Source organism: Arthrobacter sp. 9V (assembly GCF_902506065.1).
In the GTDB taxonomy this organism is placed as follows: Bacteria; Actinomycetota; Actinomycetes; order Actinomycetales; family Micrococcaceae; genus Arthrobacter.
The window spans coordinates 661,136-718,806 of record NZ_LR732912.1 but is presented as its reverse complement, the minus strand read 5'-3'; the positions used below and the strand labels follow the sequence as shown (position 1 = coordinate 718,806).

The window sequence follows — 57,671 nt, the reverse complement described above, 5'->3', positions numbered from 1 at the left end:
GCGGCTTTGCCACCAATATCCGTACGGAACTGTGAGCCTTCAAGCTGAACCAGCTCAACGCCGTCGTACGCCTTTTCGCGTGCCTCCACCAGATCCGAACCGAGCGCAACCACCGCCAGGACGCGGCCACCGGCGGAGACCACCTTGCCTTCGTCATCCAGCTTGGTACCGGCGTGGACCACGTGGACACCGTCCAGCTCGTCAACCTTCTTCAGGCCACGGATGCGATCACCGGTGCGGGGTGCATCAGGGTAGTTTTCGGCAGCAACGACGACGGCGACTGCCGTGTCCTTGGACCAGCGCAGCTCTTCTGCGGTGTCCAGTTCGCCCTTGGCAGCTGCCAGCAGCAGCGCACCGAGCGGGGTCTTGAGGCGTGCCAGGACGGCCTGAGTCTCCGGATCGCCGAAGCGGACGTTGAACTCAATGACACGGGTGCCACGGGATGTCAGCGCGAGGCCGCAGTAGAGCACACCAACAAAGGGGGTGCCGCGGCGGGCCATCTCATCCACGGTGGGCTGGGCCACGCGGTCGATGACTTCCTGGACAAGACCCTCGGGAGCCCATTCCAGCGGGGTGTAAGCGCCCATGCCGCCGGTGTTGGGACCTTCATCATTGTCGAAAATGCGCTTGAAATCCTGCGCCGGAGACAACGGAACGGTGGTGCGGCCATCGCAAAGGACGAACAGGGAAACCTCGGGACCGTCAAGGAATTCCTCGATCACCACGGTTCCACCGGCGTCGAAGCAGGCCTGCGCGTGGGCCAAAGCCTCCGCGCGGTCCCTGGTGACAACAACACCCTTACCTGCAGCCAGGCCGTCGTCCTTAACAACGTGCGGGGCGCCGAAGGTGTCCAGGGCGTCGGCAGCTTCCTCGGCGTTGGTGGCAACGCGTGCCATGGCCGTAGGAACGTTGGCCTCAGCCATGATCTGCTTGGCGAACGCCTTGGAAGCCTCCAGCTGGGCTGCTTCCTTGCTGGGACCGAACACCGGAATGCCTGCCTCGCGGACGGCGTCGGACACACCGGCAGCCAACGGCGCCTCAGGTCCAACAACAACCAAGTCCACACCCAGCTTGGTGGCGAGGGCGGACACGGCTTCCGGGTTGTTCCCGTCAATCGCATGGGTGGGAACGAGTTTGCTGATGCCGGCGTTGCCCGGGGCCGCGTGGACCTCGGAAACGTTGGGATCTTCAAGCAGAGAGCGGACAATGGCGTGTTCGCGGCCGCCTGGGCCAATGACGAGTACCTTCACAGTCCTCAAGGGTACTTTGTGAAGGGCGAGCCGCCTAAGCTGTGTCATTCACCGGACCCCTCGCCCCTAGACTTGCTACATGCCCATAAGTTCGCATGAAACGTTCAACGTTGAGTCCGCGGTGGAACTGGCAGTGATCGAACGAAGTGGCTTTATTGAGTCCCGGCACATCGGCGCGGCCGTGGTTCTTGCCGGCGACGGCTCGGTGGTTACCCGTCTTGGTGACATTGATGCTCCCATCATGGCCCGCTCCACCCTCAAACCCTTCCAGGCCCTGGCTTCCATGCAGTCCGGCGTGCCCCTCCGCGGCGCGCAGGTTGCTGTGGCGTGCGGCAGCCACACGGGCTCCCTGGACCACATGGACATTGTGGAGGGAATGCTCAAAGCGGCGGGCGTGAAGGAAGAAAACCTGCAGTGCCCCACTGCCTGGCCCCAGGACGAGACAGCCCGGAACTGGCTGGTCCGATCCGAGCGCGGCCAATCCAGACTGGCCTTCAATTGCTCCGGCAAGCACGCAGCATTCCTGTGGGCGTGCACCGAAAACGGCTGGGATCTGCGCAGCTACCTTGAGCCCAACCACCCGCTCCAGCAGCGTGTCCGCACGGTGATCGAGGAATACAGCGGCGAAACCATCTCCCATTTGGGCATCGACGGCTGCGGCGCACCTGTTGCCGCCATTTCCCTGACCGGCCTCGCCCGGGCCTACTCCCGCCTGGCCAAGTCCCCGGGTGACAAGTCATCCAACGCGCGTGCCGCCACCATTGCCACCTCCATGCTGGACTACCCCTGGGCCGTCCAAGGCAAAGGCGAGTCCAACACAATCGTCATGGAAGAGCTGGATGTCCTGGCCAAAATCGGCGCTGAGGGCGTCCTGGTCCTGGCTACACCCACCGGCGCCACCGTGGCCGTGAAGATGCTGGACGGGAACCTGCGGGCCACGTCTCTGGTGGGCCTGACACTGCTGGCCGTGAGCGGCGCTGTGGATATTCCCGCCGTTTCCAACGTTCTGGAGCGGGTAGTGGAACCCGTGCTGGGCGGCGGCCACGAGGTGGGCAAGATCCGCCTGGGCCACGCCGTCTCCGCCCTGCTGGACTAGAACTTCCTGTCGGACTATTACTTCTGAGGAGTAAAACCCATGGCCGTCGCACGACGCCGCGTCAACATTGAGGAAGGCCGCGCCGCCTTGGCAGCCTGGCAGACCGCCGTCGAAAGTTCCAGTAGCGAAACCGGCGGTGAGCCGGGCAGCGCTGCCGGGCCCCCGCCGTCGCGCACTTTGATCGCGACGGCGGTGCGCTACTCCCTGGAGGAAGTCACGGCCCGCGCACCCGGCAACTCCGTGGAGGTCCGGGTGCCGCCGTTCGGGGTGACGCAATGCGTGGAAGGGCCCCGCCACACGCGCGGCACGCCCCCGAATGTGATCGAGACCGACGCCGCCACCTGGCTGTCCTTGGTGACCGGCAGGATCTCCTGGGGAGAGGCGGTTTCCAACCACCAGCTGATGGCCTCCGGCTTGCGTGCCGACCTCTCCGAGCTGCTCCCCCTCTAGGGAGTTTTTGTACAGCTAATGCCCCCAAGACGGTGTCTTAAGGGCATCAGCTGTACAAAACTACGGTGTTAGTCCGGGCAAATCGGTGTGGTGGGTTTGCCCGGTTTGCTCATCTCGAATTGCGGGATCGCGTCCGCAGCAGGGCCCCCACGGAACTTCGGCGAGGGCTCCTGGCCACCGCTGATGCGCTCCAGTTCCTGCTGTGCGTAGACATCTTCCTTGCCGAGCATGATGGCCGTGTCCTCATTGGTGATCTCACCGTTGAAAGCGCGGACCATGACGCTGCGGTCGAACTGACCTTCCCACTTGGCAACAACAAACGTGGCCACACAGTTGCCGAGCAGGTTCACTACCACCCGCATGGAATCCATGAGGCGGTCGGCGCCCAGGAGGAGCGCGACGCCGGCAACCGGGAAGATACCCAGGGCGGCAGGCATGGCGGAGAGCGCCAGGAAGGACGAACCCGGCACGCCGGCCATGCCCTTGGAGGTCAGGAGCAGCACACCGAGGGCCGCCAACTGCTGACCGAGATCAAGGTTGTGGCCGAAGGCCTGGGCCAGGAACAGCAGCGAGATGGAAAGGTAAATCGCGGCGCCGTCCAGGTTGAAGGAGTAGCCCGTTGGGACTACAAGGCCCGTGGTGGCACGGGAGCAACCGGCGTTGGTCAGTTTGGTCATGATGCGCGGCATCACAGCTTCTGTGGACGCAGTGCCCAGAGCCAGCAGGAACTCTTCCCGGGTGTACTTGAGGAACTGCCACAACGGGACCCGGGCAAAGCCCCACGCCACCAGGAACAGCAGGCCAATGAAGATGATGGCTGCGCCGTAGCAGGACGCTATGAGAAGCGCATAGGTGCCGAGTGTCCCCACGCCGTACTGACCGATGATGAAGGCCATGGCACCGAACGCACCGATGGGAGCCACCTTCATGATCCAGGACATGATCTTGAAGATCAGTTCCAGGACGGTTTCCATGAGGCTGATGACCGGCAGGCAGCGTTCGCGGCCGATTACCACAATGGCGGCACCGAAGAAGACCGAGAAGAACAGCACCTGAAGCAGGCTGTTGTTGGCAAAAGCACCGATCACGCTGACGGGGATGACGTCCAGGAGGAACGCTGCGGCGTCCTTGGGGACGGCGTGACCGGTCTTGGCGTCGAGTGCGTCCTGGGAGAGCGTAGCGGGGTCGATATTAAGGCCAGCACCAGGCTGAACGATATTTCCGACGATGAGTCCGAAGACGAGGGCAAAAAGAGTGGCGCCGGTGAAGTACAGGAGTGCCTTGACCCCGACCCTTCCGACCGCCTTGACGTCGCCCACTGCCGAGATGCCTGTGACGATCACGAGGAAAATCAGCGGAGCGATGATCATTTTGATGAGTTGAATGAATCCATCGCCCAGTGGCCGGAGGGCGGACCCAATGGTCGGCCAAAAATGACCGATGAGTACACCTGCGACGACGGCGATCAGGATTTGAAAAAAGAGCGACTTGTACAGCCGCTTTTTCTTCTGCGGGGCCGAACTCGCCTTCAGCGCCGCGGAGTCTGGGATCTTCATTGATCTGAACCAATCATTTGGGAACAGCCCCACGTTTTGAGGGGGTTTTTCAAATGTAATCCCGCTCACACCATTCCGCAAGGGGAAAATGTTATTCCATATCGTGGAAGTCACATTTGGTTTTTAGCACCTCGTCGCGCGCTTCCACCACCTTCTTTGGCGCAGAAATGCCCGCGACACACCCTCCTACAGGCGTGTCACGGGCATTGAGAAATCAAAGTAGGTGGTGGAGGTACGGGGGCCCTTGCTGAGAAGCGTGCGCGGACTAGCCGCGGCCTACAAACGGCATGCCGGCAGCGGTCACCACCAACGAACCAACACTGGCCGACGCCGGCATGTTGGCCATCATCAGGACGGCCCTGGCAGCATCGTCCACAGGAAACATCGGCTCCACCTTGCGGCTGCCATCCGCCTGCAGCGCACCGGACCCCACGCCAATGGTGTCCATGATTTCAGTACGGGTATTGCCGATGTCGATCTGCCCGCAGGTGATGCCGAACTCCCGGCCGTCGAGCTCGATGCTCTTGGTCAGGCCAGTCATGGCGTGCTTGGTGACCGTATAAGCCACGGACCTGGGCCTGGGCGAATGGGCTGAGATGGAGCCGTTGTTGATGATGCGGCCACCTTGCGGCTCTTGGGCTTTCATGGCCCGCACAGCCTCCGCCGCACACAGCATGGACCCGGTGACGTTCACGCGCAGCGTCGCTTCCCACTCGTCCACGCTGATCTCGCCAACGTCCCCGGCCGGGCCGAAAATACCGGCATTGTTGAACAGCACATCAACCCGGCCCCAGCGTTGGCGGACCTGGGCAAAAAGACGAGCGACGTCGTCGGGCGCTGTTACATCGCACGGAACCGCCAGCGCGTCCGGGTGATCGCCGGCAGTCTCAAGCAGTTGCGCTTCACGGCGACCAGCCAAGGCAACACGGTAACCCTCGGCGAGCATGAGCCGGGCCACGGCCCGCCCAATACCCGAACCGGCTCCGGTTACGACGGCGACCCTCGGGTTGGTGGGCGGGCTGGAGTCAGTCATGTGGTTGCCTTTCGGGGAAGTGCTCGTGGAAGTACTCGCGCCTGCGTCAGCGTGCGGCTTCGGCCGGCTCAGTTGCTGCTGCTTGATCCGCTGCTGGTTGGGCTGAGGTTATCGGCCAGCCTATTACGCTCTTGGGACGCGGCGTGGCGTATGTCCTGACCTTGGACGTGGAGAGTCCGAGGCGAACCAGGGATTCGGCAATGGTGACTGCCGCGGCCACCCCGTCCACCACCGGGACGCCCGTGCGCCGGCGGATCTGCTCATCTAGTTCGGCCATGCCGCCGCAGCCCAGGACAATGACCTCGGCCTTGTCCTGGTGAACCGCATGTTCGGCCTGGCTCACGATTGCTTCAACTGCACGCTCCGGGTATTCCTCAAGTTCCAGCACAGCCATGCCGCTGGCCCTAACAGAGGCACAGCGCGCATCCAGGCCGGCTAGTTTGAGACGGTCCTCGATGAGCGGCACCGCGCGGTCCAGTGTGGTGACCACTGAGTACTTGTGACCCAGGAACATCGCGGTGCTGGCTGCTGCCTCGGTAATGTCCACCACCGGGACATCCAGGAGTTCCTGCAGGCCTTCACGGCCGTGCTCGCCATAACCGGCTTGGATCACGGCGTCGAACGGTTCCGCATAGTTCACCACTGCATCCATCACGGCGATCGCGGCGAGGTAACTTTCAAAGTTGCCTTCGCAGGAGTCAGCGCCGAAGCGTGGAGTAATGCCGATGATCTCAGTTCCGGGGGCTGCGGCGGCACGTGCCTGGGCGGCGATGGAGTCGGTCATGGATTGGGTGGTGTTCACGTTTGCGACCAAGATGCGCATGGGGTTTCCTCTCAATGGCAAGGCCCGTCCCCTGCCGGCTGACCTGGATCCGTTTGCTGGAATCCGGCTGGCCGGGAGGACGGGCGACGCCTTGATGTTTGGGTAAGTCAGTGGGTGCTGGCGACGGCGATCGGCTCGCCGGAAACGTCCTCATGGAGCTGCTTCTTGTCAGCCACTGCGAAGAACGTGAGCGCAGCGACGCCTGCTCCGATAAACCAGGCGAACGGTGCTGCGGCTGCCAGGGCCGGAATGAAGGCGATCGCGATTGCGATTGCTGCCGCAGGGATCATGGCGACGATGGCCTTCGGGTTGACGCCGCGCTTGTAGAAGTAGGCGCCCTTGGGATCTTCCGTGTAGAGCTCAGGGACGTTGACCTTGCCGCGACGGACCAGCCAGTAGTCGGCCATGATGACGCCGAACAGCGGTCCAAGCAGCGCACCGAGCCCGCCCAGGAAATACACAATCACGATCGGGTTGTTGTAGAGGTTCCACGGCAGGATGATCAAGCCGATGGTGCCGCTGACCCAGGCTGCCTTGCGGAAGTTCAAGTGCCGCGGGAAGAGATTGGTCAATGCATAAACCGGAGCGACGAAGTTGGCCATGAGGTTCACAGCCACAGTCAGGATCAGCAGGGCGAGGCACGCCAGGACCAGCAGCAGGGTGTTCGGGATGCTCTGCACAATGTCCGAGGGACTCTCAATGACAGTGCCGTTGATCTTGTACTGTCCGCCGGCCATGACCACCACGATCGCGCCGAAGACCAGCATGTTGATGGGGATGCCCCAGAAGTTGCCCTTGACGATGGACTTCCTGGAGGTGGAGGACCGCGTGAAGTCACAGAAGTTCAGCACAAAGGTTCCGTAGATGGAGACCCACAGAGCGCCTCCGGCGAAGATGGTGAGCCACATTTCCCCACCTTCAAGGCCCTTGATGCCGGACCACTGGATGGCGCCACCGGCCTCGATGAACACCCACACTGCGATCGCTGCCATAGTTACCAGGATGACCGGGCCGGCGAAGGCTTCATACTTACGGATCATTTCCATGCCGAAGCTGACGATGACCAGCTGCACAATCCAGAGGGCCACAAACGAAAGCCAGCCCAGGGTTGACAGGCCAAGGATGGAGTTGCTGTCCAGGTCCTTGAGCCCGGGGGCCATGGCAACCAGCATGACCCGAAGCACCACCGAGGCCAGGTAGGTCTGGATGCCGAACCACGCCACGGCAACGGCACCGCGGACGAGGCTGGCAATTTGGGCTCCCCTGATGCCGAAGCTGATGCGGCTCATAACAGGGAAGGGAACGCCGGTCTTCTGGCCCATGAACCCGGAGAAGTTCAGGAGTGCGAAGAGAAGGACAGCACCGATGCCGAGCGCCACAAGGATTTGCCAGCCGCCCAACCCGAGCGAGAACAGGCCGATGGCAAAGGCGTAGTTACCCAGGCTGTGGACGTCGTTGGCCCAGAGGGTAAAGATGCTATAGCTGGTCCACTTGCGGCCTTTGGCCTTGGTGGGAGCCAGGTCAATGTTGTAGAGGCTGGGACTGATGGTACGGCCTGCGGCTTCGGAAGCAATGGCGCAGAGGTCAGTGTTTCCCACGACCGGATGGTTGGGGCCACCTGCGTTTGGTTCTCCCGGAGTCTCAGAGACGCCGACTGATGAAGTCGTCTGCATCGTGGATCTCCACTTCGTACTGATTCCACACTGCGGAATCTAGTTATTGAATAGTGAAAGCACTCTATGACTCGGGTCACGTAACGTCAAGGAATCCCGGTGTAGCCAGGGTCACATTCGGTTGCTTGCCCGACGGTTTGCCAGTTGACTGTTTCGGTTACGCAATCCGTGTTGACGCTGCTCATCAGCAGACGTAATCTCGAATTGCAGAATTTTATTCTCACAATACGAAATTCCTTGAGCGCCCCCACAGAGCAAGCGCCCAGACATTCAATGAAGAGAGGTTGGACGTGGCTGCAGGAGAAGAGACCTCACACATCCTCAGCGGGTTGACTGCCCAGCTGCCTGATCGTGATCCGGAAGAGACCGCGGAGTGGATTGAGTCCCTTGATGCGTTGATCGCGGAGCNGGACAACCCGCACGCACCCCGTTCATCACCGAACAACTCGCCAACACCACCGGACCAGTCATCGCAGTCTCGGACTACATGAAAGCCGTCCCCGACCAAATCCGCCAATTCATCCCCAACGACTTCGCCTCCCTCGGAGCAGACGGCTTCGGCTTCTCCGACACCCGCCAAGCCGCACGCCGCTACTTCAAAAACGACACCCACTCCATCGTCGCCAAAACCCTCCAGTTGCTGGCGGCGAGGGGCGAGGTAGAGGAGGGCGCGCCGTCGTACGCCATTGACCGCTACAAACTGCTGGACGTCAATGCCGGCACCACCGGTGGAGCGGGCGGCGACGCCTAAAAGTCCGTAAAGCCAAATTGGCGGCAGTGTTCGTGAAGAACACTGCCGCCAATTGTGGTTTAGCGGGTTTGTTGAACCGGTCTCAGGTGCCCAGGTTCCTTCGATCGACCACAAAGCCGGTGGCCGCGTTCTCGCGAACTGCGTTGATGCCTGCCACCACAGCTTTCAGACTCGGGAACTGTGGCGACACTGCCACAACCGTTCCATCCTCCGCGGTCAGCCGGAACCGGAATGAGTTGGTCCCTGCCTTGAGAATTTCGAAACTGCCAGCCATTTTCCCCTGTTCTTTCACGCGACGTTGCGTATCCGAGCTGACTTCATAACTCCCTCAAAGACCATATCGGCCATTTCTGACCACCAAAAGCCCTACTGATCGGTAATCTACAACCGATATTGGTAGATCTCTTGGAAAGAACCCCAAGGAGCTAGAGACCGCATGGACCCCCGCGCGTATGGTGAGGATATGACTGACACCGGCACGGCCCCCACCACGGGCGTGCTCCTCGCTGCAGGTGCGGGAACGCGGCTGGGTCGCGGGCCCAAAGCGCTGCTTCCCTTCCGAGGCAGGACGCTGGTGGAAGTTCTCGCTGACACACTTTTCGACGGCGGCTGCCGCGAGGTGGTGGTGGTGCTCGGCGCTGAAGCCGATCACGTGAGGCAGAGCACCGATTTGGGCACCCATGTGGTGGTGGAGAACCAGAATTGGGCCAAGGGAATGGCAGGTTCATTCCGCGCCGGCATTGACGCGGCCGCACCAGGCAACAGCATCATGGTGGCGTTGGTGGACCAGCCCGGGCTGACCCCGACGGCGGTGAGCAGACTGCTGGGCAGCCACCGTCCCGGTCGGGTCACCGCAGCTGCCTACCCTGATGAGTTCGGCCACCTGAAGCGGAGGCACCCGGTGATTTTCGACGTCGGGCTCCGGGCCGAAGCGGCCGCAGCCGCCAATGGCGACACGGGGGCGCGCTCGTTCCTCAAGGCACATCCCGGACTGGTGGACCTGGTGGATTGCAGTGACCTCTGTTCCGGTGAGGACCTGGACACGAAAGCTCAACTGCATCTGTTGGACAGCTGACCGCGGGTAAGTTGAGGGACATGATCCGCATTGCAACTGACGATCCCGCACGCCCTGATGTCCACCAGCTCCTGAGCGAACACCTGGCAGACATGTTCGCTACCTCCCCGGCAGAGAGCGTTCATGCTCTGGACCACTCAGCTTTGTCACACGAGTCGATCACCTTCTGGACGGCCCGCGAGGATGGGGTACTGCTGGGCTGCGGGGCCTTGAAAAGGCTGTCCCCCGGGCAAGCCGAGATCAAATCCATGCGCACCACTGCCAGCGCCCGCGGACGTGGTGTGGCCACGCTGTTGCTGGAGCACATTGTGGCCGAAGCCAGCCGGTTGGGTTACGAGCGCGTGAGCTTGGAAACGGGAACCGAGGACTACTTCGCCCCGGCCCGCCGGCTGTATGCCCGGCACGGATTCACCGAGTGCCCTCCTTTCGGGGACTACACCCTGGATCCGCACAGTGTGTTCATGGAGCTCGCTGTCTCACCCAAGTAGCCCTCCCACCCAAGTAGGGGACAGTAAACGTCGCACTGAGGGCTCATTAGGACGTTTGCTGTCCCCTAGTTGGGTTCCCGGATGGGGTGGGTTAGTTGGGGATGAGGGTGCGGTCGCGGAGGGCCAGGTAGATCTTGTCCCGCGCAATGGGCAGCTCACCGAAGCGGATCCCTGTTGCGTTGCGGATGGCATTGGCCAGGGCGGGAGCCACGGGGTTGAACGGGCTCTCGCTCATGGACTTTGCACCCAACGGGCCGGTGGAGTCGTTGGTGGTGGCGAAGTACACCTCGCTTCGGGGCACGTCCGCGAACGACGGAATGTGATACTGCCGAAGGATGTCCGTGGTGACGCGTCCGGCGTCGTCCACTTTCACTTCCTCGTAAAGCGCCGCACCGAGCGCCTGAGCAATACCGCCCTCGATCTGGCCACGGCACTGCCGCGGGTTCACCACAACGCCGGCGTCGGCGGCCTGGACACTCTGCAGGATCCGCAACTCACCGGTTCCAGTATTAACGGCAACCCTGAAGCCATGGACGTTGAACGCCACCGATCTCGGCGTCCCTCCCCAGTTGCCGTCCGTGGCGAGCCGAACGCCTTGCAGCCTGGCGGCGTCGACGATTTCCGTCAACGGCACCGTCCTGTCACCGCACTCGACGCCGCCGTCCACCAACCGGCAATCCGTCAAGGCTGCCCCGGTCAGCGAAGCGGCAACCGTCTGGATCCGGGTGGCCAGTTCCAACGCCGCTCCGAGAGTCGCCTTGCCGGCCACCACGGTTCCGGCCGAACCGAACGCGCCGGTGTCGTGCTCCAGAAGATCGGTATCGGACTGCCGCACCGTCACCTTGGAAGCCGCTGTAGCCAGCGCAGTGGCAGCCAGCTGCGCGTGGACGGTGGTGGTGCCGTTGCCGAATTCGGCAGTACCGACGTCGACGGCGAACCTTCCATTCGCTTCCAAACTCACCCGGGTGTGGGCGAAGTGGCCGCGCGGTGGGACGGTGTCGATCATGGACAGGGCTGAGCCCTCCCCCACCACCCAATCCGGCCCGAGATCATCCAAACCGGCAGCCCGGTACCGTTCCTTGCCCCGATTCAAAGCATCCCGCACCAAGGAAACACACTGATCCAGGCCATAGCTTCCGTAATGGACATCTTCCTCGGGCTCGGGGGTTGTGGAGAGCATGTGATCACCGGGCCGGACCATGTTCTTGAGCCGGAACTCGAGGGGATCCATGCCGATCCCTATGGCCAGCTCGTCAATGGCCGACTCGATCGCGAAGATCATCTGGCTCAACCCATAGCCCCGGAAAGCGCCGGCGGGGACGGTGTTGGTGTAGACCGCGTGGGCATCCACTTTCTTGTTCACGCACTTGTACACAGCCAAGGATTCGCCGCAGCCGTGGAACATCACACCGGGAGCGTGGTTACCGTAAGCCCCCGTGTTGGTGAGGACGTTCAACTGCAACGCAGTGAGCGAACCATCCCGGCCGGCACCCGCCTTGAGGTGAATGGTGAAGGGGTGCCGGGTGGTGGTGGCCGTGAATTGTTCCGTGCGGGTGAACTCGAGCTGCACGGGACGCTTGAGGCTCAGCGCCGCCAAGGCCACCAGGTCCTCGGTGAGGACTTCCTGCTTCCCACCGAATCCGCCGCCAACCCGGCCGGCCACCACACGGATGGTCTCCGGCGCCAGGTTGAACACCCGGCTCAGCGTGCGCTTCACCAGGAACGGGACCTGTGTGGAGGAACGGATCATCAAACGGCCATTCTCGTCCAGCCAGGCAATGGAGGCGTGCGTTTCCATGGCCACGTGCTGCACGCGTTGGGTTTGGTACGTGTGCTCGTGGATGAAGTCGGCAGCCGCAAAGCCATCGGCCACACTGCCCAGTTCGGCGTGAACCTCAGCCACCACGTTGTGATGCGGCCGGGAAATGCGGGAGAAGATGCCATCCTTTTCCCCGTGAATCGCCGGGGCCCCGGGAAGGATTGCCTCTTGGGGAGTAAACACTCCCTCGAGGAGTTCATACTGCACGTCCAAGGCACGTGCGCCAGCCTCGGCTGCGCCCACGGAATCGGCCACCACTGCGGCAACCCTCTGCCCGATGAACCGCACCACGTTGTCCAACACCCGTGTGTCATCGGGGTCATCGGTGTAATTCTCGTGCTGAGCCGTGGAAAACAGCAGCTCCGGAGCATCCTCGTGCGTGAAGACTGCCACCACTCCGGGCACCGCCAACGCAGGGGCCTTGTTGATGGACAGGATCCGGGCATGCGCGTGGGGTGAACGCAGAAGTTTCATGTGCAACAGGCCCGGAAGCTCCTCGGCCGGAACATCAAGGGCATAGCGGGCGGTGCCGGTGACCACGGCGTGGCCTGCTGGGGCGGGCACGTTGTCGCCAAGTTGGCCGGGCGTGGCGGGAACGGCCGGTGCCTGCGCCCCTGCAACTGCCTGTGCCCCTGAAACGTCAGCTCCGGCGTCGTGCTGGTGGTCGCCGCCGTTCGCGTCACTAGGTCCGCCGCCGTGTCCGCAGACCGCGTCCGCGATGGAACGGTAACCGGTGCAACGGCACAGGTTGCCCTTGAGGTTGCGGGGCAGGTTGGCGCGTTGCTCGTCGTCGAACGTTGCGGCGGTCATCATCATGCCGGCGGTGCAGAATCCGCACTGGAACCCCTGGGCTTCCAGGAACTGCTCCTGCACAGGGTGCAGGCCCTCTTCGGATGCGAGGCCCTCGATGGTGGTGACCGCTTTGCCGTCGGCGCGGACTGCCGGATAGATGCAGCTGTGGACGGGTGTGCCGTCGACGTGCACGGCGCATGCGCCGCAGTCACCGCCGTCGCAGCCTTTCTTGACGCCAAAGTTGCCTTCCTCGCGGAGGAAGGTGCGGAGGCATTGTCCGGGGCGGGGGGTGGCCTGCGATGCAGAACCGTTGATCTCAATTGCCATTGCGGGCCTCCTTCTGCTGGATGCTTGATGTGGCTGGCTGGGTGGACGGCTGTGGCGAGGTGTTGTGCGGCGGCCAGAAATCACCGGAAACGCTCATCGATTCGCCCAGCAGCTCGGCCCGGATTTCCTCGGCAAGCTTGAACGTCATATCCCGTCGCCAGGCAGGGAGTCCGTGGATGTCGTCGTGGTAGAGCGGCCAGGGAATGGAATCGCCGACGGCGTCAGCCAACGTCCCGGCGTCGGGAACCTGCCCGGCGGGGAACCGCAGCTGTACCGGCCTCTTGGTGGACGCGGTCACTGTGATGACCAGGCCGCCGTCGGGGTCGAGCCGGCCGATCAGCAGCACGCCGGAGCGGCCAAGGTTGCTGAGGGACAAACGCCGGAAAGCCACGCGGGCGGACAGCGCTGACGCGGGCAGATGGATGCTGCGGAGCAACTCCCCCGGCGCCACGACAGTCTGCATATCTCCTGTGACGACGTCGGCCACCGGGACGTTGCGGCTGCTGCCATCCGGGCTGAGGATGGTGGCCACGGCATCGAGTCCTGCGCAGAGGGAGGTCATGGGCCCTGCCGGCAGGCCGGTGCAGATGTTGCCGCCCACCGTGGACATGTTCCAGATCTTGAACGAGGCCACGAACGAGTCGCAACACGGGCGGATGAGTGCCAGCCCGGGCCATTCACGGCTGGCGGTTTCCGGGGACAGCGGCAGGGCGTAGAGCTCGGCAACGGTGCAGGTGGCGGCCAGTTCGATGCCTGCATCTGTGACCGTGATGGCTGGCCATTCAGCTTGGCCGAGGTCAAGGAGACGCTTCAGGACCGTGCTGCCGTAGGAGAAAAGGACCGTGCCGCCGGCTAGCCAGGCATCGCCGTCGCGCCATTGTGCCGGGTCCGTGGTGGGGACCACGGCCTCGATGGTATTCATGTCCATGGGTCCTCCTGAGTGAGGTGTTGAGTAGCTGCCCGGAGGGGCGCTTGAATCGGGTCCGGGTGAGACGGGGCTGGGTGGATGGGTCCTGTGCTGTCCCGCAGAGATGGGAATCCGGGTGCCTTTGAAGGCTTTCGGGCGGCACCGCGCTCGGCGATGATTTCTGCCGTGATGGACACTGCGACTTCGGCGGGAGTTACGGCGCCAAGGTTCAAGCCGATGGGCGAATGCAGCCGTTCCAAGGACTCCAGCGGGGTGCCCGCTTCAAGCAACGCGTCCATCCGTTGGCGGTGGCTGCGCCGGGACCCCATGGCGCCGACGTAGGCCAGCTTCATGCGAAGAGCGGCTTCGAGCAAAGGGACGTCGAATTTGGGGTCGTGCGTGAGGATGCACACCACGGTGCGGGCATCGATGCGTCCTGCCGCTGCCTCGGCTTCGAGATAGCGGTGGGGCCATTCCGTGACCACTTGCTCTGCTCCTGCGAAGCGGCTTTGCGTTGCGAACGCGGGGCGGGCGTCGCACAGGGTGACGTTGCATCCGAGGAGCTGCCCTGGAGGAAGCAGGGCTGCACCAAAGTCGTTGGCACCAAAGATCAGCATCCGCGCGGCCGGCAACCGGCTTTCAACGAACAGCGTGATGGGCTCCGGCTGGATTTCTTCGCGCGGGGGCAAAGCCAGCCTTTCAGTGGTCCCCCAGCCGTCGATGCATCCCTCCGGAGGTGCCAGACGCACCAGGCCGGTGCGGCCACCTTGGAGCAGCGGCTCCACCTGGGCAGCGGCGGCGAAAAGTGTGGAGGGGTGGTCGCCCAGCAGTTTGGCGAGTTCCTCGGACTCCATGGCGCGGAACCGGACAGGATCGTCAACCACCATGACCCCGCCATGGGAGTCGAGCCGGCGGATCAGGGCCGCAGGGCGCTGAGTTTCGGCAAGCACGGAAAGCTCGGCCGATCCAGCCTTGAGCGGCTGGATGTGGACTTCCAGTTCTCCTCCACAGGTGAGCCCGACAGCGAACGCGTCCTCGGAGCTGTAGCCGAAAGACTCAAGGCGAGAGCCGCCGTCGCGCATGGCCTCCAAGGCCGCTTCCACCACGGCGCCTTCCACGCAGCCTCCGGACAAACTGCCCAGGATTTCGCCGTTTTCGGAGACCATCATGGAGGTCCCCAGGGGCCGCGGCACGGAGCCGCCGGTCCCTACGATCGTGGCCACAGCACACAGTTGGCCGGAGACCGCAGGCCGCCAGCTGCCCAGTGAAGGCATCAGATCCAGCATGGCAACACATCCTTATTCCAGGTGTCCCGGCCAGGTGGCCCGGCCGGAGCAGTGCGCGATCTTGCCTCATATTCTCATTTCCAGAGGAGGTAGTCGCGGTTAATCAGTAAAAGTCAGAGTCCATAGGAACGGGGGCAAGGGCTTCATCTCCCTGCCCCCGTTCCCTGGCGGAGCGCGCGGTACCCGGCCGCCGCCCGCCGTCGTGCCTCTTCCAGTCCGTAAAGTTCGGGAAGGACCACGACGGCGGACGCCTATTCGCGCGGTGGGTACCGGCGGACCGCCGATCGGAGTGCCGGAAGGGTGCCCGCCGGCGCGGGGTGCGGCTCCGGGCTAGACGCCCATCAGTGCGTTGATCGGGCCGCGGGCAAAGTAGATGATGAAGCCTGCCGTGACCACCCACATGAGCGGGTGGACCTTCTTGGCCTTGCCGGACGCCGCGCTGATCACGGCGAAGGAGATGAACCCCACGCCGATGCCGTTGGCGATTGAGTACGTCAGCGGCATGGTCACGATTGTCAGGAAGGCCGGGAGGGCGATTGAGAACTTGGTGAACTTGATCTCCCGGATCTGCGCCATCATCATGGCACCCACTACCACCAGGGCTGCTGCTGCAACCTCCAACGGGACAACCGAGGTCAGCGGGGTGAAGAACATGGAGCCCAGGAACAGCAGCCCGGTGACCACGGAGGCCAGGCCGGTGCGTGCACCTTCGCCGATGCCCGCCGCCGAGTCGATGTACACGGTGTTGGACGAACCGGAAGTTGCACCACCCACCACTGCACCCATGCCCTCAACAATGAAGGCCGACTTCAGCTTGGGGAACGTGCCGTCCTTGTGAGCCACGCCTGCGCTCTTGGCCAGGCCCGTCATGGTGCCCATGGCATCGAAGAAGTTGGTGAACACCAAGGTGAAGACCAACATGGTAGCCGCCAATCCGCCGATCCTGGCGAATGAGCCGAAGAGATCGAACTGGCCCACCAGGCTCAAATCCGGTACGGATACCAGCTGGCTGGACAGGATGGGCACGTTCAGGTGCCAGCCGCCGGGGTTGTCAGCGGTGCCGGGACCGATGTGGAACACGGCCTCGGCAACAGCGGCGAGGACAGTGGTGGCGACGATGCCGATCAGCAGGCCGCCCTGAATCTTGCGTGCCACGAGGATGCCCATGGTCAGCAGACCCACAATGAAGACGAGGGTGGGGATGGAGGTGATGGAGCCGTTGTCGCCGAGCTGGACCGGCGGACCGCCCGTTGTTGCGCGGACGAAGCCGGAATCCACAAAGCCGATAAAGGCGATGAACAAGCCGATGCCAACGGTGATGGCAGCCTTGAGTTCCTTGGGTACCGCTTTGAAGATCGCTGTCCGGGCGCCTGTGGCACCGAACAGGACAATCAGGATGCCGTTGATGACCACCAAGCCCATGGCTTCGGGCCAGGTAACTTCCTGAATGACCGCAACGGCCAGGAAGGAGTTGATGCCCAAGCCGGCTGCCAGGCCGAACGGCAGGTTGGCCACAAGTCCGAAAATGATGGTCATGACGCCGGCGGTCAGGCCGGTGACGGCGCCTACTTGCGCAGCCGAGAGCCAGCCGCCAGCCACGTCAACCGGAGCGTTCTCTGCCGAGAACCCACCCAGGATCAGCGGGTTGAGGATGACGATATACGCCATGGTGAAGAAGGTGACCAGGCCGCCGCGGAATTCACGGGCCAGCGTTGAGCCACGCTTGGAGATCTGGAAGAACTTATCCAGAAAGGAGTTCGACAACGGGGGCTTTTTGTTGCCATCGGCCAGGCCGGTTGCCGTGTGCTTTGCCGCTGTGGGCTCTGCGCCCTCTCCCCGGGGAAAGAGTGCAGCCTGCTTCTCAGCTGCTTCTTGCATTTCTGCGGTATCCAGGATTTCCATGTCAGCCACCGGGCCCTAGTAGTCAATCCTGGAATCAAGCGTGTTCCATGTGTTGAACGGCTGGAGGGCCTCCGGAGCCTGGGGGTCGCCCAGTTCCAGCTTGGCTACCGGCATCAGCGCGTCCCGGTTGTCGTTCTCGAAGTACTCGTAGAAGACTGCGTCATCGAAGCCAACGGATGCGGCGTCGTGACGGTCTGCGGCAAAGAACACGCGGTCAACGCGTGCCCAGAGTGCGGAGGCCAGGCACATGGGGCATGGCTCGCAGCTGGTGTAGAGGGTTGCTCCGCTGAGATCGAAGGTTCCCAGTTCGCGGCAGGCGTTACGGATGGCCGTGACTTCTGCGTGTGCGGTGGGATCGTTCGTGGCGGTGACGCGGTTGACGCCTTCGAAGGCTCGTCCGTCCGCGGTGACAATGACGGCGCCGAAGGGGCCCCCACTGTTAAGGACATTGGCCGTTGCCAGCTCAATGGATGTGGCCAGGAATTGCTCGGCCGTGACGGTTGTACTCATGTTGCGACTTCCTTAGTGCTGAGGAAGCCAGGTGACCTGTTTGGGGGCGCTACAGAGAGGAGCTCCAGTTAGCTTGGTTACCAGGCTTCAGCATGTGCGATGAAGGTTAAGTTGCGCCTGGTAGATAGCTTCCCGAGGTCCGGGTGCCCGCCTTTGGCAGTTAGAGCGTAGCATCACGATTGTGAGCCGCGCCATAGTTTTTTGAAAGTTTAATTTCGTCATGCGAAATTAATTTCTTTCAGCAGGACGATCTTGGACCGGCAGCGGACCGGCGCCAAATGTGACCGGAACCCGCCCGCAGGCGTTGACGGCCGCCGTCGAGCATTCTACGCTTTTCGGACTGGGCCGCGTTCTGACGGCCCGGCAACCTGGATCAGCAGACAGGGCCTAACTGAGCTGGAACGCGTACTCGCCGACCAGACAAGGAACCTGCAATGACCCCACTTTGGATCAAGAACCCGCTGGGTATCTTCACCGCAAACAATCTCGACGCCGGCGGCGGGCTGGTGGTATCCGACTCCGGCACCATCATGGAGCTGGTGCCCTCGGGCGGGCAGCCCACCATCCCCTGCTCTGTTTTTGATGCCTCGGCCCACGTGGTCCTGCCCGGGCTCATCAACACCCACCACCACTTCTACCAAACCCTCACCCGCGCCTGGGGTCCCGTGGCCAACGCTCCCCTGTTCCCGTGGCTCCAGAACTTGTACCCCGTCTGGGCCCGTTTGACGCCGCGAAGCCTGGAGCTTGCCGTGCAGGTTGCGCTGGCTGAACTGCTGCTTTCCGGCTGCACCACTGCCGCCGACCACCACTACCTCTTCCCGGACGGCATGGAAGACGCGATCGACATAGAGGTGGCCGCGGTGCGCTCCATGGGAATGCGGGCCACCTTGACCCGCGGGTCCATGACCTTGGGAGAGGACGACGGCGGGCTGCCGCCCAGGACCACGGTCCAGTCACCGGAGGCGATCCTTGCGGACAGTGAACGGCTGATTCGCCAGTACCACGAGACCGGTGACGGGGCCGTTGTGCAGATCGCCCTGGCCCCGTGCTCCCCATTCTCGGTGACCAAGGAAATCATGGCCGAATCAGCGGCCATGGCTGAGCGGTTCGATGTCCGGCTACACACCCACCTTGCAGAGACCATTGACGAGGAAGACTTCTGCAAATCCATGTTCGGGCTGCGGACCGTGGATTACCTGGAATCCGTTGGCTGGTTGGGATCACGCACCTGGCTTGGACATGGCATCCACTTCAATGACGAGGAAATTGCGCGGCTGGGAGCTGCAGGAACAGCGGTGGCCCACTGCCCGACGTCGAACATGCGCCTCGCATCCGGCACCGCTCGGGTCCTGGAACTTGAGGCCGCAGGTGTTCCCGTGGGGCTGGGAGTGGACGGTTCGGCGTCGAACGATGCTTCCAACATGATCCTCGAAGCACGGCAGGCCCTCTACCTGCAGCGGCTCCGCTATGGCGCCTCAGTGCCCGTGGAACGTGCACTGGGATGGGCAACCCGTGGATCCGCCGCCGTTTTGGGGCGCTCCGACATCGGCCAGTTGGCTCCAGGCCTGCAGGCAGACCTGGCCTTGTTCAAGCCCGACGAACTGCGGTTCTCCGGAAGCCACGACCCCGTGGCTGCGTTGTTGCTCTGCGGGGCGGACCGGGCAGACCGTGTGATGGTGGGCGGGGCATGGCGGGTAGTTGACGGCGCGATTCCCGGGCTGGACGTTGCCGGGCTCATCGCGGAGCACTCGGCTGCGGCGCGGAAGCTGGTTGCGGGGTAGCTGTTGCTTGGCCCGTTTTCGGGGGTTCCCTGCGCAGGATGCCGTGCGTACGGCACTGTTCGCAGGGAACCCTCGAAACGGGTGGGTGCAGTTAGATGGTGACCTTGTATACGTGATGCGAGTACTCGTTGGCGAACGAATCCGTGAACCCGCCACCGGAGATCTGGATGGTGCGGCCTTCGCCCACCACCTCCACCTGGGTACCTGTGATGCCGGCAGGAACTGTGAACCTCTTCGAGCCGGTGGCACCGTTTAGCCCGATGCCCGCGAAAAGGTAGGCGTTCCCGTCCTTGGCCTTAAGCATGGTGTCCGTACCCGCGGCGCCAGCATCCCACACATAACTTTGTGTGTTGAGGACAGGTGCCAGCGCCTGGATCCCTGCCAAGGCGGCCTTGATCTTTGCCTTGCGGTCCGCAGGAATGTCCACTAACGAATACGTCCCGAACTGGGAATCGTTGTTGTGCTGGAAAATGTTGATACCCCTTGCCTCATGGATGATGGCCGACCACATGGCACCTTCCATCTGCTCGGGTGTGATGGTGCGGTCAGCGCTGCTTTCCAGGAACGGCCGGGCCGACTCAACGAACACCCAATTCGGCTGGATCCCCGGGCTCGATTGGTAGAAGCGCATACGATCCACGATCCACCCATACGCTGCGGAGGTCTTCACCGATGCACCCGAGGGCCACGACGGCGTCCGGTCCGCCTCGAACTGGAGATCGGCGCGGGTATAGAAGTACTGGTCATTGGAGGACATGTCCACCGCGGCCATGAAATCATCCATCAGACCGGGAGCCCAGAACGTGCCGAAAATTCCCTTCGAGTAGTTCGCGGCCGCAAACCGGCCATCGTTCTTCGCCCTGATCTCCGAGACCAGGTTTTTCATGACCTGCAGGTTTTGGGCTGCAGAAACACTCCCGCAACCCAGGCCCACCATCTCGCATTCGTCATCGGTGTCCCACCCCACAACACCCGGGTTTGTTCCCACCTCGGATTGACTCCACTCGCCGCCGGGAATCACCAGCATTCCCGTGTTGGTGATCATGCTCATGGGCGAACCGTCGTGTTCTGCGTTGTGGTAAACGTTGACGCCGATGTCCTTCAGTGCGGCTGCGTGGGAAGGCTTTCCGTACCAGACACCTATGGGGAAAATGTTGGGATTGTTGAGCCTCGCCGCGCCCGGGAACTTTGCCCAGTAGGCAGGACCACCGTCCCAAGGAATCCTGGCCAGGTTAGTGAGGGTGCCTGTCGGCGGAACCGTCGGGGTCGCGGTGGGTGTGGGGGTGGGCGTCGCGGTGGGTGTGGCAGTCGCCGTCGCGGTAGGTGTGGCAGTCGCCGTCGCTGTCGGTGTTGGCGTCGCGGTAGGTGTGGCAGTCGCCGTCGCGGTAGGTGTGGCAGTCGCCGTCGCTGTCGGTGTTGGCGTCGCGGTAGGTGTGGCAGTCGCCGTCGTTGTAGGTGTTGGCGTGACCGTCGGTGTCGGTGTCGGCGTGGATGTCGCCGTCGCCGTTTCAGTTGGTGTCTCCGTCGAAGTCGCGGTGGCACTTGGGGTTGGCTGGGGTTCAGGCGTTGTGCACCCGGAAAGAGCCAACGCCATCACCGCCACGAAAATTGAGACCTTGAGTTTCATGACTTGCATTCCTTTGAGTAGCAGCCAAAGTGAAGCTGCCTCGGTGCCGTCTCCCCAGCCGGCTCTATTCGCCACCTGCCTTGGCAGGGTTTCAGCCAGGACATCGCCTGGCACGGCGCGGCGATGCGCGTCGGATTCTCCATCTCTGCCGGACACCGCCTGTAGACGGCCCGGTGGAGCGAGAGGTTGCGGCCCGTGTCCGGTCAGGGCCGCCACGACCTTGAGGTACCCGTAGGTGGTCGTCGACCCAGCATACGGGAAGCCTAAATCCGCCATGCCGCCCGTTTCGATGGTTCCCTGCTCAGGGTGCCGTGCGCACGGCACGGTCCGCAGGGAACCATCGACGCCGGTTCTCCACATAGGCCAACTCGCCCCTGTGCCGGATCTCCTGCTCATTCGACGCTTGACTCATGACAAAGAGCATCAGTGATCGACTACCCCGGGGAATGGATTTGTGGCGGACCAACGAGCTGCATGAAGCAGGGATACACGATCGAAGAATTGCCTTGCTGGTCCGTTCAGGGGATCTGGTCCGCCTACGCCGCGGCTGCTATATCCGAGGCAGCACATGGACAGCCCAGAAACCATGGATCCGCAGTATGCAGCTGATTGCCGCGCACGCCCACGGAACACTTACGACGGCGGCCGGCGGCTCGGTTTACAGCCACACCTCGGCCGCGCGCCTCCACGGATTATTCCTGTGGAACGTGGATGACAAGGTCCACATCACCACGGAAACCACAGCGTCTTCCACTTCTCATGGCGGTGACGTGATTCCACATACCCGCCTCCAGAAACTAACGGGCGGCGTTGCTTTCATTCAGGGGATGCCATGCACCAGCTTGGAACAAACGGTGGTGGATTGCTGCCGCATGCTGAACTACAAACAAGCCCTGATTTTGATGGATCACGCCCTGAGAAAGGGTGCCGATGCCGTGAGGATGCAGCAAATGTGCGCATCGATGGCCGGACGCAGTGGGGTTCTGACTCTTCGGCGGGCTTTGGAGAATGCAGATGCCAGGTCAGAGTCGCCCGGGGAAACACTCACCCGCGAATTGCTCCAGCGGTTACAGATAGACATGCCCGATTTGCAGGTGGAGGTCACGTCAGCGGAGGGTCGCCATCGGCTCGACTTTGCGTGGAAGAAAAAGAAGGTTGCGCTGGAGTTCGATGGACGGGTGAAGTATTTCGACTACGCGCCTACCGACGAGGTGATTTACCAGGAACGGCTGCGTGAGAAGGCCTTGAGCGAGCTCGGCTGGACGTTCATTCGCATCAAGTGGCAGCACCTGTTCAGGGAGCAGGAGTTCAAAACCAGCGTGCTGCGGGTGCTCAGGGCAACGAGCTAGGCCGGACTCGGGGGTTCGCTGCCAACCATGCCGTGCGCACGGCACGGTGAGCAGGGAACCCCCGAAACGGGCGGGCAAGGCAACACGGGGAGGACAACCTGGCGCAGGCAGCGGAAAGGCGGACGATACCTCCCCTGGTATCGCCCGCCTCGTTGGCTCTGTTGCGCAGAGTCCGTGCCCATGAAAATTCCCGCAGCGGCAGGGTTCCCTGTCCGAAGAAAGGGGGCCGCTGATGACGGAAAGATCCTAGGGACGCTGCCGACCGAACACAGGGAGCGCGCGCAGCCATCGGGAGAACCCGCCGGCTTTGCGGTCACAGTCGGCCGGAATATAGAAGTCGGGATCTGTTGCACCGAAGGGCAGGTACAGCTCCTGACCCGGCGACGGGAATTCCACGACGTTGTTCGTATCCTTCGAGTCCATCTGTTCCTCCTCTTTCCCATGCAAACAGTTTCCGTCTTTCGGAAAACTTTTATTGTTATGTGGAAAGTGTAGGCAGTGGCCAAAGCAGGCGTCAAGGCCCCCGCCCGAGCAAAGCGAGTTGCCCCGGTCACATTTGGATGCTTCATAACGATCCTTCGAAACCCGTATACATAAGTCGAAATAGTGCGCTACTCTCGAATCAGTTCGTGGCGTAGGTCACGTAACCTGAGAGCAGCAGGCAGGGTCGTAATGAGCTGGCATCCATGGATGCTGGCTCTTTTTTGTTGGGTCAGCGCCACCAGAAACGCAGTGGAAACACGCGCTTAATTTCATTGATGGAACCTAGGTTCCACCTCACAGAAGTTGGGATATGACCATGAGCAACAACATCGTCCTCGGCGAAAACCAGTACGGCAAAGCAGAAGTCCGCGTCGTCAAGGTCACCCGGGATACCGACCGCCACCACATCGAAGACTTGAACGTCACCTCGCAGCTGCGGGGCGACTTCCAAGCGGCCCACCTCCAAGGCGACAACGGCCACGTGGTTGCCACCGACACCCAGAAGAACACGGTGTATGCCTTTGCCCGTGAAGGCGTCGGCTCACCCGAGTCCTTCCTGCTTCGCCTCGCAGACCACTTCACCGGCGGATTCGACTGGGTTACCGGCGGACGCTGGGAAGCCGAAGCCTACAGCTGGGATCGCATCCAGGCCCACGGCGAGGGACACGACCACAGCTTCGTCCGCAACGGACAAGAGGTGCGTACCGCCGTCGTCGTCCGCGATGGCGCCACCACACACCTGATCAGCGGCCTCAAGGACCTTACCGTCCTGAAGACCACGCAGTCCGGTTTTGTGGGTTACCCGCGGGATAAGTACACCACCCTGCCTGAAACCACCGACCGTATCCTGGCCACCGATGTATCCGCCCGCTGGCGCTACAACACCAACCTTGACTTCGCCGGCACGGATTTCAACAAGAGCTACGAGGACATCAAGGCCCTCCTGCTCGAAGGCTTCACGGAAAACTACTCCCACGCCCTGCAGCAGACGCTGTTCGACATGGGCAAGAAGGTCCTGGAAGCACACAGCGAAGTGGACGAGATCAAGTTCTCCATGCCCAACAAGCACCACTTCCTGGTTGACCTGAGCCCGTTCGGCCTGGACAACCCCAACGAGGTCTTCTTCGCCGCGGATCGTCCGTACGGCCTGATCGAAGCCACCGTCCAGCGCGAGAACATCGAGGCTGCACCGGTTGCCTGGAGCGGCATCGCCGGCTTCTGCTAAACCCGCACCAAAGCAGCGCTAACGCGCACAACAAGAGCAGTACCTCAAGGCTTTGTGTGCAGGTCCACCCCAACGGCGCCCCGTAAAGGCCGGACCTGCACACAAAACCAACCCCAAAACCAAAGATTTTGTTAGCCAGACACAGTTAGCCAGACGAAGACGTCTGCCATGAACCCAGAAAGTCTGCCATGAACATCAACAAGAAGTCCCGCCCCGCGAATACCACCTCGTCCCGCGCAGAACGCGCAGGGCGACCCGAGCGGCCCGAGGACAAGCGACTCTCCATCGGAAGCACCTTTGCCTACGGCTTCCAGCACGTCCTCACCATGTACGGCGGAATCATTGCCCCGCCCTTGATCATCGGTGCAGCGGCCGGCATGAACTCACAGGACATCGGCCTTTTGATCGCCGCCTGTTTGTTTGTGGGCGGCCTGGCCACCATCCTTCAGACGGTGGGCATCCCGTGGTTCGGCTCGCAGCTGCCGCTGGTCCAGGGTGTTTCCTTCGCCGGCGTTTCCACCATGGTGGCGATTGTCCAAGGCGGCGGCGGGATCCAGGCGGTGTTCGGCTCGGTCATTGTGGCCTCGCTGATCGGGCTGGCCATTACTCCCCTGTTCTCCAAGATCATCAAGTTCTTCCCGCCGGTGGTGACGGGCACCGTCATCACTACCATCGGCCTGACACTGATGCCGGTGGCAGCAAACTGGGCCATGGGCGGAAACGCCAAGGCAGATAACTACGGCAGCATGGCCAACATCGGCCTCGCAGCAGCGACCATGGGCGTCGTCCTGCTCCTGAGCAAGGTTGGCAACGCCGCTATTTCCCGGCTCTCCATCCTGCTGGCCATGGTGATCGGCACCATCATTGCGCTCATTGCCGGAATGGCTGACTTCTCCAAGGTTGGCCAAGGCGACATCGTCGCTTTCCCCACGCCGTTTGCTTTCGGCGCTCCCACCTTTGAAGTCGCAGCCATCATCTCCATGCTGATCGTCATCCTGGTGACCCTAACGGAGACCTCGGCGGACATCATCGCAGTGGGCGAGATTGTGGACACCAAGGTGGATTCACGCCGCATCGGCGACGGCCTCCGCGCAGACATGCTCTCCAGCGCCATCTCCCCGCTGTTCAACTCCTTTACCCAGAGCGCTTTCGCACAGAACGTTGGCTTGGTTGCCATCACGGGCATCAAGAGCCGCTTCGTCGTCAGCGCCGGCGGCCTCATCCTGGTGATCCTGGGCCTCCTGCCGATCCTGGGCCGCGTTGTGGCAGCGGTTCCGACGCCCGTCCTGGGCGGCGCCGGCGTCGTACTTTTCGGTACGGTGGCAGCCAGCGGTATCCGTACCCTGGCAAAGGTTGAGTACAAGAACAACATGAACCTGATCATCGTGGCGGCTTCCATTGGATTCGGCATGATCCCCATCGCCGCCCCCAAGTTCTACGATCAGTTCCCGTCCTGGTTCGCCACGATCTTCCACTCCGGCATCAGCTCGGCAGCCGTCATGGCCATCCTGCTGAACATCCTCTTCAACCACCTCAAGGCCGGCAACTCGGACAACCAGTCGGTGTTCGTTGCGGGCACTGACAGGATCGTCAGCGAAGAGGACATCAAGTGCCTCAGCGAGGGCGACCGGTTTGAGAACGGCAAACTGATCGACGCCGATGGCAAGGAAGTCCCGCTCAAGACCTCCAGTGCGTCAGAGCACTAGCCCTTCATAGCGCAGATGAGAACAGGCGGCAGTGTTTCCTTGGGGGACACTGCCGCCTTTTGTCGCGTGCCGAGATGACAAATAATGCCCATGTTTTTGGAAAACATGGGCATTAAGTGCCAACTCGGCGCCAGGGCGCGGAGGCGGCGGGGGTTAGTTCTGGTTGAGCTCCGCAGAGATCGCCATGGCGGCTTCACGCAGCATGGGCACGGCGCGGTCGGCGAAGCTCTGGTCAACGCGGGTAATGGGCCCGGACACGGAGATCGCGGTCGGGGTGGGTGCATTGGGAACGGCCATGGCGAAGCAGCGGACGCCGAGCTCCTGCTCTTCCTCGTCAATGGAGTAGCCACGTTCGCGGATGAGCTTCAAGTCAGCGAGCAGGGAGTCGATGTCGCCGATGCTCTTGGCCGTAGGGGTAGGCATGCCGGTGCGGGCCACGATCCCGCGGACAACTTCGTCGTCCAGCTGGGCGAGGATGGCTTTGCCCACGCCGGTATCGTGCGTGTGGGCGCGGCGGCCCACTTCGGTGAACATCCGCATGGAGTGCATGGACGGGACCTGGGCAACGTAAATGACCATGTCCGAATCCAGCACGGCCATGTTGGAGGTCTCGCCGAGGCGTTCCACCAGGGTCTTCAGCTGGGGACGGGCCACGGCGCCGAGCTGCTTGCTGGCTCCTTCGCCAAGCCGGATGAGCCGCGGGCCCAATGCGTAGCGGCGGTTGGGCAGCTGACGGATGTAGCCCAGGGACACCAGGGTCCGCAAAAGGCGGTGAATGGTGGGCAGGGGCAGATCCGTGGACGACGAAAGTTCGCTCAGCGTGACGTCGCCGCCCGCGTCCGTGATCAGTTCCAGCAGTTCAAAGACGCGCTCAACGGACTGCACGCCTCCGGAGGCTTTTTCAGCCATTCCCTTGTCTCCAATGACTCAGATTCCGACAACTCTTATCCGCATCGTGAAAAGAATTGCTTAGAACACCCAACATACAGCACGGCACCCACCTGCGCGATGACACCGAACATGACCCACAGGGGGTTGTGTTTCCACTTTGTAGATAATAATATCCATAATACGAAAACATTCAGTTTGGAACGGCGGCCCGGGAACGGGCCTTACAGGAGGAATTTCAATGGCGAATCCGAGCCCCGGAAACTCGATCACCCTGCGCGTCGCCGCACCGTCGAGCTTCACCGCTACCAGCGAATTGGCAGCAGCCGTCGGCGCAGCCGGTGCAGCAATCACCGCGCTGGACGTCACGGAATCCCACCACGAGACGATCGTTGTTGACGTCACCTGCAACACCACCGACGACGACCACGCAGCCCGCGTGAAGGACGCCCTGAACGCGCTCGACGGCGTCACCGTCCAGCACGTCTCCGACCGCACCTTCCTCATGCACCTCGGCGGCAAGCTCGAAGTGGTCCCCAAAGTAGCCCTGCGCAACCGTGACGATCTCTCGCGCGCCTACACTCCCGGCGTCGCCCGTGTTTGCATGGCCATCGCAGAAGACCCGGCCGCAGCCCGCAACCTGACGGTCAAGCGCAACACCATTGCCGTCCTCACCGACGGCTCGGCTGTGCTGGGCCTGGGCAACATCGGTCCCGCCGCCGCCCTTCCCGTGATGGAAGGCAAGGCCGCCCTCTTCAAGCAGTTCGCCAACGTTGACGCATGGCCGGTCTGCCTGGACACCCAGGACACCGAAGAAATCATCATGATCGCCAAGGCCATGGCCCCCGTTTACGGCGGCATCAACCTCGAAGACATCGCCGCACCGCGCTGCTTCGAAATCGAGAACCGCCTCCGCGAAGAACTGGACATCCCGGTCTTCCACGACGACCAGCACGGCACCGCGATTGTTACCCTCGCGGCCTTGGTCAACGCCCTCCGCGTTGTGGACAAGAAGCTCTCCGAGGTGAAGATCGTGGTTTCGGGCGTCGGCGCTGCCGGCTCGGCCATCATCCAGCTCCTCAAGGCCCAGGGCGCACAGCACATCATCGCCGCAGGCCGCTCCGGCGCCATCCACTCCGGCGAGGAATACGGCGACGAACACCGCAGCTGGATTGCCGCGAACACCAACGAAGAAGGCTTCTCCGGAACCCTGCACGACGCCCTCAAGGGAGCGGACGTCTTCATCGGTGTCTCCGCCCCGCACGTGATCGGCGAAGAGCAGGTTGCCTCCATGGCCGAGAACGCGATCGTCTTCGCCATGGCCAACCCGACGCCGGAAATTGATCCGGTTGTTGCCTCCAAGCACGCAGCCGTGGTTGCCACGGGCCGCAGCGACTTCCCCAACCAGATCAACAATGTGCTGGCCTTCCCCGGCTTCTTCCGCGGACTGCTGGACGCGGGGGCATCGGACATCACGCCCAACATGCTGGTGGCCGCGGCCGAGGCAATCGCCAACCGGGTGGCTGACGATGAGCTCAACGCGAGTTACATTATCCCCAGCGTCTTCGATCCCCATGTTGCCGCCGACGTTGCCACCGCCGTAGCCAATGCTGCGCACGCCAACGCCGCCAGCGCACTCTAGAAAAAGGAATCCGCTCACATGGCTATCACAGTCACCGATCCCCGGCCGATCGATCGCGCCGAGGAAATCCTCACCCCCAAGGCGCTGGCCTTCATCGAGGAACTGCACAAGCGCTTCGCCGGCACCCGCAAGGAGCTGCTGGAAGCACGCGCCGTCAAGCGCCAGAAGGTTGCGGACACCAGCCGCCTGGACTTCCTGCCGGAGACCCAGGACGTCCGCGACGGCGACTGGAAGGTTGCTGAGGCACCGGCAGCTTTGCAGGACCGCCGCGTTGAGATGACCGGCCCGGCAACCCCGGCCAAGATGGCCATCAATGCCCTGAACTCCGGCGCCAAGGTGTGGCTCGCGGACCTCGAAGACGCCAGCACGCCCACCTGGTCCAACGTCATCGACGCCATCCTGAACCTCCGCGACGCCGCGCAGGGCACCCTGAGCTACACCTCGCCCGAGGGCAAGGAATACCGTCTCCGCACCGACGCTCCCCTGGCCGTAGTGGTAGCCCGCCCCCGTGGCTGGCACATGGAAGAAAGCCACTTGCTGATCGACGGCGAACCCGCCGTGGGTGCGCTGGTGGACTTCGGCTTGCACTTCTTCCACATCGCCAAGCAGCTCCTTCTCAACGGCCAGGGCCCCTACTACTACCTACCCAAGATGGAGAGCCACCTGGAGGCACGCCTCTGGAACGATGTGTTCGTGTTCGCACAGGACTTCCTCGGCATCCCGCAGGGAAGCGTCCGCGCCACCGTGCTCATCGAAACCATTCCGGCCGCGTTCGAGATGGACGAGATCCTCTACGAACTGCGCGATCACGCATCGGGCCTTAACGCCGGCCGCTGGGATTACCTGTTCAGCATCATCAAGTACTTCCGTGATGCCGGCGAGGAGTTCGTCCTCCCGGACCGCGCCACCGTTGCCATGACGGCACCGTTCATGCGCGCCTACACCGAGCTCCTGGTCAAAACCTGCCACAAGCGCGGCGCCTTCGCCATGGGTGGCATGGCCGCCGTCATCCCCAACCGCAAGCAGCCGGACGTCACCGCCGCAGCCTTCGACAAAGTCCGTGCGGACAAGACCCGCGAGGCAAATGACGGCTTCGACGGCTCCTGGGTTGCCCACCCGGACCTGGTTCCCACCTGCCGCGAAGTCTTCGACTCCGTGCTGGGCGATCCTGCCAACGGCGGTAAGAAGAATCAGCTGGACAAGCAGCGCCCCGAGGTGAACGTCACGGCCGAGCAGCTGATCGACGTCGCCTCCGCCGGCGGCACCGTCACCGAAGCCGGTCTGCGGCTGAACCTGTACGTCGCCGTCGCCTACACGGGCGTCTGGATCTCCGGCAGCGGCGCCGTTGCCATCCACAACCTCATGGAAGATGCCGCAACCGCCGAGATCTCCCGCTCGCAGGTGTGGCAGCAGATCCGCAACAAGTCCGTCCTGGCGGACACGGGCAACACCGTGACCCGCGAACTCGTCAGCCGTATCCTGGGCGAAGAAACAGAGCGCCTCCGCATCGAATTCGGCGACGAAAACTTCGCGAAGTACTACGAGCCGGCATCCAAGCTGATCGAGGACATTTGTCTGTCCGACGATTACACGGACTTCCTCACCACTCCCGCGTACGAGCTGGTGGGCTGAGATGGGCTCATTCACTTCCTCTGATCTGGCTCACATCGAGTCCCAGCTTGAGGCCACGGACCAGTTGCTGGACCGTAACTACCCCGGCGACGACGGCTCACGCCAGCCCATCCACACCGTCTACATCCCGGCCGATCGCTTCACACCTGCCCTTGCGGCAGAGTGGGGCGCCCAGGCTCTGGCGACGGCGGAAGCTCACGGCGGCCTGGAAAAGCTCGGCCGGCTGTTGGGCCAAGAGTCCCACCTGGCTGCCGCTGTTGCCTCCCGGGTAGCGGAGAAACTCACCGCCGAGCCGATCGAAGACCTCCGTTTGGACTTCGAAGACGGCTACGGCGACCGCGGCGATGAGGCAGAAGACGCCGACGCCGTTGCTGCCGCCAAGGCTGTTGCCACTGCCGTTGCGGCCGGAACAGCTCCGCCGTTCATCGGCATCCGCTTCAAGTGCTTCGAAGCACCCACCCGCGCCCGCGGCCTGAAGACGCTGGACCTGTTCGTCTCCACGTTGGCTCAGGCCGGCGAACTCCCGGCCGGCCTGATCCTTACCCTGCCCAAGGTCACCACGGTGGCCCAGGTTCAGGCCATGGACTACGCAGTGTCCCGCCTTGAGGAAGTCCACGGACTTCCCGCCGGCCGGCTCCGTTTTGAGGTGCAGGTGGAAACCCCGCAGCTCATCATCGGCCCGGACGGAACCTCGCCGGTTGCACAGCTCCCCCACGTTGTTCCGGGCCGTATCAGCGCCCTGCACTACGGGACCTATGACTACAGCGCCTCGCTGGGAATCTCCGCGGAATACCAGTCCATGGAGCACCCGGTGGCCGATTTCGCCAAGGAAGTCATGCAGCTCGCCGTCGCCGGGACGGGCATCCGCCTCTCCGACGGTTCCACCAACATCATCCCCGTGGGTGACGGTGTGGAAGATGCTTGGAAGCTGCACGGCCGCCTGGTCCGCAGGTCCCTGGAAAACGGGTACTACCAAGGCTGGGATCTCCACGCCGCGCAACTGCCCAGCCGTTTCTCGGCGTCGTACGCTTTTTACCGCGAAGGCCTGCCTGCCGCGGCCCTGCGTCTCCGTAACTATGTTGAGCGCACCGAAGGCGGCGTCATGGACGAGCCCGCCACCGCGCGCGCCCTTGCCGGCTTCGTCCTCCGCGGCGTCCAGTGCGGCGCAGTGGGGACCGACGAGGTCAAGGCGCTTGCCGGCGTCGAACTTTCACAGCTGACCGCACTGGCGCACCCGCGGCTGGCGCAACCGACTTCCCACTGATAGGAGCATTTCGCATGGGCAAGTACTACTACCCGCAGGGCGGCCTGCCGCCGCAGACGCAGCTGACCACCGAGCGGGCCATTGTCACCGAGGCGTACACGGTGATTCCCAAGGGCGTCATGACGGACATCGTCACCAGCAACCTGCCGGGCTTCTCCAACACTCGCTCGTGGATCATCGCGCGGCCGATTTCCGGCTTCGCCACCACGTTCTCCCAGCTGATTGTGGAGATCGCACCGGGCGGCGGCGCTCCCAAGGCCGAGTTTGAGTCCGGCGTTGAAGGCGTCATCTTCGTGACCAAGGGCCAGGTCAACCTGACTCTCGACGGCGAGCTGCACCACCTCGAAGAGGGCGGATACGCCTACCTTGCCGCCGGTTCAGACTGGGGCTTGGAGAACGTGTCCGACGACATCGTCTCCTTCCACTGGATCCGCAAGGCATATGAGCGCCTGGAAGGGTTCGAAGCGAAGTCCTTTGTCACCAATGAGAAGGACGTGGAGCCCACCTCCATGCCGGACACGGACGACGTGTGGAAGACCACGCGCTTCACGGATTCCAGCGACCTCGCGCACGACATGCAGGTCAACATCGTCACTTTCCAGCCCGGTGGTGTGATCCCCTTCCCGGAGACCCACGTCATGGAGCACGGCCTGTACGTCCTGGAGGGCAAGGCCATGTACTTGCTCAACAACGACTGGGTTGAGGTTGAGGCCGGGGACTTCATGTGGCTGCGCGCGTTCTGCCCGCAGGCTTGCTACGCGGGCGGTCCGGGCGAGTTCCGGTACCTGCTGTACAAGGACATGAACCGCCAGGTGAAGCTCACCTAGTCTTCGTCGCCGCTTGCGCCGAGATCGCCGGAAAGCTGCCAGTTCGCTGGAGCTCTCCGGCGATTTCGCGTTTCTCCGGCGAACTCAGCGGTTTGAGTGGCTTCCGCGCTGGCCGATTCTGAGTCCAGCCCAGAACGCGAGAACCAGCAGGCCGAGGACCGCGAGGCCCACCCCAAGTTGCGTTTCCTTGCTGACAAACGAGCCGTTGTCGCCCATGAACATCGTGTCGCTCAAGGGCGCGTAGGCAAACCACCCCACGTTGGTTTGCAGGTTGGTCCACGCCACGATCACCCCCACCAGCACTGCGATCAGCCCCAGCAAAGGCACGACGACGGCGCGGACTTTGCGTCCCGGCGTCGGTTGGTTGTGTTCCCCGGGTGCGTTGTGTTCCCCGGATGTGTTGTTGTCCCCCATGCGGCCGAGTCTAACCTGCGCGCCGACCCAACTAGGGGACAGCAAACGTCCTATTGAGCCCTCAGTGGAACGTTTGCTGTCCCTTAGTTGGGTTTGGGTTTGCCTGGGCCGCCGGCGATTCGGTAGCTCTCCTGAAGGAGTTCGTCGAGCTCGTCCGCGTCGATTCTCTCGAGCCGGATCAGCAGGAGCTTCGGGGATTGTTGGTGATGCGGCGTCCAGAAGAAGGTATCGGGATTCATGGCAGCGAGCGCTTCGCGTTCATCAGTTTTCACCGTGCCCACGCCTTCTTCCCACATGCGCGCCATCAAGGTTTTCGCGAACCATGCCGGCTGTCCCCAGCTGGCGCGCTCAGCAACCCCGGGCATGCTGAGGCAGATTCGCCTGACGTCCTCTTCTGTGGCCATGGTTCACTCTGGCATTCGCGTTGAGTCTGCGGCAAGCGAGTGTGCCAAGGCCTTGGGTAGAGTGCTCAGCATGGATGACAAAGCAACGTTGCTCCGCTATTTGCAGCTCCGCCGGGCTGACTTGCTCGGGAAACTGGATGGACTCAGTGAGTACGATGCCAGACGGCCCATGACCCCCACCGGCACCAACCTTTTGGGCTTGGTGAAGCATGTGGCCAGTGTGGAGCTGGGGTACTTCGGGGAGACCTTTGGCCGTCCCAGCGGCAGGGACCTTCCGTGGTTTGCCGACGACGCTGTACCGGATGCGGACATGTGGGTTCCAGCGACAGAGAGCCGCGAGGAGATCCTGGAGCTTCACCACTTTTCCGCCAAGCACAGCGATGAAACCATCGAATCCCTTCCTTTGGACGCACCGGGTGTTGTGCCGTGGTGGTCTGAAGAGAAGAAGAACGTCACGCTGCACCAAATTCTGGTCCATATGTGCGTGGAGACTGCCAGGCATGCCGGCCACGCGGACATCATCCGCGAACTCATGGACGGATCCATTGGTCAGAGACCGGACGATCCGAACATCCCCGGCCGGACCAAGGACGAATGGGCTGAGCATCGTGCGCGCATTGAGCAGGCTGCGCTGGAGGCGGACCATAGAGGAGAGTAAACCTTCACAGCCCCCGCATATGTTGAGCAAACCTCCGGCGTAGCCTCGCTCCGTAGAAATGAGGCATGACTCCTCCACAGACTGAACACCGTAAGGGCGGCCGGACACGGCGCGCCGTCGTCTCCGCCGTGCTGGCGGTCACTCTTTCTGCCGGGGGTGCCGCTGCCTGGGCTTTGGACCGGTTCGTGGTCCCGCATGCGGAAATCACCAACGTCTCCGAGTACGAGGCAAGCCAAACCGGCACCACAACTACGAACAGCACGGCATCCAGCACGACGACGGACGCCACGTCCGCTGACACGTCCGCGAGCGCGGTGGTCACCGACACTTCCTACACATCCGGTGACACTGGCGTCAGCATCTCTACGGTGACCACTGGCAGCGGCGATGACGCTGTGACGTACTACGTTGCCGACGTCGTGCTTGATGAAGCAACCACGCTGAAGTCGGCGTTTGCCGAGGACACGTACGGCGAGAACATCACAGAGACCACGTCCGCGATCGCCGAGGACCACAACGCTATCTTCGCCATCAACGGCGACTATTACGGTTTCCGGGATACGGGGATCGTGATCCGCAACGGTGTGGTGTACCGGGACGAGGGCGCCCGCCAGGGGTTGGCGTTCTACAAGGACGGCACCATCAAGGTGTACGACGAAACCACCACCACCGCTGACCAGCTGATCGCAGACGGGGTGTGGAACACCTTGTCCTTTGGGCCCTCATTGCTGGAGAACGGCGGGATCGCCTCCGGAATTGAGGATGTTGAGGTGGATACGAACTTCGGCAACCACTCCATCCAGGGCGAACAACCGCGCACGGCCGTGGGCGTCATTGATGAAAACCACCTGGTGTTCGTGGTGGTGGACGGCCGCAGCCCCGGCTACAGCGCCGGCGTCACCATGACCGGCCTCGCCCAAATCATGAAGGACCTGGGTGCCACCACCGCGTACAACATTGATGGCGGCGGCTCCTCCACCATGTACTTCAACGGGTCCTTGGTGAACAACCCGCTCGGGGAGAACAAAGAGCGCGGAACCTCAGACATCCTCTACATCGCCCAGTCATGATCGTCCTGATCCCGGCCTACGAGCCGGACCACCAACTCACCGTCCTCGTCCGCAATCTTCAGGACGCCGATCCATGGCTGACCATCGTAATAGTGGACGACGGCTCCGGCCCTGGCTACCAGGACACGTTCGACGACGCCGCCCGCCTTGGGTGCCATGTGCTCCGTTACCCCGTCAACGGCGGCAAAGGCCACGCGCTGAAGAGTGGTTTCGCCTTCATAGGGGCAGAGTTTCCCGGCCACGATGTGGTCTGCGCTGACAGTGATGGTCAGCACGCCGTTGCTGACATTCTTGCCGTGGCGGACCGGGTCCGGAAGGTCACCGGTGCCATGGTGCTCGGTTGCAGGAACTTCTCCGGAGACGTCCCGGCCCGGAGCAGATTCGGCAACACAGTAACGCGGGGCCTGTTCAGGCTGGCCACGGGTCAACGGATCATGGATACGCAAACGGGCTTACGCGGTTATCGGGCTGACATGCTCCCGTGGTTGATGACGGTCCGAGGGCAGCGGTACGAGTACGAACTCAATCTGCTGCTCGAGGCGAAACAGGCCGGCTATGGCATCGACTCCGTGGAGATCGCCACCGTCTACCTGGACCACAACTCGGGCTCGCATTTCCGCCCCGTGGCTGACTCATTGCGGATCTATGCACCCCTGCTGAAGTTCCTGGGTTCATCCTTGTCCGCGTTCGTGGTGGACCTGGTGATGTTCCTGCTCCTGAGCGCTTTGACCGATTCGCTTCTATTGGCGGTGGTGGGAGCCCGGCTGGTGAGCGCGACCGTGAATTTCATGGTCAACCGCAGGCTGGTCTTTGAGCACGGACGGGACACTTCGCTCAGAGCCGCCGCTACGGGCTATGTGGCCTTGGTGCTTGTCCTGTTGTCCGCCAATTACGCCGCCATGTGGACGCTCACCTCGCTGGCCATCCCGGACCTCCTGGCCAAGCTCGTCACTGAGATGACCCTCCTGGGTATCAGCTACGCGGTGCAGCAACGGTTCCTGTTCGCCCGTAAGGCTCCGGCCGCCGTCGAAACACATATCCCAGCCTTGGTCCGGGCACAGTTTCAGCACAGCCTTGCCGGGAAAAGTGGACATCAATCCCCCAAGAGATTCCGGAGTAACCGATGAACACCATCATCCTGATCGCGGCAGACCTTGCCGCCATCACCATTTTGACGCTCGCCCTCTACCTTCGCCGGCACCGCCGCCGTGACCTCGTAGTTTCCTACTTGGGCATGAACGTGGGCGTCCTGGCAGTTGCCACGGCACTGTCCGGTTCTGCAGCCGGCGTTGGCTTGGGACTGGGTTTGTTTGGTGTCCTCTCCATCATCCGGCTCCGGTCCACGGAACTCGCCCAGCACGAGGTGGCCTACTACTTCTCGGCGTTGGCGCTGGGACTGATCGCAGGGATCGGTGTGGAGCCACTTTGGCTGACGTTAGCCCTCATGGCATTGGTTCTGCTGGTGATGTTCGTCGGCGACAACCCCCGGGTCCTCCCCGCCTACCGCCACCAGACCGTAGTGCTGGACCGCGCCATCAACAGCGAACCCGAACTGTACGCCCGGCTGGAGGAAGTCCTCAACGGAACCGTTCATTCGGCCACCATCCAGGAGCTGGACCTGGTGAACGACAAGACGATCGTGGACGTTCGGTACGCGGTCCTGCCAGCACAGCCCCGCCACTCGCAGCTCGGTTTCGACCAGCCGGCCGGCGCGCTTTCACCGGCACCGCAGGAACTGCCCGCACAGTCTGCCCCGCGCACCCAGCCTGCACAGCCAGCCCCGCACACTCAGCAAACCCAGCAGCCCCTGCCCACCTCGGCAGGTGTAGCGTGAACCGAGTCGACGCCGAACCGATCGTTCCGCAGCTCAGCCAGCTACCCGCCGTCGGACTTGAAGAACTCACCACTGAAGCTGCCCTGCTGACCCGGGTGGACCGGAAGTATCTGGTGCCGTCGGCCACCGCCCGGCAGATCTTCTCCACTTTCAGTTCCGAGGCCCGCGTCCTGGAAATGGACGGGAAGCGCACGTTCGCTTACGACTCCGTGTACTTCGACACCCCCGGCCTGGACAGCTACATGCTGGCGGCGCATGGCCGGCGCCGAAGGTTCAAGATCCGCACCCGGACCTACTTGGACAGCGCGGTCAGCTTCCTGGAAGTGAAGACAGAGGGCGCCCGGGAGGCAACAGTCAAGGAACGGATCCCGTATGAGTTGTGCGACCGGGATCGGCTGACCGAGGAAGGCCTCGCCTACGTCAATGAGACGTTGACTGCCGCGATAGGGGATGCTCGCTTCGCCCCTCTGGAGCCTGTGCTTTCCACCCGTTACCACCGCACCACCTTGTATCTTCCCCAGTCCGGAAGCCGCGCCACCATCGACTCCGACGTCATCTGGCAAAGTCCCGGCGGCCACCCCTGGCTTCTGGACAACGCAGTGGTGGTGGAGACGAAATCCGGTTCGGCGCCGGGCCCTTTGGACAGGCACCTTTGGGCACACGGTGTCCGTCCATGCCGGATCTCCAAATTCGCCACCGGAATGGCCGCACTCCACCCCGAGCTGCCGGGCAACCGCTGGAATCAAACCCTCCGGCGCAGGATGCCCCTGCGCCCCCTCAGCTGACTTTTCCTCCACAGACTTAGGAATCCACCATGCGCTCTTTCCGTACCTCCCTTTCCGTTGCCGCCGTAGCTCTGGCCATCTCCCTCGCCGGGTGCTCCACAGCTGCCACCAGTTCAGCCTCCAGCGCCTCCGGGAACTCCGGGACAACCACCACAACCCAACAGGCAGTCACCGCTGGCACCATCGAAGAAGATACCCATTATGACGACGACGACCTCACGTGGGACTCCGCCACCGAAGTGGCAGTGAGCCTGGCCGACGGCGGCAGCAAAGTGACGTCGTCGTCCTCCACCGGCGTGGCTGTAGATGGCAACACCGTGACCATCAGCGCAGCCGGAACTTACCGGTTGAGCGGCTCGCTCGCTGACGGGCAGATCGTGGTGGCCGCCGGAGAAGAAGATACGGTGCGGATCATTCTGGACGGTGTGGAATTGGGCAGCTCCTCCGGCTCGCCGTTTGTGGTGCAGAGCGCCGACGAAGCGATCGTGTACTTGGAGGACGGCAGCACCAACACGTTGACCGATGCCACCACCTACGCCGACCAAGGCGACGACGCACCCAACGCCGCCCTCTACTCCATGGCGGACCTGACAATCGCGGGCACCGGCTCCCTCACAGTCAATGGCAGATCCACCGACGGAATCGTGTCCAAGGACGGCTTGGTGATGGCTTCCGGCAAGGTAACTGTGGACGCCGCGGACGACGGTATCCGGGGCAAGGACTACACCGTGCTGCTGGACGGTGCCTATCAGGTGACCGCGGGCGGGGACGGAGTTAAGGCTGACAATGAAACAGACGAAGGCCGGGGTTGGCTCCTGGTCAGCGGCGGCTCTCTGAGCGTCAAAGCCGGCGATGACGGCGTGAAGGCCTTCAACACCCTCACGGTGTCCGGCGGAAGCGTGACCGTGGCCGAGTCCGAGGAGGGGCTCGAGGCACAGCACATCGCCATTACCGGCGGCGACGTTTCCGTCACGGCGCACGACGACGGCGTGAACGCCTCGGGCGGCTCGTCCACCACGTCTTCTGACGCAGGCACGGCCGGTGGCGGAATGGGCGGACCAGGTGGCGGGGGCATGGGCGGCGGGGAAACGGTGGGCGACTACACCGTGGACATCTCCGGCGGAACCTTGACCATTAATTCCGAGGGCGACGGCCTGGACTCCAACGGCAGCGCCACGATTTCCGGCGGCACCGTGGTGGTGAACGGTCCCACCAACGATGGCAACGGAGCGCTCGACGTCAACGGTGACCTCACCGTCACCGGCGGCACCGTGGCAGCGGCAGGCAGTTCAGGCATGGCGGTCACCCCGGGAGCCTCGTCCACGCAGTCCGGTGTGCAGGTAACCTTCAGCTCCTCGGTTTCCGCAGGCACTCCAGTACATATAGTTGACTCGGCCGGGGCCGTGGTTGCTACGTTCGTGACCACCAAAACCACCGCATCCTTGGTGTTCTCATCCTCCGCGATCACCGATGAAGCCACGTACACCGTGTACACAGGAGGTAGCGCCGATGCTGATTCCGGCGTGACAACAGGGTCCATCTCCGGCGCCGAGGAGCAGGGAACCGTCACGGCCGGCGAGTACACCCAGGCCCAGGGTCCTGGAGGCGGAGGAGGTGGCGGCGGCCGCTGGTAAATCCCGAAGCAAATGAATTCTGCTGGATCATTGCTCAGTTCACCTTAGGGACCCCCGGAGATCCGGGGATGTTCAGAGGAGGCAGGCGAATGATCCAGCAGAATTTCCTGCGCCTGGTGAGGCTGTGGACCTGCTGGCATACTACGTTGCGATAGGGACACGAACGCCCGGCTCGTTCTTGGTGAGGCCGCGAAGTTGTTGGGCAGTGGCTTCCTGACCTCTTTTGACACCTTGAGTGCGCAAAATCAACCTAATGCGGATGCATTCCCGTGCCCATCCGTCCGAAGAAGGTCATCAAGCCGCGTAGGCCCCACCCATTTTGAGCCCCCGGTCACATTCTGTTTATACGCCAACCATGGCCTTTTGGTATCCCAAAGTGTAATCTCCATCACATTCCCTCATGTGATATTCACATTCCGCATGACGGAACCATTCGCGTGGCAATGAATGAACCTTCAGAGCTCAGATAGGAGCGCACTGTGGAAAAAGACCTTGCCCAGGAGGCTGCAACACCGCGGACCGGATCCCTGGCTAAACAAATCGAAGGCGCGTATCAGAGGATTGGGGTGACCGGCGCGCACCGCCAGATCGTCTTCATGATCCTGCTCGGCGTGTTCTTCGACGCCCTTGAACAAAATGCCGTGGGTATCACCGGCCCCATACTCCGCCAGTCCTGGGGATTGGGCGCCACCGAAATCGGTTTGCTGAACACAATGACGTTTACGGCAACCGCACTTGGACGACTGGCGACGGGCCTGATCGTCGATAAGTACGGCCGGCGGCACATGCTGGTCATCAACCTCATCATCTTCGCAGGCGGCTCCCTGATCTGCGCCGTGGCCCCCAACTACCCCATCCTCGCGGCAGGCCGCTTTATTGTGGGCTTCGGACTCGGAGGCGAAATCGCCGTCGCCGTAATCATGATGGCTGAGTTTTTCGCCGCCAAACACCGTGGCACCGCGGTAGGGCTCATCAACGTCACCGCTGCCGGTTTGGGCAACATGCTGGCGCCGGCCTTCGGCATCCTCGTCTTCACGCTCTTCGACGGGCCGGACAAGTGGCGGTGGGTATTCGGCCTGCTGTTCATCCCCGCCCTTCTGGTCATGTTCTTCCGGCGCTACGTTCCTGAAACCCCGCGTTTCCTGGCCTCGCAAGGAAAGATCGACGAAGCTAACCTGGTCATCACCCGGCTGGCGCGCAACAAGCTCTCCGGCCCCATTCATGATCCCGAAACCTACATCACCGCAGTACCGGACCCAGTGGTGGCCGCCTCGTCCGGGCACTGGAAGGACGCCCTGCGCGGGAAGCTCCTCAAGCGAACGGTCCTGCTGTGCATTGCCGTTTGCATGTCCTACGCCGCCCAGATTTCGATGCTGACGCTGATGCCAACCATCTTGGTCTCCCGCGGTTACGCGGTGAACACGAGCCTCTGGTTCACGCTGATCATGCAGTCCGGTTCTTTGCTGGGCGCATGCACCGCCGCCTATCTTGCCAGCCGGTTGCCCCGCAAGAAGGTCCTGACGGCCGCTGCGATACTGGGCTGCATGTCCGGACTGTCCATGGCTTTCCTGGCTACCGACATTGTGCTGGTGGTAGTTTTCGGGGTTCTGTTCAACTTCTCAGTCATCATCCTGAACACCACCATTTGGCTGTTCGCGCCGGAGCTCTACCCAACGCGTACCCGGGGATTCGGAACATCTATCATCCTGGCCGCGGGCTCCCTTTCCGGAGGCCTGTTCCCTCTCATTTCGGGCGCCGTGTTCGATTCCTCCGGGTTGCCAGGCATGTTCACTACCTTGGCGGTGCTTTTCCTGATCCTGGCCATCGTGGTCCAATTCCCGCCGGAAACATTCAACAAGCCCCTGGAAGAAGACGCTGAACCGAACGATGACGAGGAGGCAGCAATCTATGGACACTAGGGACCCTGGCACAGCCGGAAGGCCTGCCCCGTGCACAGTTCTGGTGGTCAACCCCAACACCAACGGCAACACCACAGCCATGATGGTGGACCTCGCCAGGGAGAGCCTGGAACCGCGGGGGCTCCAAGTAGTGGGCGTTACCGCTGCCGGGGGACCGGCCATGATTGTGGATCCCACCTCCTTGACTGAGTCTGCGGCGCACGTCCGCGATGCCGTACAGGGCTACCTTTCCGGTCCCGACGGCGGAACGGTGATTGCGGTGATTGTTGCAGCGATAGGGGATCCGGGGAGGGCTGCGTTGGACCAGGAACTGGACATCCCTGTGATCGGCATTGGACAAGGCTCCGTTCATGCCGCGGCACACACCCCTGAGGGCCAACTCCGCCGATTCGGTATGGCGACAAGCACGCCGTTGCTAGTGGAAGCCCTCGCCAAGCTGGTGGCGGACCATGGATTCCAGGAGCACTTCACGGGGGTGCGCCTCACAGCTTCGGAACCTTTGGCCTTGGCGGCGGACCCTGAACAGCAGTTCCAGGAATTGGCGCAGGCCGTCAGAACAGCCACAGCCACTGACCATGCCGAGGCCGTCATCATTGCCGGCGGCCCACTCAGCGCAACTGCCCGGCGACTGGCCGAGAGCACCGCTGCCATCATTATCCAACCCATCCCGAGCGCGTGCCGACTGGTGCTCGCCGCCCTGTACCAGAGGAGGTAGGCCAACCATGTGGCGCCCGACGACGGCACTCGCCTGCCGTCGTCGGGCGCTCCCGCATAAGCAGTCCCACCTTGGCAAGCCTGCCCGCGCAAACTTGATGCGAACTTGAGCCAATCGAAAAGCTTCCTTGATTTAGCAGAGCCACGCTGGAAGCACGGAGCACCCATACACAGGGGTTTCGGCAACGAATTTCAAGTATGAAACACGACGATGTGGGGGAAGCAATGGAACAGGCATCAGCACTAACCGAGGTGGTGGCCGTCAAGGGCATCATCCAGGATCAGAACCCCGTGGATTTCTACGCGCTGGGTGTGGCTGGATGCATCGACCGGCTTGCCGCACCGCTCCGCCGTGATGGCGTCACAGTCCATTGGCACACTCCTCATCACGGCATTGAAATCTCCTCCGCAGCCGCCGCCCTGCTGTATCACGTGGCGCAAGAGACCTTCAGCAACACCCTCAACTACGCCAATGCCAGCGAACTCACCGTTCGTCTCAACGCCGTCTATCACGGCATCCAGCTCACCATCACGGACGACGGCAGCGGGTTCGAAATCCACGCCGCACCCAGCGGCCGGCGGCACGGATTCGGATTGCTGCTGATGTCCATCGCAGTACACGACGCCGGCGGGACAGTAGACATCGACTCCGCAGTTGGGCGGGGCACCAGCGTGCGGGTTACCCTGCCGCTGGATTGAGTCCTATTTGGGACCATTTTTGGGCGCCCAAGCCGTAGCCGGGCAGCGCTGCCGGACGTATTCTGTAGCTACTTTTCAGCCGGGTTATCCCTACGGATTGGCACGAAAATGGCGCGGAACAAGGGTCCAAAGATCGGTCTTGGCAAGGTCCTCCTGAGGGTCTTCGGGTTCTTCTTCGTGAGCACGCTCTGCGGGGTGCTGATCACAGGATTCCTGGCACCCGTGGTTGCCTTCACCAGCACCACCGTGGGCGGCTCCGTGGGCTTTTATCAAAGCCTGCCGAGCGAGCTGAACGTAGACTCCCCTTCCCTCTCCAGCACCGTGGTCTCAGCGGACGGCCAACTCATCGCCACCTTCTTCGCCGAGAACCGCGTGAAGGTCCCGCTGCAGGAAATGTCCCCGTACATCCGTGAAGCGATCATCGCGATTGAGGACAACCGCTTTTACGAGCATGCGGGTGTGGACGCCCAAGGCATCATCCGGGCGCTGAGTTCCAACCTCACCCAAGGCACCCGCCAAGGCGCCTCCACACTGACCCAGCAGTACGTCACCAACGTGCTCAACGAGTCCCGCCTTTCCGAGGGACGGCCCGAGGATGTGGTGCTCAGCGGCCAGAAGACCGTGGGCGACAAGTTGCGCGAGATCAAACTTGCCCTGGAACTGGAGAAGCGGTTCAGCAAGGATCAAATCCTTGAGGGCTACCTGAACATTGTGTTCTTCAACCGCAACGCCTACGGCATCGAGGCTGCATCCCACTATTTCTTCAGCACCTCCGCCATGGATTTGACGCTGCCGCAGGCCGCTCTCCTGGCTGGATTGGTAAACGGACCCAGTATCTACGATCCCCTTGTAGATCCTGATGCTGCGCTCAAACGACGCAACCTGGTGCTGGACCGGATGCTGGAACAGGGCAAGATCACGGCAGTGGATCACGGCGTTGCAGTAGCAACTCCCATTGAGCTGAACGTCACCCCATCCCTGCAGGGCTGCGCGGGCACCTCATTTGCCACCTACTTCTGCGACTACGTCTCCCACCTCATCCTCAACGACGAGGCTTATGGCGCCACCGTCGAAGAGCGGGAACGGTTCCTTTACCGTGGCGGCCTGAAGATCACCACCACGTTGGACAGCCGGCTCCAGAACGCAGCACAGCAACAAGTGGATGCATCCGCCGGCCCCAACCCGGACAAGTGGGGCGCCGCCATGACCACCGTTCAACCGGGTACCGGAAAAATCCTGGCCATGGCCCAAAACACGGTGTTCGTTCCCCAGGACGGAAAATACGATACCCAGCTGAATTTCAACGTGGACGCCAAAGACGAGAATGGCTATGACCTCAACGGTGCGGGCGGCTTCCAGCCTGGTTCCACCATGAAGCCATTCATCTACGCCGAGTGGCTCAACGAAGGCAAGAACCCCACCGGCGTGGTTGACGCCTCACGACGGGTATACCCGGTTGGTTTCCCGTGGCGTTCAAGCTGCGGAAAGGTCCTTGGCGGTTACAGCACCGCCCAGAAAGCCCAAAACCTTGGCGCTGATGACGACCTGCAGAACAACGACGAAGGCTACTACCGGCCGATGCCCATCAACTACGGCCTCTACAACTCCATCAACACCGCCACCTTCGCCACCGCAGCCCAACTGGATTTCTGCGGAATCCAAAAAATGGTGGACACCGTAGGCCTGCACAGCGGCCTGGACAACGCCCCGGTGAACATGCACCAGATCGGCAACCTTCTTGGTTCCATTGGCGTGGCCCCCGTGGTCCTGGCGAGCGCCTACGCCACCTTTGCCAACGACGGCACCTACTGCAAGCCAATTGCCATCACCGCGATCACCGATGCCCAGGGACGCCAGTTCCAAGCACAAACACCCGAATGCAGGGACGCCGTGAAACCAGCCGTGGCGCGGGGCGTAAACGCCGTCCTGCAGGATGTCCTCAAGATGGGCTCCGGCGTCTACATCGAGCCCAAGGTCCAAAGTCAGGTTCCGGTAGCCGCCAAAACAGGCACGTCCAACAACAATGGCGCCACCTGGGTTGCCGGTTACACCACGGCCCTGGCTACGGCGTCGTTCTTCGGCGACACCTCAGCGGGTCAGCAACGCGCCGGGCAAAACGTCACCATCAACGGCAAGTTCTACAAGTCCTTGGACGGCTACATGATTGCGGGCCCTCAATGGGCCAACTACATGATGACAGCCACTTCCCTGTACCCGAGCGGGCCTTTCGTGGCCCCGCCGCCGCCCCCGGCACCCAGCGTTCCGACGACACCACAGCCAACCCGCCGCTAACCCCCGCGTTGCGGGGCCCACTCTGCGTGCCATTCCGTCGTCCAGGCGCGCAAATCAGGCCCCACAACAAACCCATCTTGCGTTGTGGGGCCTACTCTGCGTGCCATTCCATCGTCGAGGGTAACGGGCGGGTTCAGGGGTGGCCGGTTGACGGCTTGGTGTCCAAGGTTGGCGCCGCACGGGTGGTGCGCCATGTGTCCAAGGCAATGACTGCGCCCAGGACCACGAGTGAGAGGGATATTGATGCGAGGGTGTCCGTAAGCCAGTGGTAGCCGAGGTACAGCCGGCTTACCGCTTGGGTGAGGATCCCGGCCACGGCCGTGCTGAATCCTGCAATGACGGCCGCTATCCGGTGCTGATGGCGTGAAAAGACGAGGAATGCACCCACTAAGAGGAAGTCCGATGCCCCCAGGACATGACCTGAGGGAAACGAGTAGGTGCTGTCCCCACCGAGCAGCATCTGATCCAGGGGTGGCCGGGGGCGGGCAACGAGACGCGAAATGATCTGGGCAAGGATAACGCCGGTCAGCATCGCTCCCGCCAGTAAGAGCGGTCGCCAGGCGTGACGTGCCCGAACCATCCAGACCACCGTGGTGGTCACCACGATGATGGGCATCGCGACTGGCCCGAAAATGGTGGCCAGGACTCCCATGATAAGTGTCATCGCGGAGGACCGCTGGTTGGCGAACCACGAATTGACCGGCGCATCCACGCTCGCGATGTCTATTTTCTGCTGAATTTCGGCGAGGATGAGGAAGAAGAACCCGGCACCGACCATCGCGAGCACCAAGGCGGTGACGTATAGCCGCCTCTGGGTAGGGGGAGCTATTTGCCGTTCCTGAACCGTGAGCTTTCGATCCAGAAGCCGGAGTATCCCTGCACTGCGACGGTTGCCGCTCATTAGACCTCCGAGCGTGCGCGGAAGATCGAAGCACGGGCAACGCCAGCCCGCCACATGTGGGGGCTCTGCACTCCTGGAGACCCTTGCGCACGACGAGCAATATCCATTGCGGTTCTCCCGGTGCTGTTGGCACTCCCGGCTGAAGCAATCAGCCTACTGATCAACATAGTCGATTCTCATTTGTGCGGGAGCTGTTTCAGGGCGCCCCACAACTACCGGGCGTAGCGCTCGGTGAAGTTCCTGAGCACCCGCATGGGCTCCGTTACGGACGAGTCACGGGCGGCGGCAATGAGTGCATCGGCCTCGTGGGGCGGGAAGTAGCCGGAGTTCTTGTAAATGTTGATGCGGGTGATGAGGCCGTCGGCGTCCAGTTCGGGGTGGAATTGCGTGGCGTAGAGATTGTTCTTGATCCGGAACATGTGGACCGGGCAGGCAGTTGAACTGGCCAACAGCACCGCATGTCCAGGAAGTTTGCTGCACGCTTCTTTATGTCCGACGAAGGCTTCGAAGGAGTGCGGGACGCCCCGAAGCATGGGGTCGCGTTCTCCTTCCTCGGTCAGGGTGATCTGAGTCGCCCCCACTGCCTCGCCGAATTGACGATCTATCACAGCGCCCTGGTGCACTCCCAAAGTACCAACCCCGTAACAGGCCCCCAGAAAGGGGAAGTCCTCGGCCACGATCCGGTCCAACAGCGATGAGAGTTCCGTCTCAACCCTGATCTGGGCTGAGCTCTTCTCCTCCACAGGATCGCTGGAGGTGTACGGGCTACCGCCCACGATCACGCCGGAATAATCGGACAGCTCAAGGGGCGGCAATGGCGCGGATTCCAGGCGGATCCGCACCAGTTCCTCCGGCTTCAGGCCGCAGTACCGGAGGTAGGCCTGGTACTCGTCATCGGCTGCGGCATCTTCGGCGCGGGTGGCCAGCAAGAGAAAGGGCTTCACAGGCCCAGTCTGCGCGAGGAATGGCTGACGGACAAAGTGTGTTGCTATCCGGAGGGGGTTTCTGACAGAGGCTCCCTTGCATCGCCGTGGCTGCATAACGTTGTAGGAACCCCATGAAATAACTCATTCCAGAGGAGCCGTCTTTTGAAGCAGGACCCCGTGATCGTCGGAACGCCATCAGCCAAGGCGTCGCGTGCTGAACCGCAGCAGCCGAAGAAGATCCCGTGGGGCGGACTCCTGGTTCTGGCGGCTGCCGGGTTCACGGCAGTAACCACCGAGCTCCTGCCTTCCGGCCTTCTCCCCCAAATCAGCCGCGACCTGGGCGTGGACGAATCCGCGGTTGGTTCTCTCACTGCGGTCTACGCTGCGATCATCGTCTTCACCGCCTTGCCGCTTTCCCGTTTTCTTGCCGGACGTGTCCCGCGTAAAACACTTTTGATTGCCACCGTGCTGGCGTTTGCGCTCAGTAACGTCCTCCTGGCCTTGAGCCCGGCCCTGGGCTGGGCGATCGGGGCGCGTCTCCTTGGCGGAATCGCCCACGGCATGCTGTGGTCCAGTATGGCGCCGTACGTTGCCCGCATCGTGCCCGCGCATTCCGTGGGCAAGGCCATGGCTGTGGTGTTCAGCGGCAACAGCATCGCGTTGGCCGTGGGAGCTCCCATCGGAACGTTAATGGGTTCGCTCATGACGTGGCGGGCCTCGTTCCTGGTCCTGGCTGGAGTGGGTGTCCTGCTGGCGGTCCTGGCGTTCTGGCTCCTCCCCGGCGCCCATGACCAAGCCAGCCAGAAGACTCCTTCCCTCCGTGCCGCCATGAAACTGCCCGGCGTGGTGGCCATCGCCATCGCATGGCCGCTCTTGTTGCTGGCTCATTTCACGCTGTTCACCTACGTTGCCCCATTCCTGCTCGCTTCCGGATTGCCGGAATCTGCCACCAGCATCTCGCTGTCCGTGGTGGGGATCGCCAGCCTGGTGGGTATCTGGATTGCCGGCATGACCGCTGACTCAAGGCCGCGCACCTCGGTGATTGCCGCCGTCGGACTCTTGACGCTTTCGTTCGCCCTGCTGCCTGCGCTGGGCGGCACATGGGTAGGCGCGTTCGGGTTGATGACGCTGTGGGGCATCGCCTTCGGCGCGGTGGGCATCTACAACCAGGCCGCGATTCTTCGTGCCGGCGGTGAACACAAGGATGCTGCCAACGGCCTCACTGTGGTCACCATCCAGCTGGGCATCGCGGTTGGTGCTGTGTACGGCGCCTTCGCCCTTACCTCGGTCGGCGCACAACTGGTGCCTTTGGCCGCAGCCCTGCCCACCGCGATCGCCCTGGTGATCATCATCGCGAGCCGTCGGGGAGGCTACCCCGCGGGGCCGCGTGAGAAGCGCCGTTAACATTGCCGAAACATGGCAGTGACGTGATCTTCACGAACAGGGGATTTCTGTAACTTACCTGCAACTTAGCTCTTCTGAGTCGGAAACATAGCTCACCGAATATTGATCGGGGGGTAGGACTCAATGAGAAGGGAACGCAGGTGGAGATCTCTGCGCAACACGTCTGGATGATGTTGTCGGCGGCAATGGTGCTGTTCATGACCCCGGGCCTCGGCCTGTTCTACGGCGGCATGACCCGCGCCAAGGCAGCGCTCAACATGATCATGATGAGCTTCATCTCGGCGGGCATCGTTGGCGTGGTGTGGGTCCTGTGGGGCTACTCGATGACCACCGGCGACGGCTTCCTTGGCCTGTTCGGCAACCCCTTTGCGCACTTCGGCCTGCAGGATCTGATGGGGTCCCCCGATCTCATCAAGGCCGGCTTCGCAGCCACCTTCGCCATCATCACCGTGGCGCTGATCAGCGGCGCCATCGCCGACCGCGCCAAATTCGGCGCCTGGGCACTCTTCGTCCCGATCTGGATCACCGTGGTGTACTGCCCGCTGGCCTACATGATTTGGGGCGGCGGGCTCATGAGCGCCGGCGGCGCAGTGACCCAAATTTTTGGTCAGGTCATCGACTTCGCCGGTGGCGCAGTGGTTGAGGTCAGTTCCGGAACCGCCGCTTTCGTCCTCGCATTGATCGTGGGAAAGCGGCACGGATTCGCGAAGGACCCCAACCACCGCCCGCACAACGTCCCCTTCATCATGATCGGCGCAGCCATTCTCTGGTTCGGCTGGTTCGGATTCAACGGCGGCGCAGCAACCACTGCTGAGCAGGCCGGACTCATCTGGATCAACACCCTGGTCACACCGGCGGCGGCAATGCTCAGCTGGCTCGTTGTGGAAAAGGTCCGTCATGGACACCCGACATCGCTGGGTGCGGCCTCCGGCGTCGTGGCCGGCTTGGTTGCCATCACGCCTTCATGCGCAAACATCAGCCCGCTCGCAGCCCTCGGCCTGGGCTTGGTTGCCGGTGCCGCCTGCGCAGTGTTCGTTGACCTGAAGTACAAGTTCGGCTTCGACGACTCCCTTGACGTGGTGGGCGTCCACTTCGGCTCCGGCGTGATCGGCACGCTCTCCCTGGGCTTCATTGCTTTCCCCAGCGAGAGCACTGCCGGTGGCCTCCTTTACGGTGGCGGCCCGCAGCAACTCATTGCCCAGACGGTTGCCGTGCTGATCACCATCGTTCTATCCGGTTTGGGCACACTGGTGATCGGCCGGATCATTCACAAGACCATCGGATTCCGGGTCCCCCTGGAGCACGAAGTCACCGGGGTGGATCTCACCCAGCACGCCGAGTCCGCCTACGAATTCGGACTCACCGCCCACGGCCACTTCCGCCAGCAGCAGGCGCACCTCTCGGCCCTCATCTCCCGGAAGCCGGCTCCCGCCGTCCCCGAGGCCAAGGAAGACAGCTTCGCCTAAGGCCTCACACGCAGAACAGCAGCCGACGGCGGAGCCCGGGTTTCGCCGTCGGCTGCTGTTTGTGCCGACTATTTTGCTGGATCATCAGCAAAGTGAGCCATGGGCGCCCTTGTAGTCCCGGGGGTCGCGGCTTGCACGGCCCGGATGATCCAGCAGAAACCGCTCAGCCGGAGCCGTTCCAGAGGCGCTGCCACCACGTCCGTTTGCCCGGCGGTTCGGGCTCAGCTTCCGGCGGAGCTGACGCAGCCCTGCGCTCCCGCCACTTTTCCACTTCATCCTCCACGTCACGGACCTTGGTGATCACCGGAGGGCCGCCCTGTAACTGGCGCCGGGCTTCGATTACACGTTTGTTGAAGTCCTCCAGGATGTCCCGGACCTGTTTCTCGGTGTACTGCTGGTCCAACTTGGGTTCCAGCTCAGAGTCCTCAATCCGCAGCAAAATGGCGGGTGGTCCGATCCCGCTGAGCCGCTCGCGCTGAATGAGCCCTTTGACCCACCAGTCGGGGTCGTAGTGCTCCCCCAAGCCGGGAATGGGTTTGCCGGCGTACTTGAGGTTGTCGAACTTGCCCTGGTTCATGGCGTCGCGGATGAGGTATTCAACCCGGGCGGCGTCGTCAACCTTGCGGCGTTTCTCGCGTTCTTCGGCATCCGCGGCCTCGAGCTCTGCATCTTCCTCGGCGTTCCCGCCCCAGGACCGCACCGCACGCAGTTCGGCGCCGCGCTCGAGCTTTCGCCTAAAGGCATTGTTCTCGGAGTTCACGTCCCCGCCACCTCCTCACACGGCAGCCCTCGCCTGCCGGAAATTGTGGTTTCTGAATCCAGTATTACGTACGTTGCCGTGGTTAATCCCCGTACCCCGACGCTGGTTGTTTGAAACCTGCGGGCACCCTGTACCGCCACCACCTACTCTGAAATCGCGGCAGCCCCGACACGCCGCCCTAAGGGGTGTGTCGGGGCTGAAGACGGCTCAAAGTGGGTGGTGGCGGAACAGGCGGCCTGGCGCTCAGGCCCACCCGGCCGAACTACGCGCGAACCGCCATGCTCGGATCCAGTTGCTCGATGCCCTCCGCCGTCACCAGGACAACCCGGGCCGTGCAGATGTCGTAGAACAAGCCAGTTACCTGAACCTGACCGGACGCCAGGGCGGGCCCGGTGACCGGGTGCTCTTCCAGCTTGCGGAGTTGAAGGGCCACGTTCACCATGCTCAACTGATCCAGTTGGCTGTAGCCCTCAGCCGCAGCAGCAAGCGCTACCGGGTGGCCGGCCAACAGGGCCGAGTAACTCGGCTGGGCGTGCTCCAGCCATGCGTCGAAGCCGCTGCCCATGTCAGGCCCAGCCCCTTCGGCATCGGCAATAACTGCCTTCATCGCACCGCAGTTGGAGTGGCCACAGATCACGATCGAGTCCACGGACAATCCCTTGACGGCGAAGGACAATGCAGAGTCGATCGAAGCATCGCTGCCGTTTTTGCACGCCACATTGCCGATGTTCCGAAGGGTGAGGAGGTCCCCCGGTCCGCTGCTGGTGATCAGGTTGGGATTGACCCTCGAGTCAACACATGCGACGAAGAGCGTGTCCGGATTCTGCCCCTCCGTGAGGTCCTGTACCAGCGGACGGACCTTGTCCGCGTGCCGTCGGTGGTACTTGTCGATGCCCAGGAGGATTGACCGCAGCGGCAGCCGCCCGCCGTCGTCGTCTGCTGGGTTGGCTCCGGACGGCAGCCATGTCGTACGGGGCGGCAGCGGAAACTCGCGAGGGTCCTGGCGTTGCGGGGTGTTGTCCTCGGCATCGCTGAATGCCGTAGTGCCGTGCTCCTCGAGGATCACCGACGCGCCGGTGTTGCGCTGCTGCTTCTGCCAGGCCACCAGGGCTTCGCGGAAGGCATGGTCAAGGTAATCGGCGTTGAGTTCCACCACCACGTCCTGGCCCTCTGGCACGGAATGGAGGACACGGTTGAGCCGGGGCAGTGCGAAGAAGCTGCACGAGCCGGCGATGGTGACGCGCCACGGCAACGCCTCAGCAGAGGGAGCATGTGTGTGGATCTGCGCCCGAAGCACACGCCACAGTACGCAGAGGGCGGCCAGTGCCAGGCCAATGATGACGCCCTCGAGGAGGTTGAGGGCCACCACGCAGACCAAGGTGACGCTGTAGACGAGGAGATCGCCGGTGCGGAGGCTGGTGCGGATGTCCGCGACTTTGATGAGTTTGGCGCCGATCACCAGCAGGAGCCCTGCAAGGACGGCCAACGGAATCAGCTGAATGAGTCCGGCAAAGAGCGCAGAAAACACCAGGACCCATATGCCATGCAGGATGGTGGAGGAGCGGGTGGCGGCGCCCGCTTCAACGTTGGTGGCGCTGCGGACGATCACGCCGGTCACGGGGAGTCCGCCGAGCATGCCGGAAACGACGTTCGCGGAGCCTTGGCCCACGAGTTCCCGGTTGAGGTTGGTGCGCGTGCCGCCCATTTTGTCCACGGCGACGGCGGACAGGAGCGACTCGATGCTGGCGATCAGTGCCACGGTGATGACGGCCATTGAGGCGGCGCGCCAGTTCCCGTCGGGCAGGCTGGGAAGTGCGATTGCGTCGAAGATGGAGCCGCTGAAGCTGATCCGCTCCACGCTTGGTGCGACTGCGACGGAGAGTGCCGTCACGGCGACGACGGCGGCCAGCGGGCCTGGGATCTTCCGCACCGCGGCGGGGAGGAACTTCCAGGTCAAGAGAATGGCGACGACGGCAAGTCCCAGCAGCGCCGAGTGCAGCTCGACGTTGGTGATGGCTGCCGGAAGTGCGGTGAGGTTCTCCATGGCGGATCCAGCGGCTTTACCGCCGAGAAGCACGTGGAGTTGCTGCAGGATGATGGTGATTCCGATGCCTGCCAGCATCGCTTTGACCACCACGGGCGATACGGCCAGCGCGGCCCGGCCAATGCGGCTGACACCCATGAGGAGCTGCACGACGCCGGCAGCAGCGGTGATGCCGCACGTCACCTGCCAGCCGAACTCATCAACCAGGCCGGCAACGACGACGGTCAGTCCGGCGGCCGGGCCGCTCACTTGGAGTGGGGAGCCACCCAGACTGCCGGCAACGATGCCGCCGACGGCTGCGGCGATGAGACCGGCCATGATCGGAGCACCTGAGGCGGCGGCAATGCCGAGGGAAAGTGGGAGGGCGACGAGGAAGACGACGAGCGAAGCTGGGAGGTCAGCGCCAAGGCTGCTGAAGATGGTGGGCTTACGAGCTTTGGTTCTTGGCGGGCTGTGTGAGTCTGCGGGAACGGTGGCGGATTGGTTGGACTGCGGCATGGTTACTCCTGGCTTGGGATTGCTGACCCTTCCAAGCTACGGAACCTGTCACCGTTAATGACAACAACATGTGACAAGCGTGACAAAAGCTGTGAAGATGCGCTTCATGTTGGGACTAATGGGAACTTTGGCAGGGGTGGAGCGCGTTGGGGAAACTCCCGCCGTCGTTCGCTGTACGCCCAACATGGCAAGACCCTAAGGCTCCTTAGAATAGGCTGGGTCTCATGAGCGACACCGAAGCCCAGCCCGTCCGCATCAGTTCCGAACCCGCGCAGCTGCAAGCGTTGGAACCCGTGCTCGAAAAAGTGCGGGCAGCAGTGGGCGACGTGCCGGCATTGCTGGCCATTGCCGAGGACATTGGAGGGACCGCCCCGAAGCCCGGCGAGGGGAATACCGCCAAGCTTTGGGAGCTGTTGGCCTCCGTGACGGCCGTGGATGTCGCTGCCGGGCGAGTGCTCGAACCGCACCTCGACGCTCTCGCGATCCTCGCACAAGCCGGGGAACAAGCCGGAGCACAAGCCGGAGTCGGAGACTCAGAAAAAGGAACATGGGGAGTCTTCGCAGCGGAGGGCCCCGGAATGAAGCTCGAGGCCAAGCGCACCACGGATGGCAGTTTCGTCCTCAGCGGATCCAAGCCATGGTGTTCACTCGCCGCCAGCCTGGATGCAGCCGTGATCACCGCTCACACCGAGGACAACAGCCGGGCCGCCTTCGCCGTGAATCTGAAGGATCCTGGAGTCTCGTGCGAGATTCCACAGTGGACCAGCCGCGGACTGCAGGAGATCCCCAGCGGAACGGTCCACTTTGACCAAGTCGCAGCAAGACCCGTGAACGAAGGAAGTTGGTACTTCCAGCGTCCGGGTTTCGCGTGGGGTGGCATGGGTGTGGCTGCGTGTTGGTTGGGCGGCGCCGTTGCAGTAGCGCGGGACTACGCGGAAGCGTTGGAAAAGGCCGCAGCCAACGGGCGCGAACCGGACCAGGTGGCTCTTGCTCACTTGGGCGAGATTGACCGGATCCTTTCCGCGACCACCGGCTACCTCGCGCAGACTGCTGAGCGCATTGACGCCGGAGAGTTGGAGGACCCCGATCCTGAGGACAGGAGCCCCTGGAGCGACGCCCTCCGTGTCCGCGGAACTGTTGCCGCCGCCGTCGAGCGTGTGCAAACCTTGGTGACGCAGAACCTGGGCCCCGGGCCGTTGGCTTTCGACGAAGCGTATGGCAAGCGCATGGCGGATCTGTCGCTGTACATCAGGCAGCATCACGCCATGCGGGATGATGCCCAATTGGGCGCCCTGACTCTGAAGGGGGACCGCAGTTGGTAGCTTTCTCCCACACGGACACCGGCACGTCAGAGGCGGAATGGGCTGCCAGCGGAGTTGCGACCTTGCCGGAGCTGCCTCTGAGCGCAGAAGAGCTCGCGGGCATGAGCTTTGTAGTGCTCGCCGCGCACCCTGACGACGAAACTCTCGGCGCAGGTGGCCTCCTAGCCAAGCTGCATGCCGCCGGAGCCGCCGTCGAGGTTTTGCTGTGCACCGCAGGCGAGGCTTCGCACCCGGACTCAAAAACCACGACGCCGGAACAGCTTGCCGCTGTGCGGCTCACTGAGTTCCACACGGCAGTGTCCGGGCTGGCTCCCGGCGCCGCGTGGCGGTTTTTGGAACTGCCCGATGGGCACCTTGCGACCAACACGGAGAGCATCGCACAAGCCCTCCGCTCAGCGATTGCGGGAAAACCTGCCGAGACCGTGACGATCGTAGCGCCCTATCGCCACGACGGACACACGGACCACGACACCCTTGGCAGGGTTGCCGCGGAAGTCGCAGCGCAGGGCGGCCATGGCCTGTTGGAATACCCCATCTGGTACTGGTTGTGGGCAGGACCGGATGACAGAACGTGGGAGTCCTGGGTGCGGGTTCCATTGACCGATCAAGATCAGCAAGCCAAAACACGAGCAATGCGCGCCCACACCTCCCAGATAGGGCCGCTCTCCGATCAACCCGGTGACGAGACGCTCCTGGCAGAGAGTTTCCTTGAGCACTTCAGCAGGACGTGGGAGACCTTTGCCTGGCATCCGTCCAAGGCCGGGAGCAACACTGCCGCAGACGCGGAGCGGATCTTCGACGAAGTCCACTCCAGAGAAGACGATCCCTGGAGTTACACCACCAGCTGGTATGAACGCCGCAAAAGGGCATTGACCTTGGCCGCGCTCCCGGAGGAATCTTACGAGTCCGGCCTTGAACTGGGTTGCTCAATCGGTACCCTCAGCGAGGAACTCGCCCGGCGCTGCCAACAATTCCTTGGCGTGGACGCCAGCAGCGAAGCCCTCGCCCAGGCAACTGAGCGGCTCTCACGATTTCCCTCTGCGGAGGCCCGGCACCTGACCATGCCCCGTGAGTGGCCCGAGGGCACCTTCGATCTTGTGGTGTTGTCCGAGACGGGCTACTACCTTTCCCCTAACGAACTCAGCCAACTCCTGGCACGGGTCGAAACATCCACAAGACCAGGCGGCACTTTTGTTCTGTGCCACTGGCGCCACCCGATCTCGGGCTGGCAACTGGACGCGGAGGGGGTACACACGATGGCTCGCAACCAACTCGGCTGGCTGACACATGGGCTCTACCGTGAGAAGGACTTCATGCTGGAGATCCTCATCGCCCCTGACAGGACTCCGTGACCATGCCCGGGCAACTGGGGATCACCGGGCAACTGGGGATCAAGAGCGTGGCGGTGGTGATGCCCGCCCACAACGAGGAGCAACACATCGGCAAGGCCTTGGTGGCACTGAAGGCCGCCGCGGACGCACTCCACCGTGGATGCCAGGGCATGGAGGCCAGGATTGTGGTTGTCCTGGATGCTTGCTCGGACCGCTCAGCGGAGATTGCCGCTGCACACACCTCCGGCGACAACCGCTTCAGCGTGGTCAACGTGAAGCTCAAGAGCACGGGAGCCAGCCGCGATTTTGGCTTTCGCCAGGCCTTGAAAAGCTTGCCGGCCCATGATGCTGCCACCACCTGGCTGGCCACCACAGACGCCGACTCCACCGTTCCCCGGCATTGGCTGACGCGGCAAGTGGAGCTGGCCAATGCCGGAGCGGACGCCCTTCTTGGGTCGGTGGAACCCGATCCAGCTGACATGGACCCTGCCGTCCACGGCCGCTGGATGGAACTCCACCCCTTCCGGGAAGATCACCAGCACATTTACGGCGCCAACCTGGGGATCCGGGCCTCGGCATACCTCAGTGCGGGCGGGTTTCCTGGCCTGCGCGCCCATGAGGACCGCGTTTTGGTTGAACGGCTCCGCCGCCGGGGCTTCACTGTCACAGCCACGGACTCTATCCGCGTTGTGACCTCAGGGCGCACACATTCCCGCGCACCGGAAGGATTCGCCGCGTATTTACGCTCGCTCGCAACTGAGCTTCCAACAGCCGAACTCCCGGCCCCAGCAGGCAGCTGACCACCGGCAGCTAACGCGCCAGCGCCCCCTCCAGCGCAGCAATCGCATCCTTCGTGATCGTTTCACGCTGGCCGGATCCGTCCACACTGAGCAGAATCCCGCGCTGTGAGTACGCCGTCAAAACTGGTTGCGTTTCATCCCGGTACAGCTCGAGCCGCCGCTGGATCACGGGTTCAGTATCGTCGGTACGTCCTTGTTCCTGCGCCCGGCGCAGCATTCGGGCAAGCAATTCCTCGTCCGGCGCGGTCAGCTCAAGGACTACTTCCAGGGTTTGCTGACGGTCGGCCAGCATCTCGTCCAAGGCACCGATTTGGATGACCGTCCGCGGGTAGCCGTCCAACAGGAAACCGTCCGCGGCATCCGCTTCTTCAAGCCGACCCCTCAGCATGGCCGTAGTGACATGGTCCGGCACGAATTCGCCGCTGTCCATGTACCCGATGGCTTCAGACCCCAGCTCCGTCTTGTTGCGGACATGGGTGCGGAACAGTTCACCAGTGGAAATGGCGGGAATCCCAAAATGCCGCGCAATGTGCTCTGCCTGCGTGCCTTTGCCGGAGCCGGGAGGACCCATGATGATCAATCGCGCCATGACACAGGTCCGTTTCGAGAGGCAGCCGGGACTTAACCATACGCCGACGACGACGGGCGGCACCCGCCGTCGTCGGCTTCTTTTTGCTTTTGGTTCAGTTCTCAGGCGTTGGCTGATTCCGTAAGCACGGAATCGATCTGCTCCACTGCTTCGCGCATTCCCTCTTCCATGCCCATCTCGGCCATCTTCTGCATCTGCTCTTCGGAGTCGAAAGTGGAAGTGATGGTCATCCGGGTGCGGTTCTCCAAGGGCTCGAGCTTCACGGTGGCGTGCGTGATGCCCAGGTCATTTACGGGTTCGCCCTGCTCGTCCGCAAAACCGTCGTCGAACTCCAGGTGGTCCGGTGAGTTGATGGAGGTGAATTTCCACCAGCCCCGGGCTTTGGTGCCGTCCGGTCCGGTCATGTAGTAGGCGGCCTTTCCGCCCACTGTGAATTCGTGCGCCTCAAAGGTTTGCACCGCCACCAGAATGAGCAGTTCAGGCTGCTCGGCAAGGTCCAACCGGCGATTGACGCCATCCGCTCCGCAACCACGACGGCGGCGTTGCTGCTTGAGCGCGAAGGGGAACTCGGCGTGATCTCACCCGGTGCTGATGCAGACATGCTGGTCCTCGGGGCGGACCCCGTGGCTGATATTTCCGTGCTGGCCGACATTTCCGAGCACCTGGAGTACCTGATTCAGAACGGCAAGGTGATCTCTTAGCTTCCGCTCCTTCGAGGCCTGTATTAACCCCTTGAGAAGCTCGATAATGTAAGTATGCTGATTATTATCGGGTAGGAGGAGACAATGACCACGAAAGTGAACAAGACAATCATGGTCAACGTTCCGGTCGGTACGGCCTACAGGCAGTGGACCAAGTTCGAGGAGTTTCCGCACTTCATGGGCGGAGTGGAACGGGTGACACGGCTCAGCGAGGACCGACTGGAATGGGTGGCCGAAATCGCAGGCGTCCATCGCCGTTGGGAAGCAAAGATCGTTCAGCAGGACCTGGACCGGGCCGTGGCCTGGGCAGCCGTTGAGGGCGCCAAGAATGCGGGCTGGGTGGA

The 57,671-nt window shown here is 62.6% G+C and carries 51 protein-coding genes and 2 pseudogenes (2 of these 53 running past the window's edge); 31 read left to right on the top strand and 22 right to left on the bottom strand.

Annotated elements, in window-relative coordinates; translation table 11 throughout:
* Positions 1-1,298: the 5' portion of a phosphoribosylamine--glycine ligase gene (gene purD, locus BACI9J_RS03425; RefSeq protein ID WP_201296494.1), read on the bottom strand. It extends 61 nt beyond the left edge of the window; only the first 1,298 of its 1,359 coding nucleotides appear in the window; its start codon is at positions 1,296-1,298; the stop codon falls past the left edge of the window.
* A gap of 31 nt (positions 1,299-1,329) precedes the next feature.
* On the opposite strand from purD, the gene BACI9J_RS03420 reads away from it, so the two are divergent.
* Positions 1,330-2,346, top strand: a complete 1,017-nt coding sequence (locus BACI9J_RS03420) for an asparaginase (RefSeq protein ID WP_159733178.1) — start codon at positions 1,330-1,332, stop codon at positions 2,344-2,346.
* Positions 2,347-2,385: 39 nt separating this feature from the next.
* Positions 2,386-2,796, top strand: a complete 411-nt coding sequence (locus BACI9J_RS03415; protein ID WP_159733177.1) for a sterol carrier family protein — start codon at positions 2,386-2,388, stop codon at positions 2,794-2,796.
* Between the two features lie 68 nt (positions 2,797-2,864).
* On the opposite strand, the gene BACI9J_RS03410 is transcribed toward BACI9J_RS03415, so the two are convergent.
* The 4 genes from BACI9J_RS03410 to BACI9J_RS03395 all read right to left on the bottom strand — a co-directional run bounded on the left by BACI9J_RS03410 (position 2,865) and on the right by BACI9J_RS03395 (position 7,881).
* Positions 2,865-4,352, bottom strand: coding sequence for a cation:dicarboxylate symporter family transporter (locus BACI9J_RS03410; protein ID WP_159733176.1), 1,488 nt, complete (start codon positions 4,350-4,352; stop codon positions 2,865-2,867).
* Positions 4,353-4,617: 265 nt separating this feature from the next.
* Positions 4,618-5,385 (bottom strand): SDR family oxidoreductase, encoded by a 768-nt coding sequence (locus BACI9J_RS03405; RefSeq protein WP_159733175.1) that lies wholly within the window; start codon positions 5,383-5,385, stop codon positions 4,618-4,620.
* 46 nt (positions 5,386-5,431) lie between these two features.
* A complete protein-coding gene (locus tag BACI9J_RS03400) occupies positions 5,432-6,208 on the bottom strand; it encodes an aspartate/glutamate racemase family protein (RefSeq protein WP_159733174.1) in 777 nt (258 codons plus the stop codon).
* 107 nt (positions 6,209-6,315) lie between these two features.
* Positions 6,316-7,881, bottom strand: coding sequence for an NCS1 family nucleobase:cation symporter-1 (locus tag BACI9J_RS03395; protein WP_159733173.1), 1,566 nt, complete (start codon positions 7,879-7,881; stop codon positions 6,316-6,318).
* A 409-nt stretch (positions 7,882-8,290) separates the two neighbouring features.
* On the opposite strand from BACI9J_RS03395, the gene BACI9J_RS03390 reads away from it, so the two are divergent.
* On the top strand, positions 8,291-8,632 hold a 342-nt coding region (locus BACI9J_RS03390), incomplete at its 5' end, for a transketolase-like TK C-terminal-containing protein (RefSeq protein ID WP_442858631.1).
* A gap of 82 nt (positions 8,633-8,714) precedes the next feature.
* Here BACI9J_RS03390 and BACI9J_RS03385 read toward each other — a convergent pair.
* Positions 8,715-8,906: a YegP family protein gene (locus BACI9J_RS03385; protein WP_024818015.1), complete on the bottom strand. Its 192-nt coding sequence runs from the start codon at positions 8,904-8,906 to the stop codon at positions 8,715-8,717.
* Between the two features lie 162 nt (positions 8,907-9,068).
* Between BACI9J_RS03385 and nboR the strand changes: the two genes are divergently transcribed.
* Complete coding sequence (gene nboR / locus BACI9J_RS03380) at positions 9,069-9,707, top strand: nicotine blue oxidoreductase (protein ID WP_159733172.1); 639 nt, start codon at positions 9,069-9,071, stop codon at positions 9,705-9,707.
* A 20-nt stretch (positions 9,708-9,727) separates the two neighbouring features.
* On the top strand, positions 9,728-10,195 hold the full coding sequence (locus BACI9J_RS03375; protein WP_159733171.1) for a GNAT family N-acetyltransferase: 468 nt from the start codon (positions 9,728-9,730) through the stop codon (positions 10,193-10,195).
* 91 nt (positions 10,196-10,286) lie between these two features.
* Here BACI9J_RS03375 and BACI9J_RS03370 read toward each other — a convergent pair whose 3' ends face one another.
* The 5 genes from BACI9J_RS03370 to BACI9J_RS03350 all read right to left on the bottom strand — a co-directional run bounded on the left by BACI9J_RS03370 (position 10,287) and on the right by BACI9J_RS03350 (position 17,738).
* A complete protein-coding gene (locus tag BACI9J_RS03370; protein ID WP_159733170.1) occupies positions 10,287-13,133 on the bottom strand; it encodes a molybdopterin-dependent oxidoreductase in 2,847 nt (948 codons plus the stop codon).
* Positions 13,123-14,061 (bottom strand): FAD binding domain-containing protein, encoded by a 939-nt coding sequence (locus BACI9J_RS03365; protein WP_159733169.1) that lies wholly within the window; start codon positions 14,059-14,061, stop codon positions 13,123-13,125. The genes BACI9J_RS03370 and BACI9J_RS03365 overlap by 11 nt, the downstream gene beginning before the upstream one ends.
* Complete coding sequence (locus tag BACI9J_RS03360) at positions 14,052-15,326, bottom strand: XdhC family protein (protein ID WP_159733168.1); 1,275 nt, start codon at positions 15,324-15,326, stop codon at positions 14,052-14,054. The genes BACI9J_RS03365 and BACI9J_RS03360 overlap by 10 nt, the downstream gene beginning before the upstream one ends.
* Before the next feature lie 330 nt (positions 15,327-15,656).
* Positions 15,657-17,237, bottom strand: coding sequence for an NCS2 family permease (locus BACI9J_RS03355; RefSeq protein WP_159733167.1), 1,581 nt, complete (start codon positions 17,235-17,237; stop codon positions 15,657-15,659).
* A 6-nt stretch (positions 17,238-17,243) separates the two neighbouring features.
* Positions 17,244-17,738, bottom strand: a complete 495-nt coding sequence (locus BACI9J_RS03350) for a nucleoside deaminase (protein ID WP_011776019.1) — start codon at positions 17,736-17,738, stop codon at positions 17,244-17,246.
* Between the two features lie 434 nt (positions 17,739-18,172).
* Here BACI9J_RS03350 and BACI9J_RS03345 point away from each other — a divergent pair, with 434 nt between their 5' ends.
* A complete protein-coding gene (locus tag BACI9J_RS03345; protein ID WP_159733166.1) occupies positions 18,173-19,519 on the top strand; it encodes an 8-oxoguanine deaminase in 1,347 nt (448 codons plus the stop codon).
* Between the two features lie 91 nt (positions 19,520-19,610).
* Here BACI9J_RS03345 and BACI9J_RS03340 read toward each other — a convergent pair whose 3' ends face one another.
* On the bottom strand, positions 19,611-21,146 hold the full coding sequence (locus BACI9J_RS03340) for a hypothetical protein (protein WP_236558373.1): 1,536 nt from the start codon (positions 21,144-21,146) through the stop codon (positions 19,611-19,613).
* Between the two features lie 410 nt (positions 21,147-21,556).
* Here BACI9J_RS03340 and BACI9J_RS03335 point away from each other — a divergent pair, with 410 nt between their 5' ends.
* Positions 21,557-22,495, top strand: coding sequence for a type IV toxin-antitoxin system AbiEi family antitoxin domain-containing protein (locus BACI9J_RS03335; RefSeq protein ID WP_159733165.1), 939 nt, complete (start codon positions 21,557-21,559; stop codon positions 22,493-22,495).
* Positions 22,496-22,741: 246 nt separating this feature from the next.
* Here the strand turns inward: BACI9J_RS03335 and BACI9J_RS03330 are convergent, their stop codons facing one another.
* The gene (locus BACI9J_RS03330) at positions 22,742-22,918 is read right to left on the bottom strand and encodes a hypothetical protein (protein ID WP_201296493.1); all 177 of its coding nucleotides are present in this window, start codon (positions 22,916-22,918) and stop codon (positions 22,742-22,744) included.
* 370 nt (positions 22,919-23,288) lie between these two features.
* On the opposite strand from BACI9J_RS03330, the gene pucL reads away from it, so the two are divergent.
* Both pucL and BACI9J_RS03320 read left to right on the top strand, forming a co-directional pair.
* Positions 23,289-24,203 (top strand): factor-independent urate hydroxylase, encoded by a 915-nt coding sequence (pucL, locus tag BACI9J_RS03325; protein ID WP_201296492.1) that lies wholly within the window; start codon positions 23,289-23,291, stop codon positions 24,201-24,203.
* Positions 24,204-24,391: 188 nt separating this feature from the next.
* Positions 24,392-25,909, top strand: a complete 1,518-nt coding sequence (locus tag BACI9J_RS03320; RefSeq protein WP_201296491.1) for a nucleobase:cation symporter-2 family protein — start codon at positions 24,392-24,394, stop codon at positions 25,907-25,909.
* Between the two features lie 153 nt (positions 25,910-26,062).
* Here the strand turns inward: BACI9J_RS03320 and BACI9J_RS03315 are convergent, their stop codons facing one another.
* Positions 26,063-26,818, bottom strand: a complete 756-nt coding sequence (locus BACI9J_RS03315) for an IclR family transcriptional regulator (RefSeq protein WP_011776026.1) — start codon at positions 26,816-26,818, stop codon at positions 26,063-26,065.
* A gap of 220 nt (positions 26,819-27,038) precedes the next feature.
* Here BACI9J_RS03315 and BACI9J_RS03310 point away from each other — a divergent pair, with 220 nt between their 5' ends.
* Genes BACI9J_RS03310 through BACI9J_RS03295 form a run of 4 tightly spaced genes read left to right on the top strand, consistent with a single transcriptional unit; the run spans position 27,039 to position 32,162 of the window.
* The gene (locus BACI9J_RS03310; protein WP_159733163.1) at positions 27,039-28,439 is read left to right on the top strand and encodes an NAD-dependent malic enzyme; all 1,401 of its coding nucleotides are present in this window, start codon (positions 27,039-27,041) and stop codon (positions 28,437-28,439) included.
* A gap of 18 nt (positions 28,440-28,457) precedes the next feature.
* Positions 28,458-30,071 carry a malate synthase A gene (aceB, locus tag BACI9J_RS03305; RefSeq protein ID WP_159733162.1) on the top strand — a complete coding sequence of 538 codons (1,614 nt, stop codon included), beginning with the start codon at positions 28,458-28,460 and terminating at the stop codon, positions 30,069-30,071.
* Between the two features lies 1 nt (position 30,072).
* Positions 30,073-31,335, top strand: coding sequence for a DUF6986 family protein (locus tag BACI9J_RS03300; RefSeq protein ID WP_159733161.1), 1,263 nt, complete (start codon positions 30,073-30,075; stop codon positions 31,333-31,335).
* A 14-nt stretch (positions 31,336-31,349) separates the two neighbouring features.
* Entirely contained in the window at positions 31,350-32,162 is an 813-nt protein-coding gene (locus BACI9J_RS03295) for a bifunctional allantoicase/(S)-ureidoglycine aminohydrolase (RefSeq protein WP_159733160.1), read from the top strand.
* An 84-nt stretch (positions 32,163-32,246) separates the two neighbouring features.
* Here the strand turns inward: BACI9J_RS03295 and BACI9J_RS03290 are convergent, their stop codons facing one another.
* Positions 32,247-32,576, bottom strand: a complete 330-nt coding sequence (locus tag BACI9J_RS03290; protein ID WP_159733159.1) for a hypothetical protein — start codon at positions 32,574-32,576, stop codon at positions 32,247-32,249.
* 83 nt (positions 32,577-32,659) lie between these two features.
* Positions 32,660-32,980 carry an MmcQ/YjbR family DNA-binding protein gene (locus tag BACI9J_RS03285; RefSeq protein WP_159733158.1) on the bottom strand — a complete coding sequence of 107 codons (321 nt, stop codon included), beginning with the start codon at positions 32,978-32,980 and terminating at the stop codon, positions 32,660-32,662.
* 70 nt (positions 32,981-33,050) lie between these two features.
* Here BACI9J_RS03285 and BACI9J_RS03280 point away from each other — a divergent pair, with 70 nt between their 5' ends.
* The 11 genes and pseudogenes from BACI9J_RS03280 to BACI9J_RS03235 all read left to right on the top strand — a co-directional run bounded on the left by BACI9J_RS03280 (position 33,051) and on the right by BACI9J_RS03235 (position 44,585).
* Positions 33,051-33,638: a DinB family protein gene (locus tag BACI9J_RS03280; RefSeq protein WP_236558371.1), complete on the top strand. Its 588-nt coding sequence runs from the start codon at positions 33,051-33,053 to the stop codon at positions 33,636-33,638.
* Positions 33,639-33,703: 65 nt separating this feature from the next.
* A complete protein-coding gene (locus tag BACI9J_RS03275) occupies positions 33,704-34,708 on the top strand; it encodes a phosphodiester glycosidase family protein (protein WP_159733156.1) in 1,005 nt (334 codons plus the stop codon).
* Positions 34,705-35,121 (top strand): annotated as a pseudogene (locus BACI9J_RS24255) (glycosyltransferase); the annotation flags it as partial. The gene BACI9J_RS03275 and the pseudogene BACI9J_RS24255, both read left to right, overlap by 4 nt.
* 21 nt (positions 35,122-35,142) lie before the next feature.
* Positions 35,143-35,835: a GtrA family protein gene (locus BACI9J_RS24250; protein ID WP_236558826.1), complete on the top strand. Its 693-nt coding sequence runs from the start codon at positions 35,143-35,145 to the stop codon at positions 35,833-35,835.
* Positions 35,832-36,542: a DUF4956 domain-containing protein gene (locus BACI9J_RS03265; RefSeq protein ID WP_236558362.1), complete on the top strand. Its 711-nt coding sequence runs from the start codon at positions 35,832-35,834 to the stop codon at positions 36,540-36,542. Before BACI9J_RS24250 ends, BACI9J_RS03265 begins: the two co-directional genes overlap by 4 nt.
* A complete protein-coding gene (locus BACI9J_RS03260; RefSeq protein WP_236558356.1) occupies positions 36,539-37,327 on the top strand; it encodes a polyphosphate polymerase domain-containing protein in 789 nt (262 codons plus the stop codon). The genes BACI9J_RS03265 and BACI9J_RS03260 overlap by 4 nt, the downstream gene beginning before the upstream one ends.
* A gap of 29 nt (positions 37,328-37,356) precedes the next feature.
* Entirely contained in the window at positions 37,357-38,961 is a 1,605-nt protein-coding gene (locus tag BACI9J_RS03255; protein WP_159733154.1) for a carbohydrate-binding domain-containing protein, read from the top strand.
* Positions 38,962-39,440: 479 nt separating this feature from the next.
* On the top strand, positions 39,441-40,880 hold the full coding sequence (locus tag BACI9J_RS03250) for an MFS transporter (protein WP_159733153.1): 1,440 nt from the start codon (positions 39,441-39,443) through the stop codon (positions 40,878-40,880).
* Complete coding sequence (locus BACI9J_RS03245; RefSeq protein ID WP_159733152.1) at positions 40,870-41,595, top strand: aspartate/glutamate racemase family protein; 726 nt, start codon at positions 40,870-40,872, stop codon at positions 41,593-41,595. Before BACI9J_RS03250 ends, BACI9J_RS03245 begins: the two co-directional genes overlap by 11 nt.
* A gap of 197 nt (positions 41,596-41,792) precedes the next feature.
* Complete coding sequence (locus BACI9J_RS03240) at positions 41,793-42,293, top strand: sensor histidine kinase (protein ID WP_236558340.1); 501 nt, start codon at positions 41,793-41,795, stop codon at positions 42,291-42,293.
* Positions 42,294-42,401: 108 nt separating this feature from the next.
* Entirely contained in the window at positions 42,402-44,585 is a 2,184-nt protein-coding gene (locus BACI9J_RS03235; RefSeq protein ID WP_159733151.1) for a transglycosylase domain-containing protein, read from the top strand.
* Between the two features lie 133 nt (positions 44,586-44,718).
* On the opposite strand, the gene BACI9J_RS03230 is transcribed toward BACI9J_RS03235, so the two are convergent.
* Both BACI9J_RS03230 and BACI9J_RS03225 read right to left on the bottom strand, forming a co-directional pair.
* Positions 44,719-45,486, bottom strand: coding sequence for a phosphatase PAP2 family protein (locus tag BACI9J_RS03230; protein WP_159733150.1), 768 nt, complete (start codon positions 45,484-45,486; stop codon positions 44,719-44,721).
* 212 nt (positions 45,487-45,698) lie between these two features.
* Positions 45,699-46,430: a glutamine amidotransferase gene (locus BACI9J_RS03225; RefSeq protein WP_159733149.1), complete on the bottom strand. Its 732-nt coding sequence runs from the start codon at positions 46,428-46,430 to the stop codon at positions 45,699-45,701.
* 144 nt (positions 46,431-46,574) lie between these two features.
* Here BACI9J_RS03225 and BACI9J_RS03220 point away from each other — a divergent pair, with 144 nt between their 5' ends.
* Both BACI9J_RS03220 and BACI9J_RS03215 read left to right on the top strand, forming a co-directional pair.
* Positions 46,575-47,816, top strand: coding sequence for an MFS transporter (locus BACI9J_RS03220; protein WP_442858630.1), 1,242 nt, complete (start codon positions 46,575-46,577; stop codon positions 47,814-47,816).
* Positions 47,817-47,956: 140 nt separating this feature from the next.
* The gene (locus BACI9J_RS03215) at positions 47,957-49,282 is read left to right on the top strand and encodes an ammonium transporter (RefSeq protein WP_159733148.1); all 1,326 of its coding nucleotides are present in this window, start codon (positions 47,957-47,959) and stop codon (positions 49,280-49,282) included.
* A 163-nt stretch (positions 49,283-49,445) separates the two neighbouring features.
* Here the strand turns inward: BACI9J_RS03215 and BACI9J_RS03210 are convergent, their stop codons facing one another.
* Together BACI9J_RS03210 and BACI9J_RS03205 are read right to left on the bottom strand one after the other, a co-directional pair.
* Positions 49,446-50,042, bottom strand: coding sequence for a J-domain-containing protein (locus BACI9J_RS03210; RefSeq protein ID WP_159733147.1), 597 nt, complete (start codon positions 50,040-50,042; stop codon positions 49,446-49,448).
* 262 nt (positions 50,043-50,304) lie between these two features.
* Positions 50,305-52,584, bottom strand: a complete 2,280-nt coding sequence (locus BACI9J_RS03205) for a SulP family inorganic anion transporter (RefSeq protein ID WP_159733146.1) — start codon at positions 52,582-52,584, stop codon at positions 50,305-50,307.
* 224 nt (positions 52,585-52,808) lie between these two features.
* Between BACI9J_RS03205 and BACI9J_RS03200 the strand changes: the two genes are divergently transcribed.
* Genes BACI9J_RS03200 through BACI9J_RS03190 form a run of 3 tightly spaced genes read left to right on the top strand, consistent with a single transcriptional unit; the run spans position 52,809 to position 56,037 of the window.
* On the top strand, positions 52,809-53,906 hold the full coding sequence (locus BACI9J_RS03200; protein WP_159733145.1) for an acyl-CoA dehydrogenase family protein: 1,098 nt from the start codon (positions 52,809-52,811) through the stop codon (positions 53,904-53,906).
* Positions 53,900-55,258, top strand: a complete 1,359-nt coding sequence (locus BACI9J_RS03195; RefSeq protein WP_159733144.1) for a PIG-L family deacetylase — start codon at positions 53,900-53,902, stop codon at positions 55,256-55,258. The genes BACI9J_RS03200 and BACI9J_RS03195 overlap by 7 nt, the downstream gene beginning before the upstream one ends.
* A gap of 20 nt (positions 55,259-55,278) precedes the next feature.
* On the top strand, positions 55,279-56,037 hold the full coding sequence (locus tag BACI9J_RS03190) for a glycosyltransferase (protein WP_159736334.1): 759 nt from the start codon (positions 55,279-55,281) through the stop codon (positions 56,035-56,037).
* 10 nt (positions 56,038-56,047) lie between these two features.
* Here BACI9J_RS03190 and BACI9J_RS03185 read toward each other — a convergent pair whose 3' ends face one another.
* Together BACI9J_RS03185 and BACI9J_RS03180 are read right to left on the bottom strand one after the other, a co-directional pair.
* The gene (locus BACI9J_RS03185) at positions 56,048-56,626 is read right to left on the bottom strand and encodes an adenylate kinase (RefSeq protein ID WP_159733143.1); all 579 of its coding nucleotides are present in this window, start codon (positions 56,624-56,626) and stop codon (positions 56,048-56,050) included.
* 101 nt (positions 56,627-56,727) lie between these two features.
* Positions 56,728-57,078: pseudogene (locus tag BACI9J_RS03180) on the bottom strand (SRPBCC family protein); the annotation flags it as partial.
* Between BACI9J_RS03180 and BACI9J_RS03175 the strand changes: the two are divergent.
* Both BACI9J_RS03175 and BACI9J_RS03170 read left to right on the top strand, forming a co-directional pair.
* On the top strand, positions 57,064-57,327 hold the full coding sequence (locus BACI9J_RS03175) for an amidohydrolase family protein (RefSeq protein WP_236558335.1): 264 nt from the start codon (positions 57,064-57,066) through the stop codon (positions 57,325-57,327). The pseudogene BACI9J_RS03180 and the gene BACI9J_RS03175 overlap by 15 nt on opposite strands.
* 84 nt (positions 57,328-57,411) lie before the next feature.
* On the top strand, positions 57,412-57,671 hold the 5' end (the start) of the coding sequence (locus tag BACI9J_RS03170) for an SRPBCC family protein (protein WP_159733141.1). Its footprint extends 436 nt past the window's final position; only the first 260 of its 696 coding nucleotides appear in the window; it begins with the start codon at positions 57,412-57,414; its stop codon lies off the right edge, out of view.

Bases quoted from the DNA above. Each gene is read 5' to 3' on its own strand.
- BACI9J_RS03420 (WP_159733178.1), top strand. From the start codon at position 1,330: ATGCCCATAAGTTCGCATGAAACGTTCAACGTTGAGTCCGCGGTGGAA.
- BACI9J_RS03415 (WP_159733177.1), top strand. From the start codon at position 2,386: ATGGCCGTCGCACGACGCCGCGTCAACATTGAGGAAGGCCGCGCCGCC.
- BACI9J_RS03410 (WP_159733176.1), bottom strand. From the start codon at position 4,352: ATGAAGATCCCAGACTCCGCGGCGCTGAAGGCGAGTTCGGCCCCGCAG.
- BACI9J_RS03405 (WP_159733175.1), bottom strand. From the start codon at position 5,385: ATGACTGACTCCAGCCCGCCCACCAACCCGAGGGTCGCCGTCGTAACC.
- BACI9J_RS03400 (WP_159733174.1), bottom strand. From the start codon at position 6,208: ATGCGCATCTTGGTCGCAAACGTGAACACCACCCAATCCATGACCGAC.
- BACI9J_RS03395 (WP_159733173.1), bottom strand. From the start codon at position 7,881: ATGCAGACGACTTCATCAGTCGGCGTCTCTGAGACTCCGGGAGAACCA.
- BACI9J_RS03385 (WP_024818015.1), bottom strand. From the start codon at position 8,906: ATGGCTGGCAGTTTCGAAATTCTCAAGGCAGGGACCAACTCATTCCGG.
- nboR (WP_159733172.1), top strand. From the start codon at position 9,069: ATGGACCCCCGCGCGTATGGTGAGGATATGACTGACACCGGCACGGCC.
- BACI9J_RS03375 (WP_159733171.1), top strand. From the start codon at position 9,728: ATGATCCGCATTGCAACTGACGATCCCGCACGCCCTGATGTCCACCAG.
- BACI9J_RS03370 (WP_159733170.1), bottom strand. From the start codon at position 13,133: ATGGCAATTGAGATCAACGGTTCTGCATCGCAGGCCACCCCCCGCCCC.
- BACI9J_RS03365 (WP_159733169.1), bottom strand. From the start codon at position 14,061: ATGGACATGAATACCATCGAGGCCGTGGTCCCCACCACGGACCCGGCA.
- BACI9J_RS03360 (WP_159733168.1), bottom strand. From the start codon at position 15,326: ATGCTGGATCTGATGCCTTCACTGGGCAGCTGGCGGCCTGCGGTCTCC.
- BACI9J_RS03350 (WP_011776019.1), bottom strand. From the start codon at position 17,738: ATGAGTACAACCGTCACGGCCGAGCAATTCCTGGCCACATCCATTGAG.
- BACI9J_RS03345 (WP_159733166.1), top strand. From the start codon at position 18,173: ATGACCCCACTTTGGATCAAGAACCCGCTGGGTATCTTCACCGCAAAC.
- BACI9J_RS03340 (WP_236558373.1), bottom strand. From the start codon at position 21,146: ATGAAACTCAAGGTCTCAATTTTCGTGGCGGTGATGGCGTTGGCTCTT.
- BACI9J_RS03335 (WP_159733165.1), top strand. From the start codon at position 21,557: ATGACAAAGAGCATCAGTGATCGACTACCCCGGGGAATGGATTTGTGG.
- BACI9J_RS03330 (WP_201296493.1), bottom strand. From the start codon at position 22,918: ATGGACTCGAAGGATACGAACAACGTCGTGGAATTCCCGTCGCCGGGT.
- pucL (WP_201296492.1), top strand. From the start codon at position 23,289: ATGACCATGAGCAACAACATCGTCCTCGGCGAAAACCAGTACGGCAAA.
- BACI9J_RS03320 (WP_201296491.1), top strand. From the start codon at position 24,392: ATGAACATCAACAAGAAGTCCCGCCCCGCGAATACCACCTCGTCCCGC.
- BACI9J_RS03315 (WP_011776026.1), bottom strand. From the start codon at position 26,818: ATGGCTGAAAAAGCCTCCGGAGGCGTGCAGTCCGTTGAGCGCGTCTTT.
- BACI9J_RS03310 (WP_159733163.1), top strand. From the start codon at position 27,039: ATGGCGAATCCGAGCCCCGGAAACTCGATCACCCTGCGCGTCGCCGCA.
- aceB (WP_159733162.1), top strand. From the start codon at position 28,458: ATGGCTATCACAGTCACCGATCCCCGGCCGATCGATCGCGCCGAGGAA.
- BACI9J_RS03300 (WP_159733161.1), top strand. From the start codon at position 30,073: ATGGGCTCATTCACTTCCTCTGATCTGGCTCACATCGAGTCCCAGCTT.
- BACI9J_RS03295 (WP_159733160.1), top strand. From the start codon at position 31,350: ATGGGCAAGTACTACTACCCGCAGGGCGGCCTGCCGCCGCAGACGCAG.
- BACI9J_RS03290 (WP_159733159.1), bottom strand. From the start codon at position 32,576: ATGGGGGACAACAACACATCCGGGGAACACAACGCACCCGGGGAACAC.
- BACI9J_RS03285 (WP_159733158.1), bottom strand. From the start codon at position 32,980: ATGGCCACAGAAGAGGACGTCAGGCGAATCTGCCTCAGCATGCCCGGG.
- BACI9J_RS03280 (WP_236558371.1), top strand. From the start codon at position 33,051: ATGGATGACAAAGCAACGTTGCTCCGCTATTTGCAGCTCCGCCGGGCT.
- BACI9J_RS03275 (WP_159733156.1), top strand. From the start codon at position 33,704: ATGACTCCTCCACAGACTGAACACCGTAAGGGCGGCCGGACACGGCGC.
- BACI9J_RS24250 (WP_236558826.1), top strand. From the start codon at position 35,143: ATGGATACGCAAACGGGCTTACGCGGTTATCGGGCTGACATGCTCCCG.
- BACI9J_RS03265 (WP_236558362.1), top strand. From the start codon at position 35,832: ATGAACACCATCATCCTGATCGCGGCAGACCTTGCCGCCATCACCATT.
- BACI9J_RS03255 (WP_159733154.1), top strand. From the start codon at position 37,357: ATGCGCTCTTTCCGTACCTCCCTTTCCGTTGCCGCCGTAGCTCTGGCC.
- BACI9J_RS03245 (WP_159733152.1), top strand. From the start codon at position 40,870: ATGGACACTAGGGACCCTGGCACAGCCGGAAGGCCTGCCCCGTGCACA.
- BACI9J_RS03240 (WP_236558340.1), top strand. From the start codon at position 41,793: ATGAAACACGACGATGTGGGGGAAGCAATGGAACAGGCATCAGCACTA.
- BACI9J_RS03235 (WP_159733151.1), top strand. From the start codon at position 42,402: ATGGCGCGGAACAAGGGTCCAAAGATCGGTCTTGGCAAGGTCCTCCTG.
- BACI9J_RS03230 (WP_159733150.1), bottom strand. From the start codon at position 45,486: ATGAGCGGCAACCGTCGCAGTGCAGGGATACTCCGGCTTCTGGATCGA.
- BACI9J_RS03205 (WP_159733146.1), bottom strand. From the start codon at position 52,584: ATGCCGCAGTCCAACCAATCCGCCACCGTTCCCGCAGACTCACACAGC.
- BACI9J_RS03200 (WP_159733145.1), top strand. From the start codon at position 52,809: ATGAGCGACACCGAAGCCCAGCCCGTCCGCATCAGTTCCGAACCCGCG.
- BACI9J_RS03185 (WP_159733143.1), bottom strand. From the start codon at position 56,626: ATGGCGCGATTGATCATCATGGGTCCTCCCGGCTCCGGCAAAGGCACG.